Consider the following 56240-nt stretch of genomic DNA (forward strand, 5'->3'; position numbering starts at 1 on the left):
GCCGTGACGCCGGGGGCGGCAGGCGCGGTCGGGGCGGGCTGCGCCTGCGCCAGGGCCTGGCCGATCAGAAGCGTGGAGACCGCGGCGGCGGTGAGAAAGCGCGACAGGATCATGACGAACCCATTCGATAGCCCGGCGCTTGCCTCCCTTAGGTCCACGTCAGGCGGCCGGGCGTGCCGCCGTGGAACAAGGCCGTATCGGATCGATCCGGCATGCTGATCTCGCCCGGCGACGATGACGCGCCCGTGAGCGGTTTGCATTTTTTTTGTGGCTGGGGATGAACGGCGGCTGAATTTGCACTTTTCCGGCCTTTTTTCGGCGATCCCGGGCGCTTATCCCTCCGCCACGCCGCCGATAGCCGTCGACGCCCCGCCCGCGAAACCTGATGGCTGGCTTCAATGATCGGAATTGGCGCGGCCGCACGGCGGTGCTCTAAGGTGAGGCATCGGAGCCGGCGTCGGTGAACATTCTGCCATGAATATCCTGTCCATCCAGTCCTGGGTCGCCTACGGCCATGTCGGCAATGCCTCGGCCATGTTCCCGATGCAGCGCCTCGGCCACGAGGTCTGGGGCATCCACACCGTCCAGTTCTCCAATCACACCGGCTATGGCGCCTGGAAGGGGCGCGTCTTCGACGCGCCGATGATCGAGGAACTGGTCGACGGCATCGCCGAGCGCGGCGTGCTGTCGCGCTGCGACGGCGTGCTGTCAGGCTATATGGGCTCCGCCGATATCGGCACCGGCATTCTCAGCGCGGTGGCGCGCGTCCGGGCCGCCAATGCCAAGGCGCTCTATTGCTGCGACCCGGTCATCGGCGATGTCGGCCGCGGCGTCTTCGTCCGCCCCGGCATTCCCGAATTCATGCGCGACCAGGCGCTGCCGGCCGCCGACATCGTCACGCCCAACCAGTTCGAGCTCGAATATCTCGCCGGCCAGACCATCACCACCCTGGCCGACGCGACGCGGGCGGCGGCAGCCGTCCATGCCAAGGGCCCGGCGACGGTGCTGGTCACCAGCCTGGTGACCGAGGACACGCCGGACGATGCCATCGACCTCTTGGCTTCCGGGCCGGCCGGCCGGTTCCGCGTGCGCACGCCGAAGCTCGGCCTGTCGATCAACGGCGCGGGCGATGCCATCGCCGCGCTGTTCTTCGTGCATGCGGCGACCACCGGCGACATCGCCTTCGCGCTGTCGCGCGCCGCCTCGTCGACCTATGGGCTGCTGAAACGCACTGACGAAGCAGGCTCCCGGGAAATCCTCACCGTGGCGGCCCAGGACGAGTTCGTCGCGCCGAGCCGGGTCTTCACCCCGGAAAAGCTCGACTAGATTCCCTGTTCAAAGACGCGTTCTCTGCAGGCGAACCGGCCGTCGGTTCGCCCGAAACCGCGATGGACGTCTGCCATGGCCCGCCGCTATCACACACTCGATGTGTTCACCGACAGGCCGCTGAGCGGTAATCCGCTGGCGGTCGTCCACGATGCCGCGGATCTCGACACCGCCGCGATGCAGGCGATCGCGCGCGAGTTCAATCTGTCGGAAACGGTCTTCGTGCTGCCGGCGACCGGCGATCACCGGGCCGATATCCGCATCTTCACGCCCGGCGGCGAATTGCCCTTTGCCGGCCACCCGACGGTGGGCACGGCGGTCCTGCTCGCAAGCCTCGACGGCCTGAACCCCGGCAGCGAGACGACCTTCCGGCTGGGCGAGCAGGCCGGGCCGGTGCCGTGCCGCGTCCAGCGCCTCGCCGACGGCCGCTTCACGGCCACCTTCGAAGCACCGCGCCTGCCCGCGGCCATCGACCATACGCCTGACACCGCCCAGCTCGCCGGCATTCTCGGCCTCGACAGTCGCGATGTCGGCTTCGGCGCCCATGTGCCCAGCCGTTTCGGCGCTCCCGTCTCGTTCTGCTACGTGCCGGTGCGCTCCCGCGCAGCGGTCGATGCGATCCGCGTCGACGTCGGCTGGTTCGGCGAGACCTTCGCCGCCATCGGCGAGAATCATCCGGCGATCTTCGCCTATTCCTCGGAGACCGCGGCTGCCGAGGCCGCCTTCTATGCCCGCATGTTCGCGCCGGGCCTCGGCATTGCCGAAGATCCGGCGACCGGCTCGGCGGCCGCCGCCTTCGCCGGCGTGCTCAACCGGTTCGAGCGCCTGCCCGATGGCCGCCACGGCTTCATCATCGAACAGGGCTTCGCCATGGGCCGGCCGAGCCGGATCGAGCTCAGTCTCGTGACCAGGGACCGGGTGGTGACAGGCGTCGCCATCGGCGGCGGCGCGGTGATCCTGATGGCTGGGCACCTGTCGGTCTGAAAGCCGGGCCGTGTCGCAACCGTCGGTGGCCGTTGCCCGGCCGCTCTCAATAGAAAGGCCCGCCGGACCGTCTCGGTCCGGCGGGCCTTTTTTCAACCGACAGCCCCGTCAGTAGACGCGGCGGCAGCGGCGATAGCCGTAATCGTCGATCCAGCAGCGACGACGCGGCGTCGTTTCGGCGCCGATGATGGCACCGCCCACGCCGCCGATGGCCGCGCCAGCGAGGGCGCCGCCGCCCGTACCGGTGGCCAGGCCGCCGATGATGGCGCCAGCGCCCGCACCGAGGGCCGCGCCGCCGGCCGCACGCTCTTCGCGCTCAGAGCAGGCGCCGAGCGTCAGCGCCAGCGCGCCGATCAGAACCAGTTTCTTCATCATTGCAGACCCTCCTGAGTGCCCCGACCCGCCGCGACCATAGGTGATCCGGCGCAGCCTTGCCAAGTCTTGGCCGGTACGGCTCATGTTCAAGCCTAACCGGGTGTTGCCGGCGCGCAATGGTAAACGCTGCCGGGCGTCCACCACTCCACCGCTAGCCGCAGCGGCACGCGCGGGCTAGACAGGGTCCCGTTCACAGGGGCCCGCCGTGACCGAACCGTTCCGCTACATCCGCAGCCTGGAAACCGGAATTTCCACGAGCCAATGGCGCTACGCTGAAACGCACGCGGAAGCGATTCGTTCAGCCTGGCGGCAATGGACTGCCGACAGGCCCGAAATGTTCAATGGTCGGGTGCTGCTTCTGGCGGAAGGCGCCGCCGATGGCGATGTGTTTCAGGGCCGTTACATGGCGGTGGACTTCGCCGCGTTCCTGCATTTCATGCGGCTCGGCGCGCCCGACGGCACGACCCGCAATGCCTTTGGCCTGGCCGGACTGACCAGCGCCGACGATGCGCTGCTGATGGGGGTGATGGCCGGGCACACGGCCAATGCCGGCAAGATCTATTTTCCCGGCGGCACGCCCGATCTCAACGACGTCGTCGACGGCCAGGTCGACCTCGAGGGCAGCGTCCGGCGCGAACTCACCGAAGAAACCGGGCTGACGCTCGACGAAGTGACCCTCGAGCCCGGTTTCTGGCTGCACGAGGACGACAAGCGCCTCGCCTTCCTGAAGGTCGTGCGCTCGAGGCTCGACGCCGCAGCGCTGCGCGCGGAGATCCTCGGCCGTATCCGCCGCGAGGCCAGGCCCGAGCTTTCCGACATCCATATCGTGCGCAGCCACGCCGATCTCGTTCCCGAGCGCATGCCGGCCTTCCAGCTCGCCTATGCCGAATGGTGGCTCGCGCGCCGGCGATAGGCATCGGCGGCCGGCCATTGTAGACAGGCCTCGGGGGGCTGAACGGCAGATTCGCAGGAGCAGCCCGACATGAGAATACCGGCACACCCGTTCGCCGCCTTGCTGACGCTCGGTGTTCTGACAGCCAACGCCATGGCGGCGCAGGAATTCAACCTGGAGTTCCGTGTCGAGCGCCGCAGCGCGGCCGATCTGAGCCTCGACACCTGCGCCGATATCGCCAGGCGCGAGGCCGAGGCCGTCGGCTACTCCCAGAGGGTCCAGCGCTTCCCCAACCAGCTCGCGGTCGTCTCCGGCGGCCCGCGCGGCGGCGGCGGCTCGTTCGTCGTCTACTGCATCGCGGTCGACGACAAGACGGTGCAGCTCGTCCAGGTCATCGACTATCAGAACCGCACGAGGCCGGCCGCAGAATTCGCCGACCGGGTGCACAAGGCCCTGCTGGCGGCCGGCCGCTGATCCGGCAGGCGGCGCTCCGCACGAAGCGGCGGCCGCATGGCGCTCAGCGACCGAGGGCGAGCCGCTCGGCGAGGCGGCGCGGCAGGCCGGCGGCAAGGATCTTGGCGGCCGCCGCCGCATGGTCGTAGTCGAGGCGATGCTGGGTGATCTCGCTCGTGTCGAGATCGAGCACCGCATAGGCCGCGGCCGGATTGCCGTCGCGCGGCTGACCGACCGAGCCGATCACCACCTGCCAGGCCGCGGCGGAATCGAGCCGGACCGGCGCGCCCGCCGGCAGCGGCATGGCCCGGCAGACGCCGCCGGCGCTGCGGAACAGCACCGGCTGATGGGTATGGCCGGAAAAAACCTGGCGCGCGTCGGTCGCGGCAAGGCTGCGCTCGGCCGCCGTCTCCGAGGTGAGATAGGGCCAGGCGGCCGGCCGATCGGCGCTGGCATGGACATAAAGCCGCTCGCCGTCCCGATGGGCTAACGGCAGGCCGGCGAGAAAGGCGTGGTGCGCCGCAGCCAGCGCGCCGCGCGTCCAGACGATGGCGGCATGCGCCATGTCGGTCATGGTGCGCGCCGCTTCGCCCACCGCCGCGTCGTGATTGCCCTTGATCGCCACGGCGCCGCCGGCCACGAGGCCGGCGACCGTCTCGACGCAGAAGGCCGGATCGGCGCCATAGCCGACGATGTCGCCGAGCACGACGTAGCGGTCGGGCGCTTTGCCCCGCGCATGGGCGAGGCAACTTTCCAGCGCCTCGCGGTTGCCGTGAATGTCGGAGAGGAAGGCGATGCGCATGACGCTTCCCTTGAAGCACTCCGTTGCCGCATCCCCTCCGGGCGCGGCCAGCCGTCAGGCCGGATAGCCGTAGCGGGTCTTGAGCTGGCGCAGGCGGCCACGGGCATCGCCGTCCCGGCCTGCGGCGCAGGCCTGTTCTGGGCCGGCGAGATCAGCCATGACGCGCGCATGGACCTGGCGGTTGACGTGGCCGGTCGCGAGGTCGTTGTCCATCACCGCACGGAACCGGGCGATCTCGCCGGAGCAGCCGGTCCCCTCGGGCAGCCGGAAATCCGACCGCGTGACATAGGCGGGCGGCTGAGCCTGGGTTTGCGGCGCCGGCGCTTCGGCGGCGGTGTTGCAGGCGGCCAGCAGCAGCGCGCCGGCGACAAGGAAAAGCGGACGGTGGATGGTCATGACAGCCTCTTGCCGGGGAATCGCTCCCCGGCAATCTAGCTTGGTTTGGTCCCGGTGCCATGGCGCCGTTTTCATCACTTCACAGCGGCTTCAGGCCCCGCTCGATCAGGGCGCGCCGGCCTTCCAGGAAAGGCGGCAGGGCGAGCTTCTCGCCGAGGCTCTCGGCCGGCTCGTCGACCGCGAAACCCGGCCCATCGGTGGCGATCTCGAACAGGATGCCGCCCGGCTCGCGGAAATAGAGGCTCTCGAAATAATAGCGGTCGACCGGTCCGGAACTCGGGATGCGCAGGTCCCGCAACCGGGCGACCCAGGCCTCGTATTGCGCGCGGTCGGGTGTCCGGAACGCGACGTGATGCACGGCGCCGGCGCCCTGGCGGGCGTCGGCGAGCCCCGGCTCCACCGCAAGATGATACTCAGCGGCCGGACCGCCTTCGCCCATTTCGAAGACATGGACCTCCTGCCCGTTCGCCCGGCCTGGATAGCTGCGGACCTTGCGCATGCCGAGCACCGCGGTCAGCACACGCTCGGTCGGCTCGAGCGCCGGAACGCTCGCGGTGATCGGGCCGAGGCCGCGGATCTGCCGCTCGGCCGGCACGGTGCTCCGGTCCCAGGGATGGGCATCGCCCGCGCCGCCATCGTCGATCAGGGCGAGCCTCTGGCCTTCCGGGTCCTCGAAGTCGAGCGTCAGGCGGCCGTCGCGCAGGACCGGCGCCTCGTGCCGGACGCCCTGCGCGGCGAAACGCTCCGCCCACCAGCGGACCGTGTCCTCGCCGGCAACCCTGAGCGCGGTGCGCACGATCGCATGGGTGCCGCGGCGCTCGGGCGCGACCGGCCATTCGAAGAAGGTGATGTCGGAGCCGGGGCTCGCGGCGCCGTCGCCATAGAACAGATGATAGGCCGAGACGTCGTCCTGATTGACGGTGCGCTTGACCAGCCGCATGCCGAGCACGCCGACATAGAAGGCATGGTTGGCCGAGGCATTCGCCGAGATGGCAGTGAGATGATGGATGCCGGTGAGCTGCATGATCGCTGTCTCCTTGTGCGGTGGGATCGCCGGGCGGAAGGCCCGCTTTGCTCTGTCTCCCGCGACCGCTTCCTGTTGACGCTGAGATCGGCTCATCTTCGAATTGCGCAAGATGCGGTCCGCTTCCGCACGGCCCTTCCCGCTGCAAACTCTGTTTGCGGCAATGCGGATGATTTTTCGATCCAATATTATTGCCCGTTCACATGGGCTCCATCGTCATGAAATTGAGCCTATACGGCATGGAGCTCCAACGAATACAGAGATCATCAATTCAGGAACGAGATCTCACCGGTCGCGACACGCAATTCGGCAGAAAGACGCCACCGGCCGGATAAGCTGCGGCCTTCCGACATTGCGGATTCCGGGCGCCCGCCGTCACACGGCAGGCGCCACGGACCTGGCTGAACGGGCTCGCCCATCGATTGTAATTTCGAAGCAATCGATCATTCCGGTGCACGATCCATGTCGCCGGCCGGAATGGTGGCCGAGCGCGTCGGCACCGGGTCCCTCGCACAGCGATCCTTCTGGAGGCGCCGGTTTGGGCCGCTCGCCGCGATCACGCCGCTGACGTCGCGGCCTGCTGGCTTTCGGTTCGACCATACCGCCGGAAATGCTGCGCGGCAACGACGTACGATTATCGCACAATCGTCTGACTATCGCACTTGACAAGCCTGCGGGGCGGAGCGACCACATCAGGCACGGCATTCCAAGAAGGTATCAGGGGAGACGAATGTCATGCTGACCAGGCGTCAGACTGTTGCCGGCTTCGGCGCTCTGCCACTCGTCGCCGGCCTCGGCGGGCGGGCCGAAGCCCAGGAGGTCGTGAAGATCGGCCTTATCCTGCCGATGACCGGCCAGTCCGCCTCCACCGGGCGCCAGATCGAAGCCGCGGCGAAACTCTATATGGCGCAGAACGGCCAGGCGGTTGCCGGCAGGCGCATCGAGCTCATCGTGCGCGATGACACGGGCGCCGCCGACGTCACCCGGCGCATCGCCCAGGAACTGATCGTCAACGAGAAGGTCGCGGCCATCGGCGGCTTCGGGCTCACCCCGCTCGCCTTCGCCGCGGCGCCGCTCGCCACCCAGTCGAAAACCCCGATGATCGTGATGGCTGCGGCGACCTCGGCCATCACCGAACAGTCGCCGTTCATCGTCCGCACCAGCTTCACTCTGCCGCAGGCGACCCAGCCGATCGCCGACTGGGCGGCGAAGAACAATATCAGGAAGGTGATCAGCCTGGTCACCGACTACGCGCCCGGCATCGATGCCGAGAAGGCGTTCAAGGAACGCTTCGGCCGGACCGGCGGCGAGGTGACGGCCGAGGTGCGGGTGCCGCTGCGCAATCCGGATTTCGCGCCCTTCCTGCAGCGCGTCGCCGACGCCAAGCCCGATGCGCTGTTCGTCTTCGTGCCCTCTGGCATCGGCGGCCAGTTCGTCAAGCAGTTCGTCGAGCGCGGCCTCGACAAGGCCGGCGTCAAGCTGATCGGCACCGGCGACGTTACCGACGACGACCTTCTCAACGACATGGGCGATGCGATCATCGGCGTCGTCACCAGCCATCACTATTCGGCGGCCCACAATTCGTCGGAGAACAGGGCCTTCGTGCAGGCGTTCCGCGCCGCCAATCCGAACATGCGGCCGAACTTCATGGCGGTCGGCGGCTATGACGGCATGCATCTCTTCTACGAGGCGCTGAAGAAGACCAACGGCGCGACCGACGGCCAGGGCCTCATCGATGCCATGAAGGGCATGAGCTGGGTCAGCCCGCGCGGGCCCATCACCATCGAGGCGCGCACCCGCGACATCACGCAGAACGTCTATGTCCGGCGTGTCGAGAAGGTCGACGGCCAACTCTACAATGTCGAATTCGACACGTTCGAGGCGGTCCCGGACCCGATCAAGGGGCGCTGAGCCACAGCGGCGGGGCGGGGCGACATGCTGACCATCCTGTTCGACGGCATCGCCTATGGAATGCTGCTGTTCGTGCTCGCCTGCGGGCTGGCCGTGACGCTCGGGCTGATGAATTTCGTCAACCTCGCCCACGGTGCCTTCGCCATGGCGGGCGGCTATGTCACCGTCGTCCTGATGCAGCGCCTGGGCCTGCCCTTTCTTGCCTGCCTGCCTCTCGCCTTCCTGGCCGCTGCAGCGCTCGGCGCGGTGGCCGAGCGGCTGCTCTACCGCCACATGTACGGCCGCAGCCACCTCGACCAGGTGCTGTTCTCGATCGGGCTCGTGTTCATGGCGGTGGCCGCGGCCGACTACGCCATGGGCTCCTCGCCGCAGAGCATCCGCCTGCCGGCCTATCTCACCGGCCGCTTCGAGGTCCTGGGCATCGGCATCGGCGTCTATCGCCTGTTCCTCGTCGTCGTCTGCGGCGCGCTGACGCTGGCGCTGCAATGGATGCTGGCGTGCACGCGCTTCGGGGCCCGGCTGCGCGCGGCGGTCGACGATCCGAAGGTCGCGCGCGGCATGGGCATCGACGTCAACGCGATCTTCGCGCTGACCTTCGCCGCTGGCTCCGGCCTTGCCGGCCTCGGCGGCGCGCTGGGTGCCGAGATCCTCGGCCTCGACCCGACCTTCCCGCTGAAGTTCATGCTCTATTTCCTGATCGTCGTGACCGTCGGCGGCACATCCTCGATGACCGGCCCGTTCGTCGCGGCGCTGCTGCTCGGGCTCGCCGACGTCGCCGGCAAATATTACGTGCCCCAGGCCGGCGCCTTCATCATCTACACGGTGATGATCGCCATCCTCATGCTGCGGCCGAACGGGCTTTTTGCCCGCGGCGTGACGCGGTGAGCCGGCGGCGATGCGGAACCCTCTCGCCCGGCCGGACGCAAGCCGCCTCAGCCCGGTGGAGTTCCTCCACCGCCAGACCGCATGGAAGCTGCAGGAAACCGTCTTCTGGATCGTCGCGCTCGGTGCGCTCTTCGTGCTGCCGAACCGGGCGGCCCTGCTCAATGAGATCGCCATTCTCGGCCTGCTGGCGCTCTCTCTCGACCTGATCCTCGGCTATGCCGGCATCGTCTCGCTGGGGCAGGCGGCGTTTTTCGGTTTCGGCGCCTATGCCGCCGGGCTGTTCGCCAAGTCGGTCAGCGCCGAACCCGTCACCGGCCTCGTCTTCGCCATGGCCGCCTCCGGTCTCCTCGGCCTCCTCACGAGCGTCCTGATCATCCGCGGCACCGACCTGACCCGGCTGATGGTGACGCTCGGCGTCGCGCTCATCGTCCACGAGGTGGCCAACCGGCTGGAATGGCTGACCGGCGGCGCCGACGGCCTGCTCGGCATCGCCATGGGGCCGATCCTCGGGCTGTTCGCCTTCGATTTCCTCGGCCGCACCGCCTATCTCTACAGCCTCGCCGTCCTGTTCCTGCTCTTCCTTCTCGCCCGGCGAGTGGTCCATTCGCCCTTCGGCCTGTCGCTCAGGGCACTGAAGGACAACCGGCTGCGCGCCGCCTCGATCGGCATTTCACCGGCCCGGCGCCTGATCATGATCTACGCGCTGTCGGCCGCCTATGCCGGCGCCGCCGGCGCCCTCCTCACCCAGACCACCGCCTTCGTCTCGCTGGAGGTGCTCGATTTCGGCAAGTCGGCCGACGGCCTGCTGGTGCTGGTCATCGGCGGCACCGGCTATCTCTATGGCGGCCTGATCGGCGCCATCGCCTTCAAGCTGATGAAGGACCTGCTGTCCGGCCTGACCCCGGCCTACTGGCTGTTCTGGATGGGGCTGTTCCTGGTCGTCCTGGTGATGGTCGGCCGCGAGCGGATCTTCGACCGCCTGCGCCGGCTCGTCGGGAGGACCGGACCATGACGCCGGCGCTCGAGACCCGCCGACTGGTGCGCCGCTTCGGCGGGCTCGTCGCCACCAACGACGTCTCGCTTGCCGTCGCCCCGGGCGCCCGCCACGCCCTGATCGGCCCGAACGGCGCCGGCAAGACGACGCTGATCAATCTCGTCACCGGCGTGATCGCCCCGACATCGGGGGAGATCCTGCTGGAAGGCGCCGACATCACGCGGTTGCAGCCGCACCGGCGGGTGGCGCGCGGCCTTGCCCGCACCTTCCAGATCACCCAGCTGTTCAATGACCTGACGCCGCTCGAAACGGTCGGACTCGCCATTTCCGAATATCAGGGCGCAGGCACCGACTGGTGGCGGCCGACCGGCAGCCGGCAGGCAGTGCTCGACGAAGCGGCCGAGATCCTCGCCGCCTTCCGCCTCGGCGACGTCGTCACCACACGCACGGCGACCCTGCCCTACGGCAAGCGCCGGCTGCTCGAAATCGCCACGGCACTCGCCTGCCGGCCGCGCGTGCTGCTGCTCGACGAGCCGGCGGCGGGCGTGCCCGAAAGCGAGCGACACGAGATCATCGACATCGTCTCGGGCCTGCCCCGCGACGTCACGATCGTATTGATCGAGCACGACATGGACATGGTCTTCCGCTTCGCGGAGCGCATCACCGTGCTGGTCCAGGGCGCGATCTTCACCGAAGGCACCGCCGCCGAAATCCAGGCCGACCCGCGCGTCCGCGAGGTCTATCTCGGCGAGGGCGAGGCATGAGCGATCTTCTCGTGCTCGACAGGGTCGTGGCCGGCTACGGCGAAGCCACCGTGCTGAACGGCTTGTCGCTGCGCCTCGCCGAAGGCCAGTCGATGGCCCTGCTTGGCCGCAACGGCACCGGCAAGACCACGCTGATCGAAACGATTGCCGGACTGACGACCTTTCGCAGCGGCGGCATCCTGCTGGCCGGCACGGATATCGCCGGCATCCGCCCGGAGCGCCGGGCGGCGCTCGGCCTCGGCTGGGTGCCGCAGGAGCGCGGCATCTTCCGGTCGCTGACGGTCGCGGAAAACCTGAGCGCGGTTGCGACGCCCGGCGCCTGGACGCCGGAGCGCGCCTTCGCCCTGTTTCCGCGGCTCAAGGAACGGCGGAGCAATCTCGGCAATCAGCTGTCGGGCGGCGAGCAGCAGATGCTGGCGGTCGCGCGCGCCCTGGTGCTGAACCCCAGGGTTCTGCTGCTCGACGAGCCCCTCGAGGGACTTGCGCCGATCATTGTCGACGAGCTTCTCGGCGCGATCCGGCGTATCGTCAGGGAAGAAGGCATGGCCGCGATCATCGTGGAGCAGAAGGCGCGCAAGATCTTGCCGCTGACCGACCGCGCGGCGATCCTGGATCGCGGCGCGGTCGTGCTGGAAGGCGACAGCCAGGTGCTGGCGGCCGACCCGGCAGCGCTCGACCGGCATCTCGGGGTGGCCGACCGGTCGGCGCCGGCGCGCTGAAACGCATGACGGGCCGATACGATCAAGGGAGAGACACCATGGCGACGACTTCAGTCCTAGCAGGCAAGACCGGACCGTTCCGTGCCGATCAGGTCGGCTCGCTCTTGCGCTCCGCGCCGCTGAAGGAGGCCCGCGCCGCCAGGGCCGCCGGCCGGATCGACGCCGACGCGCTGCGCGAGGTCGAGAACCGGGAGATCGAGGCGCTGATCGCCAAGCAGGAATCGATCGGCCTCAAGGGCATTACCGACGGCGAATATCGGCGCTCGTGGTGGCACTACGACTTCCTCTGGCAGCTCGACGGCATCGAGCGCGTGGAACTCGACCAGGGCATCCAGTTCGCCGGTGTCCAGACCAAGGCCGAGGCGCCCCGCGTCGTCGGCAAGATCGGCTTTTCGAGCCATCCCTTCGTCGAGCACTTCAAGTTCCTGAAGGCGCATACGCGCGAAACGCCGAAGATGACCATCCCCTCGCCGTCCATGCTGCACTATCGCGGCGGCCGGAAGCTCATCAATATGGGCCTCTATCCCAACATGGACGACTATTACCGCGACCTCGGCGAGGCCTACAGGAAGGCGGTGAACGCGCTCTACGACGCCGGCTGCCGCTACCTGCAGCTCGACGATGTCAGCTTCGCCTATCTCTGCGATCCCGAGCAGAAGAAGATGCTCGCCGACCGCGGCGACGACCCGGACCATCAGGCCGTGATCTATGCCGGCATGGTCGAGGCGGCGATCAACGACCGGCCGCGCGACATGACAGTGACCATGCATCTGTGCCGCGGCAATTTCCGCTCGACCTTCGTCGCCTCGGGCGGCTACGAGCCGATCGCCGAGCTGCTGTTCAACGCCATGCCGGTCGATGCCTATTTCATGGAATGGGACACCGAGCGTGCCGGCGGCTTCGAGCCGCTGCGCTTCCTGCCCAAGGGCAAGGCGGTGGTGCTCGGCCTCGTCACCTCGAAGAGCGGCGTGCTGGAGAAGAAGGACGATATCCGCCGCCGGATCGAGGAGGCCTCGCGCCATGCGCCGATCGAGCAGCTCTGCCTCTCCGCCCAGTGCGGCTTCGCCTCCACCGAGGAAGGCAACGTGCTGGCCGAGGACGAGCAGTGGAGGAAGCTCGAGATGATCGTCGATATCGCCCGCGATACGTGGGAATGAGCGGGATCAGATAGGATCGGCACCAAGCTCGGTCGTGGTTCGAGGCTCGCCTGCGGCTCGCACCTCACCATGAGGATGGTGGGGTATGGCAGCGAGAGGGCTCATGAAACCGTTCGCGCAGTGAGCATCCTCGCACCGGCGCCGATGCCGTTCCTTCCCTCCCTCATGGTGAGGTGCCCGCGCCCTTGCGCGGGCCTCGAACCACGGCAGACCCGGATGCAGTGCGCCCGCCGACCTCAGGCCGCCGCGGCGGCCTTTGCCGCGGCCAGGACGGCCATGCGGCGCGCCACCACGGGCGGCTCGGTTTCCGCGACGAGCGGCGCGGCGGCGGGCAGCGTCTCGACATGATGGCAGGCGACCGTCGCGCCGTCGGGGAAGGTGCGCGGCGCCGGCGCCTCGGTCTTGCAGCGGTCGGTCGCGAATGCGCAGCGCGGATGGAAGGTGCAGCCGGGCGGCGGCCTGACCGGGCTCGGCACGTCGCCCGACAGGAGCACGCGTTCCTCGCGCGCGCCCGGCCGGGGCACCGGGGCCGCGGCCAGCAACGCGCGGGTATAGGGGTGCTTCGGTGCCGAATAGAGCACCGACTTGTCGGCGATCTCGACGATGCGGCCGAGATACATGACGGCGACGCGATCGGCGATGTGGCGGACCACGGCGAGGTCGTGGGCGATGAACAGGTAGCTCATGCCGAAGCGCGCCTGCAGGTCCTGCAGGAGATTGACCACCTGCGCCTGGATCGACACGTCGAGCGCCGAGACCGGCTCGTCGCAGACGATGAGATCGGGCCGTGTGGCGAGCGCCCGCGCAACCCCGATGCGCTGGCGCTGGCCGCCGGAGAATTCATGCGGGAACCGTTCGGCATAGGCGGCGGCAAGACCGACGATCGCGAGCAGTTCCTTCACCTTGCCCTCGACATTCGCCTTGTCGGCAAGGCCGTGCAGCAGGAGCGGCTCGGCGAGGATGTCGCCGATGGTCATGCGCGGATTGAGCGAGGCGAACGGATCCTGGAAGACGATCTGCATGCGCCGGCGCAACGTCCTCAGCTCCTGCTTCGACAGGCCGGCGACCTCGACGCCGTCGATGGCGACGCGCCCGCCCGTCGGCTCCAGCAGGCGCAGCACCAGCCGTCCGGTGGTCGACTTGCCGCAGCCGGACTCGCCGACGAGCGCCAGCGTCTCGCCGCGCCTCAGCGTGAACGACACGCCGTCGACCGCCTTCACCACGCCGGTCGCGCGCGACAGGAAGCCGCCGCCGACCGGAAAGTGCTTGGCGAGGTTCTCGACGACCAGAAGCGGAGCGCCGGCTTGCTCGGGACCATTCATGCCGCGACCTCATCGATGGGAGCTTTCCAGCAGGCGACCTGATGCCCGGGCCGAATGTCGCGCAGCGGCGGCATCTCGCTCAGGCAGCGGTCGCTCGCCAGCGTGCAGCGCGGCGCGAACCGGCAGCCCGTGGGCATGGTCTCCGGCGTCGGCACCATGCCTTCGATGGTCTGCAGCCGCTCCTGGTCGGCATCGAGCCGCGGCACCGAGGCGAGCAGGCCGAGCGTATAGGGATGCTGGGCATCGTCGAACAGCGCCGCGACCGACGCCCGCTCGACCACCTTGCCGGCATACATGACCACCACGTCGTCGGCCATTTCGGCGACCACCCCGAGATCGTGCGTGATCAGGATGATCGCCGTGCCGAGCCGGCTCTTCAGATCGCGCATCAGGTCGAGCACCTGGGCCTGGATGGTCACGTCCAGCGCGGTGGTCGGCTCGTCGGCGATCAGCACCTGCGGCTCGCAGGCGAGCGCGATGGCAATCATCACGCGCTGGCGCATGCCGCCGGACATTTCGTGCGGATAGGCGTCGACCCGCGTCTCCGGGCTCGGGATGCGGACGAGCCTGAGCATCTCGATGGCCCGCTCGCGCGCGGCGCGCGCCGACAGGCCGCGATGCTTGACCAGGCCCTCGACGATCTGGTCGCCGACCCGGTAGACCGGGTTCAGCGACGTCATCGGCTCCTGGAAGATCATGGCGATCCTGGCCCCGCGGATCTCTTCGAGCTCGGCCCGCGTCTTGGTGAGCAGGTCCTGGCCTTCGAACAGGATCTCCCCGCCGGCCTTGATGCCCGGCGGCTCGGGCACGAGGCCCATGATGGAGAGCGAGGTGACGCTCTTGCCGCAGCCGGACTCGCCGACGACGGCGAGCGTCCGGCCGCGCGCGACCTGGAAGCTCACCCCGTCGACGGCGCGGAAGAAGCCGCGCTCGGTCTTGAAATGCGTCTTGAGATCGCGGACGTCGAGCACGACGTCCGCAGCGGTCACCGTTTCGTCAGGCACCAGTTCAAGCTCCCTTGCCGGCCGGGAACATCAGCGGCGAGATGGTCAGATGGTCGCGCTTGGCCCAGTCCAGCGTCTTGACGCCGATCTCGGCCTGGCGCTGGGCCTGTTCGAGCCGCGCCGCCGCCGCCGGATAGTCCATGGTCAGCACCCGGCCCTCGTCGACCACCTTGTGGCCGTCGACGAAGACGGTGCGGATGGCGCGCTCGGCCGCCGCATAGACCATGGAGCGGACGGGATCACGCACCGGCCGCATGGCCGGATGAGTGACATCGACGAGGACGATGTCGGCCTTGGCGCCGACGGCGATGCGGCCGATGTCGGACCGGCCGAGCGCCTTCGCGCCGCCGAGCGTCGCGGCATTGAACACGTCGGCGGTGCGCACGTCGTAGCAGTCCTCGCCGACCACCCGCGACATGATCGCCACGTGGCGCATTTCCTCGATCATGTTGTGCGGATAGGTGTCGGTGCCGATCGCCATGTTGATGCCGCGCCGGACATATTCGCCGAAGGTCTGCAGCGTGATGCCGCGGCGCTGGAACACCGTCGGGCAGTGCGCCACCGTCGTGTCGGTGTCGACGAGGTCCTGCAGGTCGTCGCGGCGCGGCCAGTGCGCCGAGGTGTGATGGTCGAGGAAGATGCTGTGGCCGATCAGGGTGCGGTCGGACAGCACGCCGAGCGAGCCGAGCCATTCGATCGGGGTCATGCCGTGGCGGCGGGTCATCTCGTGGAACTCGACGACCGACTGGGCGGCGTGGATCTGGAACGGCAGGTTGCGGCGCTTGGCCTCCTCGAAGCTCGCCTGGATCAGTTCCGGCGTGCAGGTGTCGATCTGGCTCGGCGAGACCATGCCGGACATGCGGCCCGAGGGATGCTTCACCGCGGCATCGAGCACGGCCATGGCGGCGGCCATGGGCTTGGCGCCGCCGTCCTTGTCCCACTCATATTCGACGACGTGGCCGTTGCGGGTGAACCAGCGGCCCGAGCGGTACATGGGCGAGAGCACGCCGCGCAGGCCCGAGGCCGCGAAATGATCGAGCCAGCCGTCCCAGGCGACCGACATGTCGACGAGCGTGGTGACGCCCGACATGAGGAGCTCGGAATAGGCCACCGTCGCGGAGGCCGGGATCGCCTCAGGGTCGGGCGCGCCGCCGGCATCGGCCCGGAACAGCGGCATGAATTCGTAGAGCGAGGACTGGTAGAGCTTCTCCGAGCCGAGCTCGTCGTTCCAGCCCTTGGTCATCGGCTCGGAGGCCGGATGCGAATGGACGTTGACGAGGCCGGGCATGACGAGCAGGCCCGATCCGTCGATCGTGGTCGCCGCCTGGCCGGCAAAACCCGGCCCGACATGGACGATCTTGTCGCCGTCGAAGGCGACATCCGCGTCACGCAGATAGGTGTGCTTCTCGCCATCATAGGCGACGACCCAGGCGGCCGATTTGACCAGCGTGACGGGCATGGCGTTTCTCTCTCTTCCTGTCGTTATGCCGGCGGGCATCGCAGATGACCGTCGGCTCCATCTCGCAAATTGCCGCATTCGCTCTGCAATTTGCGAGGCCTTCGGCGGCCCGGCGCGCCAGCGTCTCGGGCCGTTCGCAAGCAGGCCGGCGCCCCGCCACCGCGGGGCGCCGTTTTCGCGTCAGCGCACGAAGCGCAGGTCGAGGCCCTTGTAGAAGCCCGAACCGTAGATGTTGTGGGCCCGGAACGGCGCCAGCCGGTTGGAGGCCGCGATCTTCATCGGCTCGTGGTAGAGCGGGATCCACACCGCCGCCTCGTGCACCTGGCGCAGCACCTGGCTGTAGGCCGCGGCGCGATCGGCCTCTGAGACGGCCGCCGAACCGGCCAGCAGCAGCCGGTCGGTATCGGCATTGCGCCAGTTCATCCGGTTCGGCGTCGGGATGTTCGAGGAGCGGAAATAGAGGTTCAGCGCGTCGCCCGCGGTGATGTAGGGGTAGGACATGCCGAACAGGTCGAATTCCTGCGTCGCCATCTTGCCCCAGGCCACCGTCGCATCGAACAGCTGGATGCGCAGGTCGACGCCGATCTTGCGCAGGTCGCCCTGCACGGTCTCCATCAGCTTCTGCCAGGTCGAGCCGGTGAAGCCGTAGACGACCGGCGACAGGCGCTGGCCATTCTTGGTGCGGAAACCATCGGAGCCGCGGACCCAGCCGGCGGCGTCGAGGATCCGGTTCGCCTCGTCGACATTGGTGCGGATCAGGATGGAGTCGTTGCGCTTGTCCCAGTCGGTCGCGGCCTGATGGATGTAGGAATAGGCCGGCTCGGTCTCGCCGAAATTGAGATCGCGCGAGATCGCCTCCTGGTCGACCGCCATGACGATGGCGCGGCGCACGGCCGGATCGTCCATGCCGGGCTTGTCCACCTTGAAGCCGATGAACGCGGTCCAGAAGGCGGCCGGGTTCTCGACCACGCGCAGGTTGCGGTTGGCGCGGATCTGGGCGAGGCCCGAATAGGGGATGTACTGGGTCGCCTGGGTCTGGCCGGTCAGCACGGCGGCAAGGCGCGTGTTCTCCTCCGGCACGATGCGCCAGACGATCTCCTGGATGTGCGCCGGGCCGCGGTTCTCATAGATCGGCGGGCCCCAGCGATAGGCGTCGTGGCGGCGCATGCGCAGGTCGTTGCGCGGGCGCCAGTCGACCCAGCAATAGGGACCGGTGCCGTTGAAGCCGCGCACGCCGTAATCATTGCCGAGCGCCTCGACATTGGCCTTGTCGATGACCACGGCGAAGCTCTGGGTGAGCTGGTAGAGCAGCTCGGAGAACGGTGCCTTCAGGCGATATTCGACGGTCGTGTCATCGATGGCGACGACGTCCTCGACCGGGCCCGCGCGCCAGCTCACCGGCGAGCGCGTCGCCGGATCGATCCAGCGCTTGATCGAATAGACGACGTCGGCGGCGGTCATCTTCTTGCCGTCGCAGAACTGCACGTCGTTCCGCAGCTTGAAGGTATAGACCTTGCCGTCGGCCGAGACGGTCCAGCTCTCGGCGAGGCCCGGCTTGATGGTGACCATGTCGTGGTCGAGCGAGACCAGCGTGTCGGCCAGCATGAACAGCACCTCGGAGGCCGAGCGTGCCGTCGAGCGGTGCGGATCGTAGCGGTCGCTGTCGACCTCGCGCACGATGGTCAGCGTGTTCTGCTGCGCGACCGCGGGGGCCGCAACCGTCAGCGCGCCGGCCAAGGCCGTTGCCCATAGGGCCATGCTTCGGATGGTCATCCTTATTTCTCCTCTGAAACCTTGAGGTTGGGCTCGGGCCGGTCAGCCGTTCCGCAGCCGCGGATCAAGCAGGTCGCGCAATGCATCGCCGAGCACGTTGGCGCACAGCACCATGACGACGATCACGAGGCTCGGAATGACTGCGATATGTGGGGCAAGGAACAGTTCGTTGCGGCCTGACGAGGCCATGGTGCCGAGCTCGGCGACCGGCGGCTGGGCGCCGAGGCCGAGGAAGGACAGGGCCGATCCGAGCAGGATCACCTGGCCGAAGCGCAGGGTGAGATAGACGAAGACCGACGAGACGCAGTTGAGCGCGAGATAGCGGATCAGGATCGTCGTGTCGGACAGGCCGATCGACCGGCCCGCCTCGATGAAGTCCTGGCCCATCACGACCAGCGCCGAGCCGCGGGTCACGCGGGTCACGGTCGGAATGGTGGCGACCGACAGGGCCACGATGACCGCGGTCATGCCCGGGCCGACAGCCGCGGCGAAGGCGAGGCCGAGCAGGATCGCCGGGAACGACAGGAGCACGTCGGAGAGCTGCATCAGCCAGCCGTCGAGCTTCTTGTAGTAGGCGGCGAGGAGGCCGACGACGAGGCCGATGCCGCCGCCGATGATGGTGGAGGCAAGGCCCATCAGCAGCGTCGCCTGGGTGCCGTAGAGCAGGCGCGACAGCATGCAGCGGCCGAGCCCGTCGGTGCCGAGGACATATTTCCACTGGCCGCGCGCTTCCCAGACCGGCGGCAGCATGCGCAGGCGCGTATTGGTCAGATAGGGATCGTTCGGCGCGAGCCAGGGCGCGAACAGCGCGGCCAGCACGATGAGCGCCAGGATGATGGCGGCGGCGAGCGCCAGACGGTCGCGGAACAGCCGGCGCAGCGCCGACGTGCGGCGCGGAGCGGACGCGAGGGTGGGGTTCACGGCGGTCATCGCTTGCCAACCCGCGGATCGAGGACGCCGTAGAGCAGGTCGACGGCCAGATTGATGACGATGAAGGAGATCGCCAGCACGAGGATCGAGCCCTGCGCCATCGGCAGGTCGCGCGACAGGATGGCGCCGACGGCGAGCCGGCCGACGCCCGGCCAGGAGAAGATGGTTTCGGTCACCACCGCCCCGCCGAGCAGGAAGCCGGCCTGCAGGCCGATCAGGGTGACGACCGGGATGAGCGCGTTGCGCAGCACGTGGTGGATGACCACCACCCGCTCGGTCAGCCCCTTGGCGCGGGCCGTGCGCACATAGTCGGCGTTCAGCACCTCCAGCGCGGCGGTGCGCGTCATGCGCGCCACCGGGCCGATGAAGGTGAGGCCGAGCGTCAAGGCCGGCAGGGCGATGTGGGAAAGGCCCTGCAGCGTCCAGATCGGCCCTTCGCGGCCGAGGAAGGGAAACAGCTCCCAGTGATAGCCGAGCCACATGATCAGCATCAGGCCGATGAAGAAGACCGGCGTGGAGACGCCCGCCACCGAAATGGCGATGATGAGCCGGTCGATCCACCGGCCGCGGTTGACCGCCGCCACCGTGCCGAGCGCGATGCCGATCGGCACCGACCAGATCAGGCAGGCGACCATCAGCTCGGCGGTCGGGCCGATGGCGTCGGCCAGCTCGGATATGACCGGCGTGTTGTTGATCATGGAATAGCCGAGGTCACCCTGCAGCACCCGGCCGATATAGAGGCCGAACTGCACGATGAGCGGCCGGTTGAGGCCCATCTCCTGGCGGATCTGCTCGAGCACTTCGGGGGTCGCCTGCGGCCCGCCGATGACCTGGGCGACGTCGCCCGGCACGAGCTGCAGGAGGAGGAAGCCGAGCAGCAGCACCCCGAAGAGCACGGGCACCGACAGGACGATCCGCTTGAGGATATGGCCACCCATGGACGTCAGCCCCGCCACTCGCCGGTCGCATCGTGGACGCAGGCGCCGCCCAGGATGGTCAGGTCGCAGCGCGTGCCGGTGAGGATCTCCTCGGGCGTCGCGGTCGTCATGTCCCGCGAGAAGACGGCGACGTCCGCGGCCTGGCCGGGACGCAGCGTGCCGCGATGGTCCTCGCACTTGTTCACATAGGCGCCGAACTCGGTATAGGCCTGGATGGCGCGCTCGATGGAGATCCTCTCGGAGGCGCCGATCACCGTGCCGCGCGAGGTCTTGCGCGTCAGCATCTGGTAGAAGTTCGGGTAGATGTTGGCATCGCAGACCGGGGCATCGGTCGAGGCCGCCGGCTTGAAGCCGAGCTCGATCCAGGTCTTCATCGGATAGCTCGTTTCCGGCCGCTCGTCGGGCATGACGGACCGGTAGAGATCACCGAAATCATAGAGGAAGACCGGCTGCGGCACCGGCTCGATGCCGGCCCGGCGCATGCGCCGCATCTGGTCCATGGTGTTGAAGCCGCAATGCTCGATGCGATGCCGGCGGTCGGCATCGGGATATTTGGCGAGCGCCTTTTCCATGGAGGAGAGGGTCTGCTCGATGGCGGCATCGCCAATGGCGTGCACCGCGAGCTGATAACCCTTGGCATGGACATCGAGGGTCGCCTCCTCCATCTCCTTGTCGGTGAGGCAGAAGATGCCGTGGGTCTCCTCCTCGCCCGCATAGACGCGTGACATGGCCGCGGTCTTGCCGCCGGCCGAACCGTCGGTGAAGATCTTCACCGGGCCGACGCGCAGCATGTCGTCGCCGGCGCCGGTCACCAGTCCGTCGGCGTAGCACTGGTCGAGAATGCCGTCCGGGCTCGCCAGGATGCACTGGGTAACCCGGAGCGGCTGGCGGCCGGTGCGCACGGCCGTGCGGTAGGCGGCGATCTCGCGATATTTGGAGCGCATGCCGACGGCGGCGTCCATGGTGCTGGTGATGCCGAACGAATTCATGTAGCGCCCACCGCGCTCGATGGCGGCGACGAGATCCTCGCTGGTCGGATCGGGCAGCACGGCCTTGACCGGGGCCCGGCCGTTCTCGGCCATCAGGCCGGTCAGCTCGCCATTGACCTGCTCGATGGCGCCGCCGGCCGGAACCGGCGTCTCGCGGGTGACGCCGGCAAGCTTCAGCGCCATCGAATTGACCACCGCGAGATGGCCGCAGGCGCGCACGAGATAGACCGGATTGTCGGGGGCGGCCGCGTCGAGCTCGGTGCGGTGCGGATGGCGCTTCACGTCGAGCTCGAACTGGTCGTAGCCGCGCGCCATGATCCATTCGCCCGGCTTCTTGCGCGCCGCCTCGGCGCGGATCAGGCCGAGCAGGTCGTCGAGGGTCCGCGCATTGTGCGGCCGGGCGTCGATCTCGGCCATGGCGAGGCCGAGCGGCAGGAGATGGGCGTGGGCCTCGAACAGGCCAGGGGTGGCGAGCCGCCCGTTCAGCTCGACCACGCGGGTCGCCGGCCCGATCAGCGGCTCCATGTCGGACGACGACCCGACCGCCAGCACCTTGCCGGACCACAAGGCCACGGCCTCGGCCATCGGCTCGCCATAAGCCACAAAAACCCGGCCGCCACGCAGCACCACATCGGCCTTGGGAAGGATCGGCATCGGTAACTCCACTGGAAAGGCGCGCACAGTCTCATGCGCGATTTTTCGGCAGCAAGGGGGGTTGGCGCCGGTCTCCCCTTCGCATCGCCGGGGCCCGTGCCGGAATTTGATACTCTTGGAACCCGCCCCCGAGAAATAAAACGATCGTATTGGATGTCGATACAAAACAGACTCTTCCGCGGGGCGTCAAGGTGCTGTCACAGATCATCCCCTGCCGGATATCCACAGCCGCGCCGAACCGCCGCCGGACCATCCGCCGCGCCTTCCACTCCGCCGCCTGGAGCGCCGCCACTCCAAGATTTCTGCCGGATTTCGCCGCGCCACCGGCATGGCCTCCCGGCCATGCATGCAGTGCAATGGCACGGAAACCCGCCCCGCCTAGCCTCGCGTCGCGGTGTCGCCCCGCCTCCGGCGCGGGGCAAGGAGTTGTCGTCCATGGCATTTTTGATTGGGAGACCGGGCGGTCAGGCGCTGGCGGCCGCCTGCGTCCTGATGATGTCGGGGCCGGCGGCCGAAGCGCAGCAGCACCGGCAGCCCGCGGCGCGCGACCGAGGTCACGGTGGTCCATGGCGGCGACCTGCCGGTGCGCAATCTCCACCTGACGCCGGTCGGCGAACCGGCGTGGGGCCGGGACCGTCTCGGCGGCCGGACGCTCGCGATCGGCGAACGCCGGCAACTGAGGCTCGATGCCGCGCGGCAGTGCCGCTACGACCTGCGCGCCGTCTATGACGACGGACGCGAGGAAACCCGCTTGGGCGTCGATCTCTGCCGGCAGGCCGAGGTCGCGCTCGACGGCCGCAGGGAAACGAGCGCCGGGGACCTGCGGCGCCAGGGGCCGGTCGGCCTGTTCGTCGCGCGCAACCGCACCGGCAGGGCCATGATGGCGCTGACGCTGCGGTGGTATGATCGCGGCGGCCATGACGGCGTGGATCTGCTGGGCGCCGCGCCGCTGGCCGCCGGCGCCACCATCACCGCGCGCTTCCCGCGCGGCAAGGGCTGCGTCTACGACCTCATTGCCGGCGTCGAAACCGAAGGTCCGCCCCGGCTCCTGGAACGCGTCAACCTCTGCGCCCGGCGCGAATTGGTTTTCGGGCCGCGGGCTCCGGGCAGAGCACCGGGTCGCGCCCGCAGCGGCGGCGCGCGCGAGTAGCGCTGGCCGGGGTGAAGGCCTGGAAGAGCACACGGCGAATGGCCGTGGTTCGAGGCGCGCGGCGCGGCGAGGCTCCTAACCACGACGGACCTCCATGTGGCACTGGCACCGATCAATCCAGGCTCGCCACTTGCTCCGGCGCGCCTCACGCCCCGTTCGACGGCCGCAGGCGCGCCATGCAATGGACGTCGGCAAAGGCGCCGTTCCGGAACGACGCGGCCCTGTGGGTGCCCTCGATCTCGAAGCCGAACTTCCTGTAGAGCGCGATCGCCCTCTCGTTGTCGGTGAAGACGGTCATCTCGATCCGGATGACGTTCAGCCAGTTGTCGCAGGTGTCGATGATCGCGGCGAGCAGCTTCGATCCGACGCCATTGCCGGCGAAATCCTCGTGCACGCCGATCCAGAATTCGGCGGCATGAGCCCGCCGGCCGTAGAAGGGACGCAGGGCGGCCGCCCCGACGACGCGATCGTCGAGCTGCGCGACCAGGTGCAGGTCGCGCGGCGACCGCGGCTCCGCCCATTTCTTGACCGCCTCGAAGGACTCATAGGGGAGAGCGAGCGTGCCGGCGCGAAAGGCCGGCTGGTTGTAGATTTCGAAGATGTCCGAGACGTCCTCGGCGCGCATCGCCCTGATCTTCAGATCCATTGCGGTCCCCCGGTCCTTGCTCGAAAGTTTCGACATCACCGCCCTAGGCCCAGGCGAAGTGGAGCGTCTCGCGGAAGGCGAAGCGCTCGACATGGCGCACGACGACGTCGCGAAGGCCGGAAAGCTTGTCCGCGTCCTCGGCGTTCAGCGCGATGGTCAGCGCCTCGGCATCGGCGCCGAGCCGCGTTTCGCCGAGCGGCAGCATGATCCGGCCGGCCGTGGCGTCGCATTCGGTCTCGAACTTGTGCGCCCAGTGCTTGCAGAGCTGCTGAAGGATGCGGCTTGCGTTGGGTGTCGCGATCACGGCGCGGCTCTGGGGCATGGGGGCTTCCTCGTCTCGTCAGACCTTGCATGGGGCGAAGCGTCGCGGCGGGTCATCCCGCGGCGCGGATACGGTGGGCCGTGTCGTCGCGGCGTCCGGCGGCAATGCTGCGGACCCTGGCGAGGTCCGCCGGCAGGATGGAGAAGCAGGCATCGCCGAACCATTCGAGCGAAGCCTCGGCATGGGCAGGCAGGCGCTCCAGGAAAGGAGCGTAGTCGAGCGCTCCCTCGAGCAGGCTCGTCATGCCCTCGCGCCGCCCCGACGAGGCATAGACGTTGTCCGGCGCGAAAACGGCGAGGTCGGTGCGGTCCCGCACGTTCTTGAGGTGATAGTAGTCGATATGGCCGGCGAGACGGTCATGCGCGGCCATGATGTCGTCGCCGCTCTCCCAGACATGGAGTGCGTCGAAATTGACCTTGAGCGCGGGATGATCGACCTCCTCGATGAGGCGCAGCAGCGAGGCGGTATTGTCGGCCAGGGTGCCGGGATGCGTCTCCACGAGGAGGCGCAGGCCGTGGTCGGCGAGGTAGCCGGCGGCAAGCCGCAGGCCGCCCACCACCTGCGCGCGCTCCTCCGGCGAGGCGGCGGCGCTGCCCCTGGCCCCGGCGAAAGTGCGCAGCCGCGGCGCGCGCCAGCTTTTCGCCAGCCGGCAGAACTCCGCCATGCGCAGGACGAGGTCGTCCCGCGGCGCATCGAGCGGCAGGTAGTCGCTCAGCATCGGCACGCGCAGGCCGAAGCCGGCGAGCCATTCGGCATGGTAGCCACGGCCGAGATTGCGGGCATGGATGCCCCACAGCTCGATGCCGTCGAAGCCGCTGCCGCGCGCGAACCGGGCGATCTCGCCGATCGACAGGAGATGGTGGCGGAAGCTGATCGTGCAGAGCGAGATCCTCATGCCGGGATCCTTTCCGGCACGTGCCCGGCCTGCCGGACCCGGGGGCGCGCGTCGCGCCAGGCCTCGAAGGCCCCGGCGAGCTGACGCTTGAGCGAGAACTCGGCCGCATCGAGAGCGTCGAGCCTTGCCAGAACGGCGGCGACCTCCGCCGCATCGCCGGTGCGGGCGAGCTTCAGGACGGCGTAGTGCAGCGCCGTCAGGCCGTTCACCAGCGCTTCGATCTCGTCGCAGATCCGCTGGAACGCCTCGTCCGGCCATTGGAGAGCCCGCCAGAAAAAGGCGAAGCCGTGCTCATAGGCCCATTTGCGGATGGTGATGACCGGCAGCTCACGCAGCGCCGCGCCGAGATCGGCCAGGACGAGGCCGCCCTGCCCTTCGGCATGGGCCGTGACGATGGCGCGGACCGCATCGATCAGCGGATTGGCGTTGGGGCGGAAACAGGCCGTGAAGAACGCCGCGAGGTCCCTCTCGTCGGGCGGCCGGGCCCCTGAGGGATCGAACCGGTAGCCACCCGCGACCGTCGGCTGGCGGATCGCGTTCAGCAGCCTGTCCCGCGCGATCGGTCCTTCCCAGCGGAAGTCGGGGTCGCGCACCTGCCAGACGGCGGGATCCGCGGTCAGCTCCAGCAGCAGATAGTGCGGGAACGGGTTCTGGTTGAACTTGTTCTCGCGCTCCGGCAGATGGAACATGTCCAGCATGACCATCACGCATTCGTCCGGCGCGCGGCGCTGCAGGATGTCGAGGAGCGTGGCGACGTTGTCGTCCTTGGGCCGGGAAGGGTCGTACCAGGCGAGAAGCGGCACGCCGTAGAGCCGCTCGAACCAGTAGCGGAACGTCTCGTGATCCATCGCATCCGAATGGTAGGCGAGCTGGAACCCGTCGGTGATCGCGAACTCGGCGTCCCAGATCAGGAAATAGAAGGGGCGATGGTCGATGCCGCGCGTCTTCAGCCCATCGCAGACGCAGCTGACGAAGCAATGAATCTTCAGATCGTAGGTCAGGTCGCCATGGACGCCGCCCGACGGCGCCGGGGGTACCGGTGCGTTGGTGGCCGGCGGCTCCTGCGGCCCCGCCGGCGCCAGCATGGCGGCGAGATCGGCGACGGTGGCAATGTCCTGGCGGCTGAACGCCTCTTCCGAAACGGGCAGGCCCAGGTTCAGCTCCAGCGCCAGGATCAGTTGCAGCAGCTGGACGGAATCGACATAGAGGTCCTCGTTCAGCCGCGCCTCGGGCCCGAAGAGGTCGAGATGGGGATGGCGCATCTCATCGCGCAGAATGACGCCGATCGCCTCGATGATGTCGTCCGAGGTCATGACATGGCCTCCGCCAGCAGGCCGTCGCGATAGCGCCGGGCGACCTCGCGGCGCGCGATCTTGCCGTTGGCCTGGCGCGGGATCTGGTGCACCTGCACCATCTCGCTCGGCACCTGATGGCCGGCCAGCCAGCGGCGGCACCAGTCCTGCAGCGCGCGGGGCGGCACGGGCGCCTCGGCGCTGAACAGCAGCGTCACCCGTTCGCCCGCGAAGGCGTCGGGCCGGGCGAAGGCGACGGCATCGGTCACGCCGGGCATCGCCATGACCACATCCTCCACCTCGCCGGGATAGACGTTCAGCCCGGAGACGTTGATCGTGTCGTCCATGCGCGCGACGAAGATCAGCATGCCGTCCGGACGGATGAACCCGAGATCGGCGGTGCGGACCTCGCCGGCCGCGCCCGCGACGACGATTTCGGCCGGATGCGCGGCGCTCGCGCCGGCGCTGACCCTGTGGTGCGGCAGCGGGCGGCCCATCGCATCGGCATGACGCAGGTCCGGATTGACTGCGATGCAGCCGAGCTCCGAGCAGCCATATTGCTGGAAGAAATGCACGACGCGGCTGCGGATCGCCTCGAACCAGGGCGCGGGCAGCACCGTGCCCGACGTCATCGCGGCGTGGATGCGCTCGCCTTCGGGCAGCAGCCGGGCGAGCGTATGCAGCATGGCCGGCGAGGTATAGAGAAGCGGCCGGTCGATCTCGCGCAGGCGGCGCAGCAGATATTTCGGGTTGGTGTGGTCCAGCACCACCGGTGCCGGCCCACCGGCCTCGCCGCGGCGCAGACCGACGAACAGCCCGCAGATCAGCCCGTAGGAATGGGTGATCGGGCAGGCGATGACCGGGGTCATGCCCGCCGGCTCGGTGAAGGCCGAGACATAGCTCTCCACCTCGCGCTCGACCGAACTCCAGGGCCGGGCGATGCATTTGGGATCGCCGGTCGTGCCGGAGCTCATCTGCAGCAATTGTCCGGGCCCCGGCGCCGGCGCCGGGGAGTTCGCCAGCGGCTCGCCGTCCAGGTCATCGAGAAACAGGCGATGACAGCCGGCACGCGCGGCAAGGCGCCGCGCTCCCTCGTCCGGCAGCGCCGGATGAACGGGCAGGAGCGTCACGCCCAGCCGACGCGCCGCGAGCATGAAGGCGAGGCTTTCGGCAGGATCGCGCAGGCGCGCCGCGACGCGCTCGCCGCGGCCGCCCACGAGGCCGGCCCCGGCGGCGACGCGCCGGATGGCGGCATCCATGTCCTCGGCGGTGATCATGCGCTCGTCGATCTCGATCATGGCGTCTCCGGAGGGCTTTCGGGGGGAAAGAGAGCATTGGCCACGCGGCGGCTGCATCGCGCCTCGGCCAGTCCGAGCTTGCGCGACAGGAGCGCCTCGACCTGCAGCGCCGGCCCGTCGATGCGGAGCCGGGCCAGCCGATCTTCCAGGCCATGCTCGGCCGCGTGCGACCGCAGGCGCCGGCCGAGCCGACGCCAGAACGCGGTCTCGTCCAGGCCGTGCAGGCGGTGCAGGAGATGGGTGACCTCCGACAGGTTGAAGACGAACAGACTGTCGGTGACGAGTTCAGCCAGCACCGCGGCCGAGCGCATGGCGTGGAAACGGTCGTCGACCGGGCCGCCATGGGCGGGATCGATGGCGGCGAAGTCCGGCACGGCCGCGGGATCGGACAGGAAGTCCGGCGCATATTCGGCGCTTTCGTGGAAGTCGCGCAGGATCACCCGCTCCGGCCAGCCGCCCCGATGGACCAGGATCATGTTCTGGCCGTGCGCCTCGAGCGCGACGCCATGGGCTACCAGGAGGTGCCAGGCCGGCAGCACCGCGACGTCGACCAGGCGGTCGAGCCAGGGCTCGAGCCCGTGCCGCGCCAGCCAGGGGGCAACGAAGGACGCGCCGTCGGCCTCGCGCATCATCAGTGCGTTGAACGGCACCGCAGCCTCGCCGGCGGCGAGCCTCGGACTCTCCCGCCAGAGCGCAGCGAGCTGCCCCGCCAGCGGCCCGGCCCGGTCGACGAGAGCCGCCGCATATTCGCGCAGAACGTCCAGCCGGTAGCGGGCGCCGAGCAGCGGATCGCCGGCGACGAGCCGCGCCAGCCATTCCGACAAGGCCGGTCCGGTCAGCACGAAATGCGGATCGAGATGGCGCAGGCTCGACGTCGCGACGAGGCTCATGGAGAGCTTCACGCTGCTGGCCTGCGGGTCGTCCAGATTGTGCAGCGTGCGCAGGGACTGGCTGGCGACGTAGCGCGCGCCGGCGGCGCCGAGAGCAACGGCCTGGCGCTCGGCGAGCCAGGGCCGAAGCGGCCCGGCGAGCAGGCGCCGCATCTGCCAGGGATGGACGGGGAGGAGAGCGTGGGTTCGAAGGGAGAGCCCGGTCTCGCCGAGACGCCGCGCGAGACGATCCCAATCCGGGCCGAGCTCCGTTCGCGCGAAGTCGGCCTCTCCGTCCGGCAGCGAGACCGCCATCATGTCCCGGCGGACGGCAAGCCATTCGAGCCGGAACGGTTCCGCGCATTCCGGGCCGTAGCGGCGGTGATCCTCCAGGGTGAAACCGGTGCGTGCCTTGAAGCACGGGTGGTAGGGATGGCCTTCCCAGAGCGCCGCGTCGAGCGCGGCGAAACCGAGGCCGCGGCGGGCCGGCGCGACAAGGCTGTCCGCGTTCCAGCGGCAGAGCTCGACCGTCTGCCGGAGCTCCTCCTGCAATTGCCCGCCGCGTTCCGGTGTCGCCGGCAAGGCCTGCGCGAGCGCCGTGAGATCGGCGGCGTGCCAGGTGCCGTCCGGTCCGGCCGTCTCGATCGTGAAGGGCACGATGCGGGGGCGGCCGAAAGGGCCCTCCGTGCCGGTGGCGCGGAAGCGGCGCCCGCCGATGCGCCAGGCGAACCGACCTGCCCTGTCAGCGCATGGGTCCTCGCCATCGGCCAGGCCCTCGAACAGGACCGCCTCGGCCAGTTGCCGCAGGACGCGCTCTTCCGGCTGGTGCAGCGTTTCAAGAGGCAAGGGCACGGTCGATCTCACCGCGAGCCGCCCGCAGGCCGAGCGGGTTCGGCATGTCCATGTAGTTGTCGGCGCCCTCGCCGGCGGCCAGCTCGTCGCGGTCCGACAACCGCACACGCAGATTCGCCTTGGTGCAGATCGTCGGCCCGTCCAGGACCGAACGGACGAAGGTTCGTCCGGCTCCCGTCATGCGGCCCGCCAGCGCCTCCAGCCGGTGGGCGAGATCGTCGACGAGGACCTCCTCGCGGACCAGCCCGTCATGGCCCATGCGCGCGATCACCGAGAAGATCTGGTTGACCACGAGGTAATAGGCGAAGCGACGACGGATCTCCGCGTCGTCGAAATAGAGCGAGGCGAGGCCGGCCGTCTCGGGGGCTTCGAGCAGCAGCCGGGGCCGGGCCGCTTCGGACAGGTAGAAGCCCTGATTGTCGCGATAGAACCCGCGCCGCGGCCAGCCGTCCGCGACATCGAGAAGCGCATTCTGCTGATGGGCTTCGAGCGCGATGCCATGGCTGTCGTAGAGCCCGACGAGGGGCTCGAGCATGCAGTCGAGATAGAGGCCGAACCAGCGCCGCGCGGCATGCGCGACATCGCCCGCCCCGCCCGGGCAAAGGCGGCGCAGCAGCGCCTCGAGACGCGAGCGCCGACCCGGGACCGGCTCGGCGGTCAACGCAGCGACGGTCGCGATGCCCCGCTCCGCGCCGCCGCGGAAAGGGTTCTCGCGCAGCACTGTCTCGAAGCCGCTCTCTTCGCGGCCCGGGCAGCGCAGCGTGAGATAGGCCGGGTCGAGCAGGATCCTGAAGGCCTGGTGGCGCGCACCGAAGGCGCTGCCTCCGATCAGCCGCGCCATCGCGACGCCCGCCTCCAGCTCGGCCATGCGATTGACCCGCAGAGAGTTGGTGATGGTGACGGGCAGCGAAAACTTCGCCATCCAGGGGCTCTCGTGCGCATAGACGGTGCGCAGCGACGAGGTGGCGGTGAAGCGGGGACCGGCGCAGCCGAGGTGCCGAACGAGGCCCCGTTCCATGAGCGCGACGACATGCGGCTCCAGCATCAGCGCTTCGGCCTGGAGCGGGTGCATGGGCACGGCAATCTCGCCGCGCCGCAGCGGCAGCCGCGTCGCGTCGCCCCCCAGAAGCTCCAGCGCGACCTCCGGCGCCGAGCGAGGCACGGCCGAGGCATGGCTCACGATGCCGGCATCGGCGGCGAATACGGCGAGCTGGAACCCGCCGGCTTCCTCGGGCCCGTAGATGCGCGCCTGCCATGGTGAAAGTCCTTGCCGGCTCTTCGGTGTCGGATGCAGCCAATGGCCGAAGACGAGCGCGCGCTCGGCGCCGATGAAGCTCGCGTCCTCCTCCGTCCGGCGCACGGCGAGATCAAGCTGGCGGACCGTCTCGCGATAGCTGTCGAGGATGCGGCCCAGAAGCTCCAGCTCGTGCCCGCGCGCGGCATCGGCGCTGCCGACATCGATGCGCGCATAGGCTTCGCCGAGCAGCGCCTCGATGGCGTGCATCGGCGCGATGCGGCGCCAGCGCGGCTCATGGAGCTGGCGGGTCCACAGCCGGCCGAAGCCGTGCGTACCGCACAGGGAGGGCGACACGATCTCAGCGCGGATCGCGGCGCGCTGCCTGCGCAGGCTCCACTCCACGCAGGCGGCCGGCGGGCCGTCCGGCAAGGCGTGGCGGACGCGGATGCCCGCATCGATCTCGCGCAAATAGCCATTGGCGAAACTGCGGAAGGCGGCCGCCTCGGCGACCGGCTGGGACGATGCTGTCATGACGGTCGAACTCCGTTCGAACGCTGGTCGCGGCCGGACGGCCGCGCGGAGCTGCAGCTAGGGAGAGACGGGCTGTGCCGTGATCGACGGGCGCTGCCCCGCGACGCGATCGGCAGGCCGCTGCCCTGGCGATCGGACGGGCACTGGAGCCGCTCGGTGTCCAGAAAGTCCGGGCCGTCTGCGGGCCGGATCGAGACGTCGTCCTTCAAGACTGAAATGCATGAACGCCTTCCAACTCGGAGTTTGGAGCAGGGCCGACTAGATTCTATATAAACTACTGATATTATTTGTATTTTTTTGCCTGAAACAGCACATGTCAATCACCGGGGGGCGGTCCGGGCCCGGCGCACGATGCCGGCCGACCCATGATCAGGCGGTCGTGCGAGCGGCATCATCTGACGCTCACCCAGTAGGCGCCATCGAGCGGGAATGGCTGAAACCGGTCGTGCAGCTCGGCGAGCAAGCCGACCGGATCGAGGTCGGCGAAGAGCGTCGGGTGCAGCCATTTCGCGAAGGCCTGGACGGCGGCGACGTTGAGCGGCGAATTGTAGAAATGATGCCAGACCGCATAGGCCCGTCCCTCGCGGACGGCGGGCAGGTCGGCAATGCCGGGCCGGGCGAGCGAAGCGGCGAGGCGCGTGCGGGCGGCAGCCTCCGGGACGCCGGCGCCCAGCACCAGCCATGCGGCCTCGTCGCGCCGGCCGCCGCCAATGGCGGTGCCGATATAGACATCAGGCGGATGGGCGATCAGCCATTCGAGGCTGACGACGCCGGCTTCGCCCGGCAGGAGGGCATCGGCCACGTTGACGCCGCCGGCGGCCGTGACGAAGCGGCCCATCATGCCGCCGGTCATGGTCTCGCAGCAGCCGCCGCCGAGCCCGACGCGGCTTTCGATGAAGACCCTTGCCGGAGCCGGCCTCTCGCGCGCGAGACGTTCGGTGACGGTTGCCAGGGCCGCGCGCCAGACCGAGAGAAATTCGGCCGCGCGGGCCTCCTGCCCCAGGACCTTGCCGAGCAGTTCGAGCGAACGCGGCGTGTTGACGAGCGGATCGCTGCGGAAATCGATGAAGACGATGACGACGCCGGCCGCCTCGAGGGCGCGGATCACCTCGGTGGAGCGCGTGCCGGGTCCATGGCCGCCAAGGCCGAAGATGGCGACCTGGGGCCGGGCGGCGATGGCCTGTTCGATGCTGAAGCTGTCGCGCGCGCTGCGGCCGATGCGCTGGATCTTGTCGATGTCGGGAAAGCGGGCGCGATAGCGGGCATAGTTCCCCGGATCGACGGTCTCGTAGTCACCCAGCATGCCGACGAGGCGGCCGACCGGGTTCTCCCGGTCGAGGATCGCGAGGGCCGGAATGTAGCGCCCCTCGCCGATGATGATGCGCTCCACCCGGTCGGGAATCTGCACGCGCCGGCCGGCAAGATCGACGACCTCGGCTGCCGGCGCCGACGCCGGCACGGCGGCGAGCAGCAGGACAGCGCCAAGGGTCTGCCGCATGCCCGCCCGCAGACGGGCCAGGGCCGTGCGGAAGGGCCGCACGGACGCAGCCCGCAGGCCGCTCCCGGCTCCGTCACATATCCGTTTCGTCAGCATTGCCATCGGCGGGAAGCTCGCGATTGAACCGGAACGTCGAACTGAGAAACACCTGACCGTCCGAGGCGACGACCTGGCGGCGTCAGCACCTCGTCAGAAGTCGAAGGTCGTGGAGACCAGAAATGTGCGGGGGGCTCCCGCGCTCAGGAAGCCCCTCGAGGCGGTGGCCCAATAGGAATTGTTGAAGACGTTCTCGACCGCCACCCGGATGGTCACGTCCTTGCCCGCCGGCCTTTGGAAGACGTAGCGCAGGCCGGCATCGAAGCGGGTCCAGGCCGGGATCGACTGGGTATTGGCCTGGTCGTAGAACTGCTTGCCGGTGTAGATCACCCGGCCGGTCAGGGTCAGGCCCGGAGCCAGCCATGACGGCATGTCGTATTCGCCGTAGAGGTTGACCGCGACGGCGGGCACCCCCGGCGCGGTGTTGCCGTTGAAACGGCCCCCGACCGTATTGGCCAGCCGCGCATCGATGAAGGTGATGCCGCCGAGCAGCCGGACGCCGGGCGTGAGCTCGCCGAAGACCGTCAACTCGGCGCCGCGGTTGCGCTGCAGGCCGCTGACCGAAAACAGGTTGGTGGCCGGATCGGTGAAGGCGTTCGGCTGCCGGATCTCGAACAGCGAGGCGGCGATCGCGACGGCACCGAAATCGTATTTGGCGCCGACCTCCATCTGCTTGTTGACGGTCGGCGCGAAGATCGTGTTGGCGTTGGCGGCGGTGGCCGGCGCGGCCGGGCCTTCGGTGAGCGCCTCGACATAGTTGCCGTAGATCGACAGGCGCTCGAACGGGCGGACCACCAGGGCGACCGCCGGCGTGAACTTGCCTTCCTGATAGCTGTAGGTCTGGGCGCCGAGCGTCGGTCCCGGCCGCGTGTTGTAGGCGCGCGAATCGATGGACTGGTAGCGCCCGCCGAGCGTCAGCTGGACGCGGTCTCCACCGAACGACAAGGTGTCGGCGATCGCCACGCTGCGCGCGGTGAGCTGCTGGAAGAGCGCCAACCCGGCGGAATTGGGCAGGGCCATCGACGGGAAGACGCCGCGCGGCAGGTAGACCGGATTGTAGATGTTGGTCACCCAGCTCGGCAGGGCGATCGGATTGAACCCGCCGCGGAACGCCGTGTTGGTCGCCTGGGTCAGCGAGATGTTCAGCTGGTGGCCGACGAAGCCGGTGTCGAACTGCGCGCGCAGCCCGACCTCGCCGGTCAGGCCCTGGATTTCCTGCGGCTGGATGGCGAGCGTATTGGTCGCCTGCCCGGTCGGGCTGGTGATCCGATAGGACGACTGGAGGAAGTCCTCGTAGTAGCGGCTGATGCCGCCCGCCGCATAGACCGTCACCTGCGGCAGCAGATCATATTCCACCCGCCCCGCCGCCATGCTGTGCCGGCTGTTGATGTATTCGAACATGCTGGAGGTGTTGAGGTGGTTGCTCGGCGCCCGCGGAATGGCGATGTTCGGCGCGACCGCGTTGAACAGCGATGTCGGCGCCCTGACATTCTGCTTGGAATGGATCAGGTCGAGCGAAGCGCGGAACCGCTCGCCACGATAGTCGAGCCCGAGCGCGACATTGCCCACCTCCAGCGAATTGTGGTCGAGCGAGGTCGCTCCGCCCCGATAGGAGGTGTTGAGCCGCACGCCCCATTCGTTGGCCGGGCCGAAGCGGCGACCCATATCGATATGGGTGCCGAAATTGCCGCGGCTGGCGAAGGACGTCGTGACGCGTGTCAGCGGCTCGTCGGTGGCGCGCTTGGGAACGAGATTGATGGTGCCGCCGATGCGCCCGAGGCCGCCGCTGATCAATGCGCTCGGGCCTTTGAGGATCTCGACGCGCTCGATGCCCTCGGTGAAGCTGCGGCGCGGATTGGCGATGTAGAACAGGCTGTCGAAAGCGGTATCGAGGGCGACGACCGAGAAGCCGCGGATGAAGAAGGCGTCGCGTTCGCTGAACGGCGAGACGTCGTTGCGCACCGACGGATCGTTCTGCACGACGTCGGCAATGGTCCTCGCCTGCTGGTCGGCGATCAGCTTCGCCGTGTAGCCCGTGACGTTGAACGGCGTCGTCAGGAACGTGCGGTTGCCGAGGATGCCGAGGCGGGTGCCGGTTCCGACCTGGCCGCCCGCGTAAGGGGCCGGCGGCTGTCCGACGACGCCGGTCGGCGGCGGCGTGCGCGTAGCCGGCGCCTGAACCTCGATCTGGGGAAGCTCCACCGAGGAGGACGAGGACGTTGCCTGCGCCAGCGCGGTCTCGCCGAGCGACAGGAGCAGAATGGCCGCAATCGGATAAGTATTTCGGGGTGGTGTCGGGGCCATCGCAATCTCCTGTCGGCGCGGCCCACTATCACGGCGCCTCATCTTCAAACAATCCTGCAAAGCAGACAAAGGCACCGGTTGCGTCAATTTATCTCACTATTGTGTCCTCTTCGCACATTATAACTGTTATATTTTGAGAGTGATGACACCAGATAGATTTCATTGATATTTAGAATAATTTCAAATGTACTCGTGGATTATCAATTTAATTGGGAATTTTCGGGCAAAATGTGAGATTTAGAACGAGTACAACTTGCAACGGGAGGGCGCGGCCAGCCCAGCCTGAACAGGCCACGGGCACAGCCAGGCGCGTCTGCCACCGCCGGCCGCCGGCCCGGCCGGGCGCCTCGCGCGCGGCCGCAGCGGCCCCGCATCTGTCCCAATTGGCATCGCCGACAGGCGGGCATAAGGTCGCAGAAGGCCCGTCCCACGACCTGGCCGCTCCGTCCACAACCCTTCGAGCCTCCGCACCAGCCATGCGCCACCACGTCCGACCGGCCCTCGGCCTCGCCGCCGGCCTCATTGCCTGCGGCCTCGCGCCCGCCTTCGCCCAGACCGCGCCGACCTTCCCGAGCGCCGCCGACAGCGACCCGAACCGGCTCGGCATCATGCGCGGCTTCCCGCCGCCGGCCGACCGCACCGTGCGGTTCGGCGATGGCAGCGGCTATCGTTTTCCGGCGACGCGCTGGGCGTTCAGCCACATGCGCGAGCTGGTGCCGACCGCCACCGTGTGGCGCGGCGATGCCGGCGCGGCCGCGCTGCCGCGCGCCGAGCGCGACCTCGGCACGGTCAGGCTGACCACGCTCACCGGAGCATCCATGACCTTCGCCGAAGCGCTCGCCGGCACCTACACCGACGGCATCCTGGTGATGCATCGCGGCCAGGTGATCTATGAGCGCTATTTCGGCGCGCTGGTCGCCCACCGCCAGCATATCGGGATGTCGCTGACCAAGTCCTTCGTCGGCACGCTCGCCGCCGTGCTCGTCGCCGAGGGCAAGCTCGATCCCAATGCCCAGGTTACCCGCTATGTGCCCGAGCTCGCCAACACGGCCTATGCCGATGCCACGGTGCGCCAGGTCATGGATATGACCATCGGCGTGCGCTATTCGGAAAACTATGCCGATCCCAATGCCGAGGTCTGGGCCTATGCCCGCGCCGGCGGCATGCTGCCGGCCGGGCCGAACTATCAGGGACCGCGCTCCTTCTACGAGTTCCTGACCGGCCTGACCAAGGAGGGCCAGCACGGCGAGGCCTTCGCCTACAAGACGGTCAATGCCGAGGTGCTCGCCTGGATCGTCAAGCGCGCCAGCGAATTGTCGCTCGCCGACCTTCTGTCCGACCGGATCTGGTCGAAGCTCGGCGCGGAGGAGGATGCCTATTTCACCGTCGATTCGGTCGGGACCGAATCGGGCGGCGGCGGCCTCAACACCACGCTGCGCGACCTTGCCCGTTTCGGCGAGATGATGCGCAACCGCGGCCGCTTCAACGGCCGGCAGGTCATCCCGGCGGCGGTCGTCGAGGATATCGAGCGCGGCGCCGACCGCGCCCATTTCGCCAAGGCCGGCTATGCGACCCTGCCCGGCTGGTCGTATCGGAACATGTGGTGGGTCAGCCACAACGAGCACGGTGCCTACATGGCGCGCGGCATTCACGGCCAGTCGATCTATGTCGATCCCAAGGCCGAAATGGTGATCGTGCGCTACGCTTCCCATCCGGTCGCCGGCAACGCCTTCAACGACCCGATCACGCTGCCTGCCTACATGGCCGTGGCCAAGGCGCTGATGCAGCCCTAGCAGGCGTCCGCCTGGGGAATGCATGGCCGATCTCGACGAACCGATCGCTCTTTCGGCCTGTGACGACGGCTCGCCGCGACGGCTCGCCGCCGCGCTGCCGGTCACGCCCGGACGGGTCGGTCATATCGGCGGCACGGCCGTTCCCGGCCTTCCCGCCAAGCCGACCATCGACCTGACGCTCGGGCTCGACGCCATGCCGCCACCGGCCCTGGCCGCGACCCTCGCCAGTCTCGGCTATCAATCTCAGCGCCGCCGGCATGGCCGGCCGCCAGCGCACCGAGCCCGACGCGCGCGCCGCCGTGCCAGGGCCAAGCGCGGAACGGTCGAAGCCTCGATGGCCGAGGGCCCGCGAACCGCGCTGGTTGAGCGGCAGGTCCTGCACGCGGACCGCGTGTCCGGCGCCGGCTGCGCGGCAGGTCTGCCGGACAATTTCGCGCCACCGAAATGCCCAAACGGCAACAGACATGCTCTAATGGCTGCGATTCAACGGCACCGGCCTCGGCCCGGCGCCCGTTCAGTGACGTCAAGGAGACCGTTCGCACCCGTTTGATGACTGACTTTCCGGGCGAGCTCTTAGGTTTCTGCCGGATTTCACCCCCGCCGTCCGACCGGCGCAAAGCCATGGTCGCGGCGAAATCCTGCGGAAACTCACAGCGCCTACCTCATTTGTGACACGGCGCTCCTGCCATAGGGGGCGCGAGACATGGAGATTTCTCGTCGATGTCGTTTTCAGCCCTGAAGCCCGCCCGCCTGGCGCTGGTGGCGGCTTGTGCCTTGATGATTCCCGGCGCCGGCGCCGATGCCCAGCAACGCCGCCGGGAACCTGCCGCACGTGGAGCGGACACCGTGGTGATCAACCGCGCCGACATCACGATGCAGAACCTCTATGTCACCCCGATCGACAATGGCGGCTGGGGCGAGGACCGTCTCGGCAGCGAGGTGCTCAATATCGGGCGGCGCCAGCGCCTCAGGCTGAACACCGGCCAGCAGTGCCGCTACGACGTGCGCGCGGTCTACAATGACGGACGCGAGGAGACCCGGTTCGGCGTCGACTTCTGCCAGCGTCCCGAGCTGACGCTCGAGGGCCGGTCCGAAACGAGCGCGCAGGACCTGCAGCGCCAGGGACCGATCGGTCTGTTCGTGGTGCGCAACCGCAGCGGCAATACGCTCCAGACGCTGAAGCTCACCTCGGCCGACGGCGAGGACAGCGAAGACATCCTGATCGCCTCGGTGCTGAACGACGGCGCCACCTTCACCGGCCGGTTCACCCGCAGCGAAGGCTGCACCTATGACGTCACCGCCACCTTCGATGGCGACGCCGAGGAGCAGACGCTGCAGCAGCGCAACCTCTGCACCAACCGCGAGGTGGTGTTCCAGGCCGGCGGCCAGGACGCCGCGCCGGGCGCCCGCCCTGGCGGCGGCGCGGCCCAGGAGCAGTTGCAGGTCGAGATCCTCAACCGCGGCAGCATCACCATCCAGACCATGAATGTCAGGCCTGCGCGCGCCAATTCCTGGGGCCGCGACCGGCTCGGCAGCGAGGTGATCGCGGCGCGCAATTCGTTCACCTTGCGCATGCCGCGCGGCAATACCTGCCAGTACGACGTACGCGTCACCTTCGATGGCAATCGCGAGGAGGTCCGCCGCAACGTCAACCTGTGCGAAACCCGCGAACTCGCCTTCACCGGCCCGGCGCTGGCGCCCGGCCGCGGCGCGCGCAAGGCACCGGCGAACCAGGGCGAGCAGCGGCCGGCCATTTCCGACGTGACCGTGGTCAACGAGGGCAACAAGATCATCGAGGCCCTGTTCATCTCCTCCTCCAAGGTCAGCACCTGGGGCGAGGACCGGCTGGGCGCCCAGAGGATCGAGCCCGGCGGCCGCTTCTCCACGCAGGTCGAGCGCGACAACCAGTGCAATTTCGACTTCCGCATCGTCTACCAGGGCGGCCGCGAGGAGCGGCGCATGCGCCAGAATATCTGCGACCGGCGCGAGATCGCCTTCGGCGGCCCGAACGCCTTCCGCATCGACGGTGGCGGGCCGGAGGACGGCCGGCGCCTGGTGTTCCTCAACCAGGGCCGCGGCGACGTGCGCGAGCTCTATCTGACCCCGGTCAGCGACAGCCATTGGGGTGACGACCGGCTCGGCTCGGAAATGCTGCCGCGCAAGTTCCGCTTCGAGGTGCGCATTCCCAATGAGGGCGGTTGCCGCTGGGATCTGAAGATCGTCTACGAGGGCGGCCAGTCGGTCGAAAAGCGCGACCAGGACTTCTGCGCCAACCCCGAGATCCAGGTCGGCCGGCCCGGACGTCCGGGTCATCTCGCCTCGACCGGCACCGGCTTCTACATCACCACGGCCGGCCATGTGCTGACCAACCAGCATGTCGTCGACGGCTGCGGCTCGGTGGCGATCTCCCGCCCGGACGGCAAGCGCACGCCGCTGCGCCTGATCGCCCAGGACGAGGGCAGCGACCTCGCCCTGCTGCAGGAAGAGGGCGCCACCGCGACGCCGCTCCCGTTCCGTGCCCAGGGCCAGGCGCCGATCCGCGCCGGCGAGCGCGTCGTGCTGGTCGGCTATCCCGCCCGGTCGCAGCTCGGCGGCGTCAATGTCACGGAGGGCCTGATCAGCGGCCTGCGTGGCGCGCTCGGCGACCAGAGCCGGTTCCAGTACACGGCGCCGACCCAGCCGGGCAATTCCGGCGGCCCGGTTCTCGACGAATACGGCCATGTCGTCGGCGTCGTCGTCTCGCAGATCGACAAGATCTCCGGCGAGCGCACCGCCCAGAACATCAATTTCGGCATCAAGCTCGATCTCGTCCGCACCTTCCTGTCGGCCAATCAGGTGACGCCGACGGAAGACAATGGCGGCCAGATCCTGCGCGCCGCCGACATCCTGCAGGGCAGCGACCGCTCGGTTCTGCCGCTCGACTGCCTGGAGTGAGATGCAAGGCGGACAGCGCGTCCGCAGCTTGCCGGAAGACAGGGGCGGCCCGTCCAAGGACGGGCCGCTTGTTTTTGTCCGGGCTCGTCGGCCGTGCCTCCGAGCCGGTGCGCTGTGCAAGGGGGCAACCGCGGCCCTCCTCGGCGCCGGGCGCGACGAGCGGCCAGGCCGGAAGCCTCGAACGATCTTGCGGAAAAATGCCGCGCGGCCGGCGGATGTCAGAGCGCGGCCGCTCCGCCCCGGTCCTCGGCGCGGAAACGGCTGGGCGGCGCGCCGATCACGCGCTTGAAGGCGCGGCTGAAAGCCGCCTCCGATTCATAACCGAGCCGCGAGGCGATGACCGAGATCTTCAGCCGGTCCTGCGTCAGCCATTGCCGCGCCTGATGCATGCGCACCTGCGTGACATATTTCGCCGGCGTCTCGCCGACGATGGCGGCGAAGCGTTCGGCAAACCCTGAGCGGGAAGCGCCCATGGTGCGCGCCAGCATCTCGACGCTCCAGTCGCGGCTCGGCTCGAGATGGATCGCCGCCAGCACCTTGCCGATGTCGCGGTCGCGCACCGCCGCGATCCAGCCCTTCGAATTGCCGCAGCCGCGCTCCACCCACGAACGGATGATGCTCGCGGCGAGCACGTCGGCGAGGCGCGCCACGATGCCGCCGGAGCCGACCCGTTCCAGCGTCACCTCGCGCGCCATGGCCTCCAGGAGATGCGGGATCGACGGCTCGTCGGCCGCGAGTTCGTGCGTGCGCATGACATCCGGCATCATGCCGAGCAGCGGATGCAGCCGGTCCAGATTGAAAGACATGGAGCCGCAGAACAGCAGGGTGCCCGGCGTGCAGCCCTCCTCCTTCAGGCAGTAGACATCCTTGCAGACTTCCGTGACCTGATAGCCCTGCAGCGGCGTGGTCGCCACGCCCGGCGCGCTCGCCAGCGCATGCGCGGCGCCGCGCGGCACCAGCACGGCATCGCCCGCCTTCATCTCGAACCATTCGCCCGACGGCATGCGCATCCAGCAGGCCTTCTGGCCGACGAAATAGAAGCGCGCGGCCTCCTGGGCCGGGAATTCCAGCCCCCAGGGCTCCTTCATCTCGCAGCGCCCGTACTGGACGCCGTCGAGCCGCAGGCCTCGCAGGAGATCGGTCAGCGGATCTCCCGTCGAGGCCGGCGCGGCCATGCCACTTTTGGACGAACGGTCAAGCATGTCGGCGTTTCTAGCATGGAAACTCCAACACGCCATCGCCATTTTTGCACTGCAACCCATTCGGAGACTTGCTGTGACCGACCCCGCGACAGCGGCGCTGGACGCGCCCCTTTTGTCCCCTGCCCCGGAACGCTCGGATGCGCGTCCGGACGAGCGTGCCGACCCGGCCTGGGGAGCCGTCATTTCCCTGGCGCTCGGCGTCTTCGGCCTCGTCACCGCCGAATTCCTGCCCGCCAGCCTGCTCACCCCGATGGCGCGCGACCTCGGCATCACCGAAGGCACCGCCGGCCAGGCGGTGACCGCCACCGCCGTGGTGGGTGCCATAGCGGCGCCGACCATGGCGATCGTCACGCGCCGCCTCGACCGCAAGATCCTGATGTGGATCCTGACCTCCCTCCTGATCGCGTCCAGCCTCGCCGCGGCCTTCGCAGCCTCGCTCGGCACGCTGCTCCTGGCGCGCGTCGCGCTCGGTGTCGCGCTCGGCGGCTTCTGGGCGATGTCGGGCGCCATGACCATGCGCCTGGTGCCGGCGCGGCTGCTGCCGCGCGCCATGTCGATCATCCTGGCCGGCGTATCGGTCGCCACCGTCTGTGCCGCCCCGGTCGGCGCCTATGTCGGCGATGTCTGGGGCTGGCGTACCGCCTTCCTGATCGCCGCCGGCGTCGGCGCGGTGACGCTGCTCGCACAGGTCGCGACGCTCCCGAACCTGCCGCCGGCCGGCATTGCCGGCCTGCGCACACTGGTCGAGGTCGCGAGGCGCCCGGCCCTGTGGATCGGCCTCATCTTCATTCTCCTGATCGCATCGGGCCATTTCGCCGGCTTCACCTATGTCCGCGCCTTCCTCGAAAAGGTGCCGGTCATGGATGTCGCGACCATTTCGCTGGTCCTGCTCGCCTTCGGCATCGGCGGTTTCTTCGGCAATCTTGCCGGCGGCGTCCTGGCCGAGCGCAGCCTCAGGATGGCGGCGGGGCTCGCGCCGCTGCTGATCGCGGTCTCGACGCTGGTGCTGCTGGTCTCCGGCGCCTCCCCGACGACCGCGACCATCGCGGTCGCGACCTGGGGCTTCGCTTTCGGCGCCATTCCGGTCTCGGTGCAGACCTGGATGCTGCGCGCGGCGCCCGACGAGGCCGAAAGCGCGGGCGGCCTCATGGTCACCGCCTTCCAGGTGGCGATCGCCGCCGGTGCGGTGGTCGGCGGCGTCCTGGTCGATCATGCCGGGGTTGCCAGCGCCTTCGGTTATGCCGGCATCGCGACCTTGCTCGCCGCGCTGACCGCCTTCCTGCTCGGCCCGAAGGGACGGATGACCGCCTGACCGGCAGGACGAGGTCCGTCGCGCGCCGCAGGTCCGCGGGATCGCGGGATCGAGCCGCGATTCGCCGCCAGGCGGCGTGCCGCGCCGCCGCGATCCCCTGGGACCGAAAACGCCGTCCGCGAACTGTCGAACCCCTGGGCGAATGCCCCGGGGGCTCAAGCGTCGAAGCCGACGACCACGCGCCGGTTCTGCCGCCCCTTATTGTCGACCTTCAGGATACGCACGGGCCGCGCCTCGCCTGTCGATGCCAGATGTGTTCCCCCGCATCCCTGGCGATCCATTTCGCCGATCTCGACGATGCGTACATTGCCGTCGGCCTGGCGCGGTGGCGAGACATTCTTGCTGCGGAAAAGGCCGGGAACCACGGCGGCACTGTCCCAGGGCATATGGAAGGCCCTGACGGGGTGGTTTGCGCGGATCTCGTCGTTGATCGAGCCGGCCAAGGCACGAAGCCGGTCGGCATCCGATCCCGGCAGGTCGAAATCGACCCTGAACGTTCCGTCCGCCGACAGCTGCGCACCGGTCAGCAACGCGCCGCCGAAGGCGCGGAAGACGACCGCATTGGTCACATGCGCCAGCGTGTGCAGCTCGCACATCAGGCGCCGGAAACCGGGATCGACCAGAACCCTGACGCGGCCGGAAATCTCGGTCTCGCCTTCGAACGAATGCCACCATCCGCGCGGATCGGGCGTCATTCCGGCGATCGCGGCCTCGCCTTTCGCCCATTGCAGCCTCATCACATCCGCAAGCTGACCGCCGCCGCCCGGGAAACCCGGCGACTGCGCCAGCAGAACGGCGCCGGGGCGCGCGTCGACGACGTCCGTCTCCAGCTCCAGAATGTTCGCATCGGCCTGACAGAGAAGCTGCATGATCCATTCCTGGCGCGGGTCGCCACACCCGTCGGCGCCCGTCGCGATCATAAGGCCTTCCGCAGCGGATACGAGCGGGCCCGCGGCAATCAGAGGCGGCGCAAGGCCCACAAGGACGATTCTCGCCGCGCCCACGCCCTTGTATTTCTCCGAAAATTCGGCATAGACACTGCTTCATCGTCCAGATCAAACCGCCATATTCCGCAACGACCGGTTCGCCTGCGTGTCCAACACCTCGTTCGCTGTTCAGCATCTCACGACGGAAGATCTTCCCTACTGGCAGAGAATGCCTTTCGTTCATGAATTCTTCGCGCGCCATATCGGTGGAGTACAGTTCCAATTGCACGACCGCGACGTCGCGCGGTTCGATTTGCGCGCGATGTCGCTGCCCGGCGCGCTGACCATCGGCCATGGACATTTTTCGCCGATGCACGGCGCTCGCACGCGCCGCCTGCTTCAGGACGGGCGCGACCATTTCCTCTTGACGATCCACAGCGAAGATCACGACGTCGCGGTCGACGGCAGGCCGCCGCTGCAGATCAAGGCCGGCGACATCACGGTGGTCGACGAGGGTCGTCGCTACGACCTCTGGTTCGGCCGCCCGCTGGCGGCCCACGCCGTTGCCCTCGACCGGCGGCGGCTCGCCGCGCTGGTGCCGCGCCTCGACATGGCGGCGCTCCATGTCCTGCCTGGCGCGGCAGGCATGTCGAAGCTGCTGAAATCCTATGTCGAGACCGTCCTGCAAGGCCCACCCCTGTCGCACCAGGCGGGTGAGCTCGTTTCACGCCACATCTACGACCTTGCCGCGCATTCGCTCCAGGAATTCGCCGGCGGCCGGGCCGAGCAACACGCGCGCGGCATCGCCGCGGCACGGTTGAAACTGATCCAGAAGGACATCCTCTCGCGGCTCTCCGACCACGCCCTGGCGATCGATGCCGTCGCGCAGCGCCAGGGCGTGACGCCACGCTATGTCCAGCGCCTGTTCGCAATGACCGGAACGACCTTCTCCGACTTCGTGCGCGACAGCCGGCTGGATCTCGCCTTCCGCCTTCTGCAGGGCGATGGCCCCGTGCTCGGCACGGTCACGGCGGTCGCCATCCATGCAGGCTTTTCCGACATTTCCTCGTTCAACAGAGCGTTTCGGCGCCGTTTCGATGCGACGCCCTCGGATGTCAGGGCCGCCGCCCTCACCCGCTGACCTTCGCGCAGCGCCTCGGCCGCACGCCAAGCCATCACCGGCAGCGCGCCGGCGCGGCAAAAAACCAGCCGGCCGGTTCGCCTGGTGCCAAGAGCGTTCGCCGTCGCCCAAGCCAATCGCATAGACCTTCCGTTAGGTCATATGAGTGACGCGAAATGATTTCGCGCAGGCCATCGCGGTTGGAGATACCTTGAGATTGACGGATATTTGTGAAGCACAATGCCCTCCGGGCGGCCGCAGCCAGCCCCGGCGCGTGCCGGCCGAAGCCACGTCCGCCCCCGCGCATGCCGGAACCGGCCCGCTGCATCGGGTGAAACGTCTCGTCCTCGCGGCCGCGCTTTGCCTGGCGGCGCTGCTGGCCTCGCCCGCGTTCGCCCTCACCAGCGCGGAAGCGACCAAGGTCGCCGATCTCATCGCGGCGCTGCAGCCGAGCCTCGGCAAGTTTGCCTATGACGAGGAGATCGCCCGCTCGTGGTTCGAGCAGGACTCGGAGGACCGCGGCCTGATCCGCGCGGCGGGTTTCACGGCGGAGAGCTGGGAGAAGGCCGTCGGGGAGACCTTTCGCGGTCTCATGGCCCTGACGCCGCAGAGCGAGATCGACGCGCTGCGCCGCAGGCTGGACGCCGCCAGAACCGGTTTCCCCCAGCTGAGCGCGGCGCAAAGGGCCGAGCTGCTGCAATCCTTCGAGGAAGAGTTTGCCCGCACGCTCAAGCTGCGCGCCGAAGGCGCGGCTTTCGCCGACATCGTGCGGCCGATCGCACCGCGCCTGAACGCGCTCATCCAGCGCGATTCGAATTGAGCGGCCAGCGGCGCCCGCCGCGGCTCAGGCCGCGGCGGCACCAGGCGCGGCCTGCCTCAGCACGAGCTCGACCGGCGTCGGATGGCGCAGAATGTCGAGCACCGGGCAGTGGCGGTCGACGACGGCCTTCAGCCGGGCGAGGTCGGCCTCGGGCGCGGGACTGTCGAGCGTCACTTCCGCCTCGATCTTCTGGAAGCCCGGCCGCACCGCCGCATCGACATTGAAGAAGCCGCGCAGGTCGATGGCACCGGTGAGCCGCACCGAAACGCCGTCCAGCGGGATGCCGAGCGCGTCGGCATAGAGCCGGTAGGTGATCTCCTGGCACGAGCCGAGTGCTGCGAGCACATATTCGACCGGGTTGGGCGCGAGGTCCTTGCCGCCCAGCGTCGGCGGTTCATCGACGCCGACGCTGAACTGGCGGATGGCAACCGTGCTGTTCAAGCCCTCCTCCTGACGGGAGACCGCCTCGAAGACGGCCTGCGCCTGGTCCGGAGCGGCGGCAAAGCTACCCTGTGCTCCGGAAAAAACATCCTTGAACCTGAAAGTCATGACGGCTCCTGTCATCGGTCCCCAACAGCATGATCAGCCGCAACTTTGAGGGTCCTTGCCAATCCCGCGCAATCGGCCGGCAAGAAAAACGACAAAACACCTGTCCGGCGACCATCCGGCAGCAGCCGGTTCTCCGGAGGCGCGCGCGAAAGACAGGAATGAACGCTCGAAGATCTTCGCGCCAACGGACAACGACAGGCGGCGCGCAAGGCGCGGTCCCGTGCAGAACCGCGCTAGGCAGCCGCCACGGCGCGGAACGGCCGCCGCAGCCGGGTCGCGATCATCACCGCGATGCCGGCGACGGCAATGCCGACGATGCCGTCGATCAGCCAGTGATGGTCGAGATAGACGCTCGCCAGCACCATGGCGGCGAGATAGCCGAGATGGATCGGCCGCGTGCGCCAGCCGGCGGCATGCCAGGCACTGAACAGGCCGAGAGCCGGAAAGGCGCAGTGCAGCGAGGGCATGGCACCGAAGACATTGGGATTGCGGCTGTAGAAGCCCTCGAAATAGTGGATGCCGAGAAACTGGTCGACGCGCAGCAGCGCCGCCGCGCTTGGCGCGGCCGTCGGATCGATCACGCAGCCATAGGCCCTGATATACCAGGGCGGCGCCGCCGGCACGGCCATGTAGATGGCGAAGCCGATGAAATGGCAGATCGCGAAAGCCCAGAGATAGACATAGCCGCGCTCGCGGTCGCGCACGAACAGATAGAGAGCATAGAGCGCCGCGATATAGATGAAGCCGGCATAGGGGATCGCGAACAGAAGATCGAAGACCGGCGCATTGTGGAGATGGAAGAAGTCGGGCAGCGTGGTGTTGGGGCCGACCGAGAACAGGCTCAGCTCGATGGCGCGCATCTCGCAGCCCCAGACCCGGCCGGGGCGCACGAAGAACGGCGTGACGAAACGCATGAGGTCATAGGCGAGGCCGACGAGCAGCGCCGGAAAGACCGCGGCGACCAGCAGCCGCGTCGGCCGGCTGGCAAATCCGAGGCCGGCTATACCCGCCGCCACCAGGATGTGCTCGGGCCGGAGCGTGCCGAGCGCCGCCATGAGGCCGGCATGCACGGTCGGGATGAGCGGCACGAACCACCAGCGGCCCCACAGGCCGACGACATGCTGGCCGAAGCGCTCCATCAGGCGCGGCCGCCGGGAGAGTTTTGGCCGTGCAGCAGCACCTGCCGGGCGACGCGCAGCGCATCGGCCGCCGCGGCGGCGCTCAGGACCGCCACCAGGCCGATGCCGACGAGCGCCAGGGCCGGCACGAAACTGCCCGCGCTCAGCGAGACCGCCATCAGGATCATGCGGTCGCCGCGGCGCATCCAGAGCGGCGGCAGGGCGACGTTCAGGCCCTCGCAGCGCGCGCGGACATAAGAAACCGTATAGCCTGCCAGCAATGCGAGCGCCGGCAGGATCGCGGGCCAGCCGCTGGTCGAATAGAACAGCACGAGGCCGACCAGCGGGGCGGCGTCGGCAATCCGGTCGATCGTCGAATCGAGCAGGGCCCCGAAGCGGCTCGCCGTGCCGGTGAGCCGGGCGAGCGGGCCGTCGAGCATGTCGAACAGACCGCTGACGAGCAGCAGCGCCGCGGCCCAGCCGAACAGGCCGTGCGCCGCGGCCGTGGCCGAACCGAGGGCCGGAAAGAGCGAAATCACCGTCAGCTTGTTCGGCGTCACGCCGGTCCGCGCCAGCACGGCCGCGATCCGCCCGAGGCCCGCGGTGAAGGGGGCGCTGCGGCCGATATCCTGGACGGAGACGCCCTGCTCCAGGTGCCCAAGCAGGCGCGCGGCCCAATTGCGCATGATCAACTCGGCTCCCCGTTTCGTCGGCCAGATGCTATCCAGCACCCATGTGCTATCGAGCAAAGCCCGTTCCGTCTACGGATCCGTCACCCGGTCCGTCAAACGTTCATTCCAGCGCCCCCCGGTCCGGCCGCATGGCCGCCGCGCCGGTCGCCGCCCGTCACTGCCCGAAAAGGCGGCCCAGGTGAAGATGGACAAAGCCAACGGACGGCCGACGGCGCCGGCGAGCCGGCTTGCCAATACCTTCATGCGCTTTCGCCGGATGACGCCGGTGCGGCTGGCGCGCGACATCGCCCGGGCGCGCCGGCTCATCCGCAAGGCCCCCGCGCCCCGGCCGAGGCCGGAACGGCCGGAGCGGCTGGTCGTGTCGCTGACCACCGTGCCGGAGCGCCTGGACAAGCTCGCGCCGGTGCTGCGCAGCCTGATCGACCAGACCGTGCCGGCCGACCGCATCATCGTCTGGCGGCCAGCCGTCTCGCGCCGCACCGGCCGCGCCTATCCGGAGCCAGGCCCCGTGCCCGATGGCGTCGAGGTCCTGACCACCACCGACGAGGGGCCTGCCACCAAGCTCCTGCCGGCCCTGTCGGCCGAGCCGGGAGCTGCGGTGATCGTGGTCGACGACGACGTCATCTACCCGGTCGACTTCCTCGAACAGCTGCTGGCCGGCCACCGCGCCCATCCGGACGCGGCGATAGGCTGGCGCGGCTGGCGCATCGTCGACGGCGTCAGGGCCAAACGTTTTCCCCACATTTTCGCGACCGGCGTCGCCGAACCGACCCCGGTCGACATCCTGCTCGGCACCTGGGGCTATCTGGTGCCGCCCGGCGCCTTCGACGCCGCGGTCCATTCCTTCGACGGGCAGCCGCCGGAAGTGCGTTTCGTCGACGATGTCTGGTTTTCCGGCCACCTTGCCCGGCGCGGCGTGCGGCGGCTGGTGATTCCGGCCAAGGGCCTGCCGATCGAAACACGCGCCTCCGCACTCGCCTCGCTGACCGAAGGGCCGAACAGTTCCGGCCACAACGACCGCATCGCCATCGACCTCTTCGCCCGCTGGTGGTGAGCCGGAAGGGCGCCCCCACCACCGGTGGCCCGGCGGGCCTGGCCGTGCTAAGAGCCCGGCCGATGTCGTTACCAGCCTTCCCACCCCTGCGCGTCGCGCTCACCGTCGACATGGAGCCGGACTGCCCGCCCTTCCTGTGGACGTGGCGCGGCGTCACCGAGGGCGCGCCGAAGCTCCTGGACCTGTTCGCCCGCGAGGCGATCCCGGTCACCTGGTTCACGACGGGAGACACCGCCCGCCTGCACCCGCAGGCCGTGGAGGCGATCGTCGCCGGCGGCCATGAGCTCGGCTGCCACGGCATCAGCCACCAGCGCTTCGACTGGATGTCGCGCGAAAGCGCCGCCCACGAGATCGGCGATTCGGCGCGCCGCCTGCGCGGTTTTGCCGAGGTCACCTCGTTCCGCGCGCCCTATCTGCGCTTTCCCGGCCATTATCTCGACCTGCTCGCGGCCGAGGGCTTCACGCTCGATTCCTCGCAGGCCAAATACAAGCGCGACGTGCCGGGCGCGGAAAATGCGCCGGGCCTGATCCGGATCCCGGCCTCGATCACCTCCAGCGCCCTGCGGATCCCCCGCATCATCCGCGAATTCTTCCTCGGCCGCCTCGCCGATCCCGTGGTGCTGTTCGTCCATCCTTGGGAATTCGTCGATTTCACCCGGACGGACCTGCGCTATGACTGCCGTTTCCGCACCGGCCAGCCGGCCCTCGACGCGCTCGCCTCGGTGATCGGCTTCTTCAAGGCGCGCGGCGCGACCTTCACCACCATGCGCGACCTCGGCACGGCCAGGGCGAGCGCCCGGACGGCAGCCTTCGCCCCCGCGGCCGACGCCGCCGGCCGGCCGTGACCACGGCCGGAACCCCGGCCTGGCGCAGGCGTCTCGCCTCGCCGCGCCTGTGGTGGGCCGTCGGCTGGCTGGTGCTTGCCGGCTTCCTGGTGCTCGCGGCGACCACCCTGCCCTGGGCCGAAATCGTCGCGGCCTTCCGTGGCGCCAAATGGCAATGGGCCCTCGCCGCCTTCCTGATCGTCGTCGGCGGCTGGCCGCTCTGGATCGTCGAATGGTGGCTGCTCGCCCCCTCGGCGCACCGGCCGACCCTGGCGCGCATGGCGCAGGTGACGGCGCTGACCTCGACGGCCAACAATTCCGTGCCCATCGCCGGCACGGTCGCGGCGGTCGGCTTCCTGATGGTGCGGGCCGGCCTGCCGGCGACCGCCGCCATGTCCCTCTACGCCATCGACCAGCTGCTGACCGGTCTCGTCAAGCTCGGCACGCTGGCGCTGGCCGCGGCGCTCGTGCCCTTGCCGGACTGGATGCGCACGGCCATGCTGGCCTTCGCCGGCGTCATCGTCACCTTTCTGGTCGCCATGCTGGTCGCCGCCCGCAGCGGCAATCTGGTGCGGACCGTCAGCCAGACCTTCGGACCGCGCGCCGCGGCGCTCGCCCGGCACCTTGCCGATTTCGTCGACCATCTGGAGACGCTGCGCCAGCCCTTGCTGGCGCTGGCCGTCGTGCTGCTTGCCGTCGCCAAGAAGGCGGTGGAGGTGGCGGCCGTCGTCGCCGTGCAGCTCGCCGTCGGCATCGAGCCTTCCTTCAGCGCCGCCGTGCTGGTGACCGCCGCGCTCGGTCTTGCCACGATGGCGCCGATCTCGCCGGGCAATCTCGGCGTCTACGAAGCTGCGGTGATCTTCTGCTATCAGTATCTCGGCGTGCCGCTGCCGCTCGCTGCGGCGGCCGCCGTGCTGCAGCATGCGGCGAGCTTCCTCGCGAGCTTCGTCGGTGTCGGCTATCTCGCCGTGGCCCTGCCGGGCGGCGGCAAGCGCGGCGGCGCGTGACGGAAACCGCCCGCCGCGTTCGAACGCGGCGCCGGTCATGTGATCCGCGAGAACCACTCGCCCCGGGCCCGGGCCTCGATGGCCCGCCGGACGCGGTGCAAGCCGGGCCGGGTGCCGCATGATGACGGAGAGCCTGTCGTGATCAGCCGGGAAACACTCGACAGCGCGGTCGCGCAGGGCGTGATCACGGCGCAGCAGCGCGATCAGCTCGATGCGCTGGAGCGCCGCAGCTTTCCAGGTGCGGCGGACGATGCGGGCTCAGCCGAGGAAAACCTGCGGCTGATCGGCGGCGGCAACGACCTCTTCGTCACCGTCGGCAGCGTCCTGCTGACGGTCGGCTTCTATTTCGTGCTCACCACGCTGCTGCCGGACCGGCGAGCGTGGATCGCCGCGCTGGTCGCCGCGTTTTCCTGGGCACTCGCCGAAGTGGTCACGCGCCAGCACCGCATGAAGCTGTCGTCGACGGTGCTCAGCCTGTTCTTCGTCCTGTCCTTCGGCGTGGCGCTGGGGCTGGAGATCCTGGCACGCCATCCGATCCAGAAACCGGAATCGATCTGGCAATTGCTGGCTCTGCGCCAGCAGGTCTCGAGCGCCGGCTATCTCTTCCTCGGCGGCGTCATGGTGGCCGTCGCGCTCTACTTCTGGCGCTTCAAGGTTCCCATCCTCGCCGGCATCTTTGCGATCGCCGCCACCCTGCTCGCCTTTCTGCAGACCGCCCTGCTGCTCTATGACGGGGTGACGACCGGGGCGGTTGCCCTGCCGAGGCTCGCGGACGTGCCGGAGCTGGTGCGGGCCGCCCTCTATATGCCGCTCGTCTGCGGCCTGATCGTCTTCGGCACGGCGGTCGCGCTCGACATCTCCGACCGCGAGCGGCGCAAGGTCTGGTCCGACTGCGCCTTCTGGCTGCATGTCGTGTCGGCGCCGATGCTGGTGCATCCGCTGTTCATCATGGCCACGGGCCAGGACGTCGTCATGGGCCGCATCCAGCCCGATGCGAACGCCACGGTCATGCTGGCCGTGCTCATCGTCGCCTTCGTCTATGTGGCGCTCGCCATCGACAGGCGGTCGCTGCTGGTGCCGACGCTCGCCTATTTCGGCTCGCTCGGCATCTACACGCTGATCCATTCGACGGCGAGCAGCACCGGCGTGCCGCCCTTCGCCCTGATCCTGCTGGTGGTCGGCGCGCTGATCGTCACCTTCGGCGCAGGCTGGCAGCACATCCGCCGCCTGATCATCCGCCCGACGCTGCCGCAAGCCGTGCTCGACAGATTGCCGCCGATCAAACACGCATAGGCGAACACCGCCGGCGGTTCTTGCACCGAGGCTCGGCTCCGACGAACGCCAGATCGAGGCCGACTGCCTCCCGATCATCAGCCGGTCGCGGGATGCGGCCTGTTCCGCCTTGGTCAGCCCGGCCCGGTTACGACCACCAGGTCGAAGCTTCCCGCGCGGCCGGCGGCCGCCATTGCGCGTTCGAGGTCGGCAAGAGCGAAGACCTGGGGCCTGATCGGGCCGAGATCGAGCAGGCCGGAACGCACCAGCGCCAGCAGCGGCAGATAGGCATCCTGAGCGTGCATGAAGTTTCCGATGATCTCCCAATTGTTGAACATGACCTGGAGATAATCGAGCGGCACCGGGACGGCGCTGCTGCCCATCAGCACGAGACGGCCGCCGCGGTGCAGCGCGCCCAGCGCCGCAAGCGTGGAGTTCGGGTCGCTCGCATGGCCCACCATGTCGAAGGCAAGATGCGCGCCGCCGCCCGCGGCAGTCCGGAGCGCGGCCGCGTCCCTCGCCACCGTGCCGCACAGGGCGACCGGCCGGACGCGCGGACCGGCGACCCTGGCAAGCTCGCTCAGCATGTCGGCATTGCGCCCGGCGGCCACGACCCGCGCAGCCCCCATGGCCAGCGCCACCATCACGCCGGCCGTGCCATACGCTCCGGTTGCGCCGTTGACGACGACCGTTTCGCCGGCCGCCAGTCGTCCGCGCACGAGCCCGCCATAAGGCACGACGCAGCGCGTGACGGCGGTCAGCCGCGGCAGGTCGTGATCGTCGAGCCCTTCGATGGGCGTCACGGCCTGTGCCGGGAACAATGCGTATTCGGCGAGTGTGCCGTCCTTCCAGGACTGCTGCAGCCGGTCGCCGAAGGCATCGGGCGACGTGACGCCGATCAGGATCTGCCCCGGTTCCGATACGTTCTCCCGAGCGACCAGATGGGATGAAGCGACGACGCGCAGGCCGGGGCGCACGTGCCAGACATCGGCGCCGACCGCTTCGACGATGCCGATGGCATTGCCACCGGGAACGAAATGCTCCGGCGCGCGATAGGCCCTGAGCGCCCCGTCGACATAGGGCTTGAGGTAGGACATCAGGGACTGCGTCTCCACGCGCAGGAGAACGCTTCCTGGACGGACCTGCGGAACCGGCACGTCGACGAAAGCGAGCGTGCCGCCGAGGCGATCGAGCTTCCACGCCTTCATGGTGTCACCCCGCCTCGAAATATTCGACGACAAGACCGTCGGGATGGCGCGCGGTCAGGTTGCGCCCGCCGGTCACGGCCCGGGGCTTGTGAATGATCTCGATCTTGTGCCGATCGAGCCAGACGGCAAATTCATCGAGCTTGTCGAGATAGAAGATCGCCCCGACATGCCGCACGGCGTCGATCTGCGCGCTGGTCCCGGCCAGGATCAGAAACCGGCCGACCTTTGCGACCGACATGCCGTTTTCGGCGATGATGAGCCGCCTTTCGCAGACGACGCCCTGAAGCCCCTCATAAAATTGGATCACCGCGTCGAACTGTTCGGTCTCCGCATAGACCCGGAAAGCTTGCTGCAGAATGCGCATGGCGTCCTCCATTCCGATCGATATCGCGCATTCTTGCCTCCCGATGCCGTACGCACCATAATTGAATAGCCATGAAACCTATGAGATCGTCCGAAACTGCGCTCCACGATCCGCTGGCGGATGTGCTATCGCTTCTGCAGGTCCAGAGTTTTCTGTCGCGCCGCCTGGAGGCGTCCGGCTCCTGGGCGCTCCGCTTTCCCGACTACCGGCACATGAAGTTCGGCGGGATCATCGAGGGCATTCGCTGGCTCTGGATCGAGGGCGTCACCGCACCGCTCAGGCTCGCCGCTGGCGACTTCTATCTCCTGAGCCACGGCGGTCCCTATTGTTTCGCCAGCGACCCAGCCGCGACGCCGATGGACGGCCTCGCTTTCATGGAAGAACATCTGCAGCCGGACGGCGTCGTCCGCTTCGATGGCGGCGAGGGCCGTACCGTCGGCACCGGAGGCCGCTTCACCTTCGACGACGAAACGAGCGGGCTGCTGCTGACGTCGCTGCCGCCGCTGGTTCATATCCCCGGGCACCTGCCCCAGGCTCGCGCCCTGCGCGCGACGCTCGACCTCATCACCTACGAAACCGAAACTGTGCGGCTCGGAGGGGCCGCGATCGGAGCTGGCCTGTGCTCCATCGTGCTCGTGAACATCCTGCGCGCCTACCTTGCCGGCGACGGGCGGCCGCAGGGCTGGCTCGGCGCGCTCACCGACCGGCAGATCGGCACGGCGCTGCAGCTCATGCACGATGACGTCGCGCGGCGCTGGACGGTGGCTGATCTCGCCAGCGCGGCGGGCATGTCGCGGACGTCCTTCGCCGAGCGGTTCAAGGGCCTCGTCGGCCTCGCTCCGCTCGAATATCTCACGCGCTGGCGCATGACGATCGCGCGCAACGCCCTCCGGAGCGAGAACACGAACCTTGCCGCCATCGCCGCGGCCATCGGCTACGAGTCCGACACGGCCTTCAGCCTGGCCTTCAAGCGCATGTTCGGCAGCAGCCCGGGCCGCTATCGGGCGGAACGCGCCGGCGTGGCGGCCTGATCGGGCACGGCCTACCTGTCCGCGCGCCGCTCCCCGGTCGGCGCGGAACGAAAGGTTGACGTCGCCCCCCTTCGCACCTCCCGCGCGGAAGAGGGGCGAAGCCGGCAAGTTATCCTAGCTGCGCACCCGCCCGGCGCCCTTCGCCGCGGCGGCGATCGCGGCGGCCACCGCCTGCGGCTGCGAGACATAGATGGCGTGGCTGCCCCTCGCCTCCGAGACGGTCGCGCCGCAGCGGCCGGCCATCTGGCGCTGGGCCTCGGGCGGAATCATCCGGTCTTCGGTGGCGACGAGATACCAGGACGGCTTCGTCTTCCAGGCCGGGGCCGTCACCTTGCCGTCGAGGGCCGCGACGCCCCAGGGAACCTGCGACCGGGCCATGAACGCGGCGAGGTTTGGGGCGACGTCGGCAGCGAACGAGGCGGCAAATTTCGCCTGGTCCAGGAACAGGAAACCGTCGACCGGCGGCAGGATCGGCGGCACCGGCGCGCCCGGCGCCGGATCGGCGATCAGGCTCGCCACCGATTCGCCAGCATCCGGCGCGAAGGCGGCGATATAGACGACCGCCGCCACTTTCGGATCGGTGCCGGCCTCGGAGACGACGACGCCGCCATAGGAATGGCCGACCAGGACGACCTGGCCCGGCGCGGCCGCAATGGCGCGCCTGGTGACGGCGACGTCATCGGCGAGCGACGTGGTCGGATTCTGGACGATCGTCACGTCGTAGCCGTCGCTGCGCAGGATGTCGTAGACCCCCTGCCATCCCGAACCGTCCACGAAACCGCCATGCACCAGCACGACGGACGTGGCATTGGCGGCCTCGCCCCTGGCGGCGGCGCCCACGCCGACGGCCGAAGCCGCGGCAAGCAAAGTCAGCACAGTCGACATCCACGTTCCCCTTGTCTGAAGGTTGACGCAGGGATGCTAGGAAGGCGGCAGCGCGCGATCCTGTACGAAACGGCCACATCTTGGACGATCGGGCCAGAACTATCCGGACCGGCTGCGCCGCCACTTGCCGGGCGAGGCGCCGACGGCGCGGACGAACGCCCTGGTGAAATGGCTCTGGTCGGCAAAGCCGCAGGCGAGCGCAATATCACCCAGCGGAACGACAGAGCGCTGCAGAAGCTGCTTCGCCCGGTCGATCCGCCGGCCTTGCAGCCATTGATGCGGCGCCATCCCCGTCGATTGACGAAAAGCCCGCGTGAAGTGCCGCTTTGAAAGGCCACAGGCGCTCGCCAGCACCTCCAGGGTCAGGTCGCCGTCGATATTGGCATCGATCAGGTCCTTGGCCCGGCGCTCCTGCCAGGGCGCAAGCCCGCCTCCCCAGAGCCGCGGCAGCTGGGCGACATTGCCATAGCCGCAGGCAAGGTGGATCGACAGGGCCAGGGCCACATGGTCGACGAACAGCCCGGACGTCTCGCCCGGCCTTGCGAGCGCCGGTCGCATCGCCAGCAGCAGATCGCGCGCGACCGGGTCGCGAATGGTGCCGCCGACGGTGTGGCGAAGCTCCTGGATATGCCTTGGAACATCGCCCTCCTCGCCCAGGGCCAGCAGCGCCTTGTGCGGCATGTAGAAATTCACGGCGTGGAATGGATCCCGCAGGTCGGAGGCGAGATTCATCCGCAGGTCGAAGATCGCCACCGTTCCGGCGTCGAAATCGCGCGGCTCGATCGACTTGCCGTCGGCGTAGAGATCGAAATCGACGGACCGCTCGAGCTGCAGTGCGAACAGGAAGGCATTTTCGCGCACGGCGCCGGTAATGCCGGCGTTGCGGCGCTGGCAGTCGAGCTCGAGAAACTCCATGCCCGTGCCGCGGGCCGCGCGCGCCCTCAGGACCGGCGCGTCCGGCAGGCCGACCGCCACCGCCACGGGATTTCGCGCCGACAGGGCCTGGGCCGAACGGGACATGCGCCGAGCCTATCCGTTTCCACGTGCAACAGCGGCAGAATGAACCATGGGTTGTCAAGCCTCGATGAGGGCAGCGGCGTGACGCCGGCCCGGACCAGGCTCACTCTCCAGCGGCTGCGATCGCGGCCCGGTATTCGGCGAGATAACGCGGTCCGACATGCGTCCAATCGACCCCTTCGGGCCTGACCGCCGCCGCCGCGGCAAGCCTGCCGCGCAGCGCCGGATCGAGGACGAGGCGCCGCAGCGCATCGGCAAGCTGGCTGTCGTCCTCGGCAAGCAGGGCGTCCTTGCCGTCATCGAGAAAATCGCGCGCGCCCGAGGCCTTCAGCGTGATGACCGGCAGGCCGGCGGCGCGCGCCTCCAGCGCG

52 protein-coding genes (1 of these 52 running past the window's edge) are annotated in these 56240 nt (G+C 68.7%); 22 read left to right on the forward strand and 30 right to left on the reverse strand.

Annotated features, from left to right (window positions below):
- Positions 1 to 474 precede the first annotated feature (474 nt).
- Both pdxY and OZ671_RS01450 read left to right on the forward strand, forming a co-directional pair.
- Complete coding sequence (pdxY, locus tag OZ671_RS01445) at positions 475 to 1326, forward strand: pyridoxal kinase PdxY (RefSeq protein WP_268859064.1); 852 nt, start codon at positions 475 to 477, stop codon at positions 1324 to 1326.
- A gap of 75 nt (positions 1327 to 1401) precedes the next feature.
- Complete coding sequence (locus OZ671_RS01450) at positions 1402 to 2310, forward strand: PhzF family phenazine biosynthesis protein (protein ID WP_268859065.1); 909 nt, start codon at positions 1402 to 1404, stop codon at positions 2308 to 2310.
- Between the two features lie 108 nt (positions 2311 to 2418).
- Here OZ671_RS01450 and OZ671_RS01455 read toward each other — a convergent pair whose 3' ends face one another.
- Positions 2419 to 2685 (reverse strand): glycine zipper domain-containing protein, encoded by a 267-nt coding sequence (locus OZ671_RS01455; RefSeq protein WP_268859066.1) that lies wholly within the window; start codon positions 2683 to 2685, stop codon positions 2419 to 2421.
- A 205-nt stretch (positions 2686 to 2890) separates the two neighbouring features.
- Here OZ671_RS01455 and OZ671_RS01460 point away from each other — a divergent pair, with 205 nt between their 5' ends.
- Both OZ671_RS01460 and OZ671_RS01465 read left to right on the forward strand, forming a co-directional pair.
- A complete protein-coding gene (locus OZ671_RS01460; protein ID WP_268859067.1) occupies positions 2891 to 3598 on the forward strand; it encodes an NUDIX domain-containing protein in 708 nt (235 codons plus the stop codon).
- 69 nt (positions 3599 to 3667) lie between these two features.
- Entirely contained in the window at positions 3668 to 4051 is a 384-nt protein-coding gene (locus OZ671_RS01465) for a DUF6180 family protein (protein WP_268859068.1), read from the forward strand.
- A gap of 43 nt (positions 4052 to 4094) precedes the next feature.
- Here OZ671_RS01465 and OZ671_RS01470 read toward each other — a convergent pair whose 3' ends face one another.
- From OZ671_RS01470 to OZ671_RS01480, 3 genes are all read right to left on the reverse strand, one after another.
- Positions 4095 to 4832 (reverse strand): metallophosphoesterase family protein, encoded by a 738-nt coding sequence (locus tag OZ671_RS01470; protein WP_268859069.1) that lies wholly within the window; start codon positions 4830 to 4832, stop codon positions 4095 to 4097.
- Positions 4833 to 4886: 54 nt separating this feature from the next.
- Positions 4887 to 5228 carry a hypothetical protein gene (locus tag OZ671_RS01475; protein WP_268859070.1) on the reverse strand — a complete coding sequence of 114 codons (342 nt, stop codon included), beginning with the start codon at positions 5226 to 5228 and terminating at the stop codon, positions 4887 to 4889.
- Positions 5229 to 5307: 79 nt separating this feature from the next.
- Entirely contained in the window at positions 5308 to 6252 is a 945-nt protein-coding gene (locus OZ671_RS01480) for a ring-cleaving dioxygenase (RefSeq protein ID WP_268859071.1), read from the reverse strand.
- 735 nt (positions 6253 to 6987) lie between these two features.
- Between OZ671_RS01480 and OZ671_RS01485 the strand changes: the two genes are divergently transcribed.
- From OZ671_RS01485 to OZ671_RS01510, 6 genes are read left to right on the forward strand one after another with little or no spacing between them, the layout of a single operon-like run.
- Positions 6988 to 8163, forward strand: coding sequence for an ABC transporter substrate-binding protein (locus tag OZ671_RS01485; protein WP_268859072.1), 1176 nt, complete (start codon positions 6988 to 6990; stop codon positions 8161 to 8163).
- A gap of 24 nt (positions 8164 to 8187) precedes the next feature.
- On the forward strand, positions 8188 to 9048 hold the full coding sequence (locus tag OZ671_RS01490) for a branched-chain amino acid ABC transporter permease (protein ID WP_268859073.1): 861 nt from the start codon (positions 8188 to 8190) through the stop codon (positions 9046 to 9048).
- Between the two features lie 10 nt (positions 9049 to 9058).
- Positions 9059 to 10060 (forward strand): branched-chain amino acid ABC transporter permease, encoded by a 1002-nt coding sequence (locus tag OZ671_RS01495; RefSeq protein WP_268859074.1) that lies wholly within the window; start codon positions 9059 to 9061, stop codon positions 10058 to 10060.
- Positions 10057 to 10806 carry an ABC transporter ATP-binding protein gene (locus OZ671_RS01500; RefSeq protein ID WP_268859075.1) on the forward strand — a complete coding sequence of 250 codons (750 nt, stop codon included), beginning with the start codon at positions 10057 to 10059 and terminating at the stop codon, positions 10804 to 10806. The genes OZ671_RS01495 and OZ671_RS01500 overlap by 4 nt, the downstream gene beginning before the upstream one ends.
- The gene (locus tag OZ671_RS01505; protein WP_268859076.1) at positions 10803 to 11525 is read left to right on the forward strand and encodes an ABC transporter ATP-binding protein; all 723 of its coding nucleotides are present in this window, start codon (positions 10803 to 10805) and stop codon (positions 11523 to 11525) included. The genes OZ671_RS01500 and OZ671_RS01505 overlap by 4 nt, the downstream gene beginning before the upstream one ends.
- Before the next feature lie 38 nt (positions 11526 to 11563).
- A complete protein-coding gene (locus OZ671_RS01510) occupies positions 11564 to 12682 on the forward strand; it encodes a 5-methyltetrahydropteroyltriglutamate--homocysteine S-methyltransferase (RefSeq protein ID WP_268859077.1) in 1119 nt (372 codons plus the stop codon).
- A gap of 236 nt (positions 12683 to 12918) precedes the next feature.
- On the opposite strand, the gene OZ671_RS01515 is transcribed toward OZ671_RS01510, so the two are convergent.
- From OZ671_RS01515 to OZ671_RS01545, 7 genes are all read right to left on the reverse strand, one after another.
- A complete protein-coding gene (locus tag OZ671_RS01515) occupies positions 12919 to 14004 on the reverse strand; it encodes an ABC transporter ATP-binding protein (RefSeq protein ID WP_268859078.1) in 1086 nt (361 codons plus the stop codon).
- A complete protein-coding gene (locus OZ671_RS01520; protein ID WP_268859079.1) occupies positions 14001 to 15008 on the reverse strand; it encodes an ABC transporter ATP-binding protein in 1008 nt (335 codons plus the stop codon). Before OZ671_RS01520 ends, OZ671_RS01515 begins: the two co-directional genes overlap by 4 nt.
- Positions 15009 to 15012: 4 nt before the next feature.
- Complete coding sequence (locus tag OZ671_RS01525) at positions 15013 to 16467, reverse strand: amidohydrolase family protein (protein ID WP_268859080.1); 1455 nt, start codon at positions 16465 to 16467, stop codon at positions 15013 to 15015.
- 180 nt (positions 16468 to 16647) lie between these two features.
- Positions 16648 to 18240 (reverse strand): ABC transporter substrate-binding protein, encoded by a 1593-nt coding sequence (locus OZ671_RS01530; RefSeq protein ID WP_268859081.1) that lies wholly within the window; start codon positions 18238 to 18240, stop codon positions 16648 to 16650.
- Positions 18241 to 18282: 42 nt separating this feature from the next.
- On the reverse strand, positions 18283 to 19161 hold the full coding sequence (locus OZ671_RS01535) for an ABC transporter permease (RefSeq protein WP_268859082.1): 879 nt from the start codon (positions 19159 to 19161) through the stop codon (positions 18283 to 18285).
- A 5-nt stretch (positions 19162 to 19166) separates the two neighbouring features.
- Positions 19167 to 20108 (reverse strand): ABC transporter permease, encoded by a 942-nt coding sequence (locus OZ671_RS01540; protein WP_038308528.1) that lies wholly within the window; start codon positions 20106 to 20108, stop codon positions 19167 to 19169.
- A 5-nt stretch (positions 20109 to 20113) separates the two neighbouring features.
- Positions 20114 to 21751, reverse strand: a complete 1638-nt coding sequence (locus OZ671_RS01545) for an amidohydrolase (protein ID WP_268859083.1) — start codon at positions 21749 to 21751, stop codon at positions 20114 to 20116.
- A 559-nt stretch (positions 21752 to 22310) separates the two neighbouring features.
- Between OZ671_RS01545 and OZ671_RS01550 the strand changes: the two genes are divergently transcribed.
- Positions 22311 to 22901 (forward strand): hypothetical protein, encoded by a 591-nt coding sequence (locus tag OZ671_RS01550; protein WP_268859084.1) that lies wholly within the window; start codon positions 22311 to 22313, stop codon positions 22899 to 22901.
- Between the two features lie 145 nt (positions 22902 to 23046).
- Here OZ671_RS01550 and OZ671_RS01555 read toward each other — a convergent pair whose 3' ends face one another.
- The 9 genes from OZ671_RS01555 to OZ671_RS01595 form a co-directional block, all read right to left on the reverse strand.
- Positions 23047 to 23547 carry a GNAT family N-acetyltransferase gene (locus tag OZ671_RS01555; RefSeq protein ID WP_268859085.1) on the reverse strand — a complete coding sequence of 167 codons (501 nt, stop codon included), beginning with the start codon at positions 23545 to 23547 and terminating at the stop codon, positions 23047 to 23049.
- Between the two features lie 43 nt (positions 23548 to 23590).
- Positions 23591 to 23869 (reverse strand): DUF2218 domain-containing protein, encoded by a 279-nt coding sequence (locus OZ671_RS01560; protein WP_268859086.1) that lies wholly within the window; start codon positions 23867 to 23869, stop codon positions 23591 to 23593.
- A 52-nt stretch (positions 23870 to 23921) separates the two neighbouring features.
- Positions 23922 to 24764 carry a sugar phosphate isomerase/epimerase family protein gene (locus OZ671_RS01565; protein WP_268859087.1) on the reverse strand — a complete coding sequence of 281 codons (843 nt, stop codon included), beginning with the start codon at positions 24762 to 24764 and terminating at the stop codon, positions 23922 to 23924.
- Positions 24761 to 26077, reverse strand: coding sequence for a DUF6005 family protein (locus OZ671_RS01570; RefSeq protein WP_268859088.1), 1317 nt, complete (start codon positions 26075 to 26077; stop codon positions 24761 to 24763). Before OZ671_RS01570 ends, OZ671_RS01565 begins: the two co-directional genes overlap by 4 nt.
- Complete coding sequence (locus OZ671_RS01575; RefSeq protein WP_268859089.1) at positions 26074 to 27354, reverse strand: AMP-binding protein; 1281 nt, start codon at positions 27352 to 27354, stop codon at positions 26074 to 26076. The genes OZ671_RS01570 and OZ671_RS01575 overlap by 4 nt, the downstream gene beginning before the upstream one ends.
- Entirely contained in the window at positions 27351 to 29075 is a 1725-nt protein-coding gene (locus OZ671_RS01580; protein WP_268859090.1) for an IucA/IucC family protein, read from the reverse strand. The genes OZ671_RS01575 and OZ671_RS01580 overlap by 4 nt, the downstream gene beginning before the upstream one ends.
- Entirely contained in the window at positions 29059 to 30843 is a 1785-nt protein-coding gene (locus OZ671_RS01585) for an IucA/IucC family protein (RefSeq protein ID WP_268859091.1), read from the reverse strand. The genes OZ671_RS01580 and OZ671_RS01585 overlap by 17 nt, the downstream gene beginning before the upstream one ends.
- A 391-nt stretch (positions 30844 to 31234) precedes the next feature.
- Complete coding sequence (locus OZ671_RS01590) at positions 31235 to 32341, reverse strand: ABC transporter substrate-binding protein (RefSeq protein WP_268859092.1); 1107 nt, start codon at positions 32339 to 32341, stop codon at positions 31235 to 31237.
- A gap of 189 nt (positions 32342 to 32530) precedes the next feature.
- Positions 32531 to 34741, reverse strand: coding sequence for a TonB-dependent receptor (locus tag OZ671_RS01595; protein WP_268859093.1), 2211 nt, complete (start codon positions 34739 to 34741; stop codon positions 32531 to 32533).
- A 476-nt stretch (positions 34742 to 35217) separates the two neighbouring features.
- On the opposite strand from OZ671_RS01595, the gene OZ671_RS01600 reads away from it, so the two are divergent.
- The 3 genes from OZ671_RS01600 (at position 35218) to OZ671_RS01610 (ending at position 39468) form a co-directional block, all read left to right on the forward strand.
- Positions 35218 to 36534, forward strand: coding sequence for a serine hydrolase domain-containing protein (locus tag OZ671_RS01600; protein WP_268859094.1), 1317 nt, complete (start codon positions 35218 to 35220; stop codon positions 36532 to 36534).
- A 22-nt stretch (positions 36535 to 36556) separates the two neighbouring features.
- A complete protein-coding gene (locus tag OZ671_RS01605; RefSeq protein ID WP_268859095.1) occupies positions 36557 to 37084 on the forward strand; it encodes a GrpB family protein in 528 nt (175 codons plus the stop codon).
- A gap of 170 nt (positions 37085 to 37254) precedes the next feature.
- Entirely contained in the window at positions 37255 to 39468 is a 2214-nt protein-coding gene (locus OZ671_RS01610; protein WP_268859096.1) for a S1C family serine protease, read from the forward strand.
- A gap of 218 nt (positions 39469 to 39686) precedes the next feature.
- Here OZ671_RS01610 and OZ671_RS01615 read toward each other — a convergent pair whose 3' ends face one another.
- Complete coding sequence (locus OZ671_RS01615; protein ID WP_268859097.1) at positions 39687 to 40670, reverse strand: AraC family transcriptional regulator; 984 nt, start codon at positions 40668 to 40670, stop codon at positions 39687 to 39689.
- Between the two features lie 73 nt (positions 40671 to 40743).
- On the opposite strand from OZ671_RS01615, the gene OZ671_RS01620 reads away from it, so the two are divergent.
- Positions 40744 to 41982 (forward strand): MFS transporter, encoded by a 1239-nt coding sequence (locus tag OZ671_RS01620; RefSeq protein ID WP_268859098.1) that lies wholly within the window; start codon positions 40744 to 40746, stop codon positions 41980 to 41982.
- Positions 41983 to 42137: 155 nt separating this feature from the next.
- On the opposite strand, the gene OZ671_RS01625 is transcribed toward OZ671_RS01620, so the two are convergent.
- Positions 42138 to 42902, reverse strand: a complete 765-nt coding sequence (locus OZ671_RS01625; RefSeq protein ID WP_268859099.1) for an alanyl-tRNA editing protein — start codon at positions 42900 to 42902, stop codon at positions 42138 to 42140.
- Between the two features lie 235 nt (positions 42903 to 43137).
- On the opposite strand from OZ671_RS01625, the gene OZ671_RS01630 reads away from it, so the two are divergent.
- Positions 43138 to 44049 (forward strand): helix-turn-helix transcriptional regulator, encoded by a 912-nt coding sequence (locus tag OZ671_RS01630; protein ID WP_268859100.1) that lies wholly within the window; start codon positions 43138 to 43140, stop codon positions 44047 to 44049.
- A 253-nt stretch (positions 44050 to 44302) separates the two neighbouring features.
- Positions 44303 to 44848 carry a hypothetical protein gene (locus OZ671_RS01635; RefSeq protein WP_268859101.1) on the forward strand — a complete coding sequence of 182 codons (546 nt, stop codon included), beginning with the start codon at positions 44303 to 44305 and terminating at the stop codon, positions 44846 to 44848.
- 24 nt (positions 44849 to 44872) lie between these two features.
- On the opposite strand, the gene OZ671_RS01640 is transcribed toward OZ671_RS01635, so the two are convergent.
- The 3 genes from OZ671_RS01640 to OZ671_RS01650 form a co-directional block, all read right to left on the reverse strand.
- On the reverse strand, positions 44873 to 45397 hold the full coding sequence (locus OZ671_RS01640; RefSeq protein WP_268859102.1) for an OsmC family protein: 525 nt from the start codon (positions 45395 to 45397) through the stop codon (positions 44873 to 44875).
- 233 nt (positions 45398 to 45630) lie between these two features.
- Entirely contained in the window at positions 45631 to 46536 is a 906-nt protein-coding gene (locus OZ671_RS01645; protein ID WP_268859103.1) for a phosphatase PAP2 family protein, read from the reverse strand.
- Entirely contained in the window at positions 46536 to 47201 is a 666-nt protein-coding gene (locus tag OZ671_RS01650) for a CDP-alcohol phosphatidyltransferase family protein (protein ID WP_268859104.1), read from the reverse strand. Before OZ671_RS01650 ends, OZ671_RS01645 begins: the two co-directional genes overlap by 1 nt.
- A gap of 190 nt (positions 47202 to 47391) precedes the next feature.
- Here OZ671_RS01650 and OZ671_RS01655 point away from each other — a divergent pair, with 190 nt between their 5' ends.
- The 4 genes from OZ671_RS01655 (at position 47392) to OZ671_RS01670 (ending at position 51385) form a co-directional block, all read left to right on the forward strand.
- The gene (locus tag OZ671_RS01655) at positions 47392 to 48261 is read left to right on the forward strand and encodes a glycosyltransferase (RefSeq protein ID WP_268859296.1); all 870 of its coding nucleotides are present in this window, start codon (positions 47392 to 47394) and stop codon (positions 48259 to 48261) included.
- 62 nt (positions 48262 to 48323) lie between these two features.
- The gene (locus OZ671_RS01660) at positions 48324 to 49106 is read left to right on the forward strand and encodes a polysaccharide deacetylase family protein (RefSeq protein ID WP_268859105.1); all 783 of its coding nucleotides are present in this window, start codon (positions 48324 to 48326) and stop codon (positions 49104 to 49106) included.
- Entirely contained in the window at positions 49103 to 50092 is a 990-nt protein-coding gene (locus OZ671_RS01665) for a lysylphosphatidylglycerol synthase transmembrane domain-containing protein (RefSeq protein WP_268859106.1), read from the forward strand. Before OZ671_RS01660 ends, OZ671_RS01665 begins: the two co-directional genes overlap by 4 nt.
- A 138-nt stretch (positions 50093 to 50230) precedes the next feature.
- Positions 50231 to 51385: a hypothetical protein gene (locus OZ671_RS01670; RefSeq protein ID WP_268859107.1), complete on the forward strand. Its 1155-nt coding sequence runs from the start codon at positions 50231 to 50233 to the stop codon at positions 51383 to 51385.
- A gap of 113 nt (positions 51386 to 51498) precedes the next feature.
- Here OZ671_RS01670 and OZ671_RS01675 read toward each other — a convergent pair whose 3' ends face one another.
- The gene (locus tag OZ671_RS01675; RefSeq protein ID WP_268859108.1) at positions 51499 to 52572 is read right to left on the reverse strand and encodes a zinc-binding dehydrogenase; all 1074 of its coding nucleotides are present in this window, start codon (positions 52570 to 52572) and stop codon (positions 51499 to 51501) included.
- 4 nt (positions 52573 to 52576) lie between these two features.
- A complete protein-coding gene (locus OZ671_RS01680; RefSeq protein WP_268859109.1) occupies positions 52577 to 52936 on the reverse strand; it encodes a hypothetical protein in 360 nt (119 codons plus the stop codon).
- 80 nt (positions 52937 to 53016) lie between these two features.
- Here OZ671_RS01680 and OZ671_RS01685 point away from each other — a divergent pair, with 80 nt between their 5' ends.
- A complete protein-coding gene (locus OZ671_RS01685; protein WP_268859110.1) occupies positions 53017 to 53967 on the forward strand; it encodes an AraC family transcriptional regulator in 951 nt (316 codons plus the stop codon).
- 114 nt (positions 53968 to 54081) lie between these two features.
- Here OZ671_RS01685 and OZ671_RS01690 read toward each other — a convergent pair whose 3' ends face one another.
- The 3 genes from OZ671_RS01690 to OZ671_RS01700 all read right to left on the reverse strand — a co-directional run.
- Positions 54082 to 54852, reverse strand: coding sequence for an alpha/beta hydrolase (locus tag OZ671_RS01690; RefSeq protein ID WP_268859111.1), 771 nt, complete (start codon positions 54850 to 54852; stop codon positions 54082 to 54084).
- A gap of 99 nt (positions 54853 to 54951) precedes the next feature.
- Entirely contained in the window at positions 54952 to 55872 is a 921-nt protein-coding gene (locus tag OZ671_RS01695; protein WP_268859112.1) for an AraC family transcriptional regulator, read from the reverse strand.
- 100 nt (positions 55873 to 55972) lie between these two features.
- A protein-coding gene (locus OZ671_RS01700) for a glycosyltransferase family 4 protein (RefSeq protein ID WP_268859113.1) crosses the window boundary here: on the reverse strand, positions 55973 to 56240 show its final stretch. 887 nt of this gene lie beyond the right edge of the window; the window shows 268 of its 1155 coding nt (coding positions 888-1155); its start codon lies beyond the right edge, outside the window — the gene reads right to left on this strand; its stop codon occupies positions 55973 to 55975.

It is taken from the genome of Phreatobacter sp. AB_2022a (genome assembly GCF_026847585.1).
Lineage (GTDB): Bacteria > Pseudomonadota > Alphaproteobacteria > Rhizobiales > Phreatobacteraceae > Phreatobacter.

What these genes read in the sequence shown, in the direction of transcription:
- pdxY (WP_268859064.1), top strand. Translation starts at nt 475, where the DNA reads ATGAATATCCTGTCCATCCAGTCCTGGGTCGCCTACGGCCATGTCGGC.
- OZ671_RS01450 (WP_268859065.1), top strand. Translation starts at nt 1,402, where the DNA reads ATGGCCCGCCGCTATCACACACTCGATGTGTTCACCGACAGGCCGCTG.
- OZ671_RS01455 (WP_268859066.1), bottom strand. Translation starts at nt 2,685, where the DNA reads ATGATGAAGAAACTGGTTCTGATCGGCGCGCTGGCGCTGACGCTCGGC.
- OZ671_RS01465 (WP_268859068.1), top strand. Translation starts at nt 3,668, where the DNA reads ATGAGAATACCGGCACACCCGTTCGCCGCCTTGCTGACGCTCGGTGTT.
- OZ671_RS01470 (WP_268859069.1), bottom strand. Translation starts at nt 4,832, where the DNA reads ATGCGCATCGCCTTCCTCTCCGACATTCACGGCAACCGCGAGGCGCTG.
- OZ671_RS01475 (WP_268859070.1), bottom strand. Translation starts at nt 5,228, where the DNA reads ATGACCATCCACCGTCCGCTTTTCCTTGTCGCCGGCGCGCTGCTGCTG.
- OZ671_RS01480 (WP_268859071.1), bottom strand. Translation starts at nt 6,252, where the DNA reads ATGCAGCTCACCGGCATCCATCATCTCACTGCCATCTCGGCGAATGCC.
- OZ671_RS01485 (WP_268859072.1), top strand. Translation starts at nt 6,988, where the DNA reads ATGCTGACCAGGCGTCAGACTGTTGCCGGCTTCGGCGCTCTGCCACTC.
- OZ671_RS01490 (WP_268859073.1), top strand. Translation starts at nt 8,188, where the DNA reads ATGCTGACCATCCTGTTCGACGGCATCGCCTATGGAATGCTGCTGTTC.
- OZ671_RS01495 (WP_268859074.1), top strand. Translation starts at nt 9,059, where the DNA reads ATGCGGAACCCTCTCGCCCGGCCGGACGCAAGCCGCCTCAGCCCGGTG.
- OZ671_RS01500 (WP_268859075.1), top strand. Translation starts at nt 10,057, where the DNA reads ATGACGCCGGCGCTCGAGACCCGCCGACTGGTGCGCCGCTTCGGCGGG.
- OZ671_RS01505 (WP_268859076.1), top strand. Translation starts at nt 10,803, where the DNA reads ATGAGCGATCTTCTCGTGCTCGACAGGGTCGTGGCCGGCTACGGCGAA.
- OZ671_RS01510 (WP_268859077.1), top strand. Translation starts at nt 11,564, where the DNA reads ATGGCGACGACTTCAGTCCTAGCAGGCAAGACCGGACCGTTCCGTGCC.
- OZ671_RS01515 (WP_268859078.1), bottom strand. Translation starts at nt 14,004, where the DNA reads ATGAATGGTCCCGAGCAAGCCGGCGCTCCGCTTCTGGTCGTCGAGAAC.
- OZ671_RS01525 (WP_268859080.1), bottom strand. Translation starts at nt 16,467, where the DNA reads ATGCCCGTCACGCTGGTCAAATCGGCCGCCTGGGTCGTCGCCTATGAT.
- OZ671_RS01530 (WP_268859081.1), bottom strand. Translation starts at nt 18,240, where the DNA reads ATGACCATCCGAAGCATGGCCCTATGGGCAACGGCCTTGGCCGGCGCG.
- OZ671_RS01540 (WP_038308528.1), bottom strand. Translation starts at nt 20,108, where the DNA reads ATGGGTGGCCATATCCTCAAGCGGATCGTCCTGTCGGTGCCCGTGCTC.
- OZ671_RS01545 (WP_268859083.1), bottom strand. Translation starts at nt 21,751, where the DNA reads ATGCCGATCCTTCCCAAGGCCGATGTGGTGCTGCGTGGCGGCCGGGTT.
- OZ671_RS01555 (WP_268859085.1), bottom strand. Translation starts at nt 23,547, where the DNA reads ATGGATCTGAAGATCAGGGCGATGCGCGCCGAGGACGTCTCGGACATC.
- OZ671_RS01560 (WP_268859086.1), bottom strand. Translation starts at nt 23,869, where the DNA reads ATGCCCCAGAGCCGCGCCGTGATCGCGACACCCAACGCAAGCCGCATC.
- OZ671_RS01565 (WP_268859087.1), bottom strand. Translation starts at nt 24,764, where the DNA reads ATGAGGATCTCGCTCTGCACGATCAGCTTCCGCCACCATCTCCTGTCG.
- OZ671_RS01570 (WP_268859088.1), bottom strand. Translation starts at nt 26,077, where the DNA reads ATGACCTCGGACGACATCATCGAGGCGATCGGCGTCATTCTGCGCGAT.
- OZ671_RS01575 (WP_268859089.1), bottom strand. Translation starts at nt 27,354, where the DNA reads ATGATCGAGATCGACGAGCGCATGATCACCGCCGAGGACATGGATGCC.
- OZ671_RS01585 (WP_268859091.1), bottom strand. Translation starts at nt 30,843, where the DNA reads ATGACAGCATCGTCCCAGCCGGTCGCCGAGGCGGCCGCCTTCCGCAGT.
- OZ671_RS01590 (WP_268859092.1), bottom strand. Translation starts at nt 32,341, where the DNA reads ATGCGGCAGACCCTTGGCGCTGTCCTGCTGCTCGCCGCCGTGCCGGCG.
- OZ671_RS01595 (WP_268859093.1), bottom strand. Translation starts at nt 34,741, where the DNA reads ATGGCCCCGACACCACCCCGAAATACTTATCCGATTGCGGCCATTCTG.
- OZ671_RS01600 (WP_268859094.1), top strand. Translation starts at nt 35,218, where the DNA reads ATGCGCCACCACGTCCGACCGGCCCTCGGCCTCGCCGCCGGCCTCATT.
- OZ671_RS01605 (WP_268859095.1), top strand. Translation starts at nt 36,557, where the DNA reads ATGGCCGATCTCGACGAACCGATCGCTCTTTCGGCCTGTGACGACGGC.
- OZ671_RS01610 (WP_268859096.1), top strand. Translation starts at nt 37,255, where the DNA reads ATGTCGTTTTCAGCCCTGAAGCCCGCCCGCCTGGCGCTGGTGGCGGCT.
- OZ671_RS01615 (WP_268859097.1), bottom strand. Translation starts at nt 40,670, where the DNA reads ATGCTTGACCGTTCGTCCAAAAGTGGCATGGCCGCGCCGGCCTCGACG.
- OZ671_RS01625 (WP_268859099.1), bottom strand. Translation starts at nt 42,902, where the DNA reads ATGATCGCGACGGGCGCCGACGGGTGTGGCGACCCGCGCCAGGAATGG.
- OZ671_RS01630 (WP_268859100.1), top strand. Translation starts at nt 43,138, where the DNA reads ATGCCTTTCGTTCATGAATTCTTCGCGCGCCATATCGGTGGAGTACAG.
- OZ671_RS01640 (WP_268859102.1), bottom strand. Translation starts at nt 45,397, where the DNA reads ATGACTTTCAGGTTCAAGGATGTTTTTTCCGGAGCACAGGGTAGCTTT.
- OZ671_RS01645 (WP_268859103.1), bottom strand. Translation starts at nt 46,536, where the DNA reads ATGGAGCGCTTCGGCCAGCATGTCGTCGGCCTGTGGGGCCGCTGGTGG.
- OZ671_RS01650 (WP_268859104.1), bottom strand. Translation starts at nt 47,201, where the DNA reads ATGCGCAATTGGGCCGCGCGCCTGCTTGGGCACCTGGAGCAGGGCGTC.
- OZ671_RS01655 (WP_268859296.1), top strand. Translation starts at nt 47,392, where the DNA reads ATGGACAAAGCCAACGGACGGCCGACGGCGCCGGCGAGCCGGCTTGCC.
- OZ671_RS01660 (WP_268859105.1), top strand. Translation starts at nt 48,324, where the DNA reads ATGTCGTTACCAGCCTTCCCACCCCTGCGCGTCGCGCTCACCGTCGAC.
- OZ671_RS01675 (WP_268859108.1), bottom strand. Translation starts at nt 52,572, where the DNA reads ATGAAGGCGTGGAAGCTCGATCGCCTCGGCGGCACGCTCGCTTTCGTC.
- OZ671_RS01680 (WP_268859109.1), bottom strand. Translation starts at nt 52,936, where the DNA reads ATGCGCATTCTGCAGCAAGCTTTCCGGGTCTATGCGGAGACCGAACAG.
- OZ671_RS01685 (WP_268859110.1), top strand. Translation starts at nt 53,017, where the DNA reads ATGAGATCGTCCGAAACTGCGCTCCACGATCCGCTGGCGGATGTGCTA.
- OZ671_RS01690 (WP_268859111.1), bottom strand. Translation starts at nt 54,852, where the DNA reads ATGTCGACTGTGCTGACTTTGCTTGCCGCGGCTTCGGCCGTCGGCGTG.
- OZ671_RS01695 (WP_268859112.1), bottom strand. Translation starts at nt 55,872, where the DNA reads ATGTCCCGTTCGGCCCAGGCCCTGTCGGCGCGAAATCCCGTGGCGGTG.